The sequence below is a fragment of the Streptomyces sp. PA03-5A genome, assembly GCF_033792725.1.
Classification (GTDB): Bacteria; Actinomycetota; Actinomycetes; order Streptomycetales; family Streptomycetaceae; genus Actinacidiphila.
Genome location: NZ_JARAVL010000016.1, coordinates 1 through 53,575, shown reverse-complemented (window position 1 = coordinate 53,575; position 53,575 = coordinate 1). Strand labels below are relative to the sequence as shown.

The 53,575-nt window shown below is 72.7% G+C and carries 63 protein-coding genes and 1 pseudogene (1 of these 64 cut by a window edge); 23 read left to right on the top strand and 41 right to left on the bottom strand.

Annotated features, from left to right (window positions below):
• The 4 genes in view from PV410_RS20975 to PV410_RS20960 are tightly spaced (at most 29 nt apart) and all read right to left on the bottom strand, a layout consistent with a single transcriptional unit that may run on beyond the window.
• Positions 1 to 1,093 carry the 5' portion of a hypothetical protein gene (locus PV410_RS20975; RefSeq protein ID WP_500326635.1) on the bottom strand. Its footprint begins 23 nt before the window's first position, so the window shows 1,093 of its 1,116 coding nt (coding positions 1-1,093); its start codon is at positions 1,091 to 1,093; the stop codon falls past the left edge of the window.
• 3 nt (positions 1,094 to 1,096) lie between these two features.
• Complete coding sequence (locus PV410_RS20970; RefSeq protein WP_500326633.1) at positions 1,097 to 2,053, bottom strand: N-acetylneuraminate synthase family protein; 957 nt, start codon at positions 2,051 to 2,053, stop codon at positions 1,097 to 1,099.
• Positions 2,050 to 3,336 (bottom strand): cytidylyltransferase domain-containing protein, encoded by a 1,287-nt coding sequence (locus PV410_RS20965; protein ID WP_500326631.1) that lies wholly within the window; start codon positions 3,334 to 3,336, stop codon positions 2,050 to 2,052. The genes PV410_RS20970 and PV410_RS20965 overlap by 4 nt, the downstream gene beginning before the upstream one ends.
• Positions 3,337 to 3,365: 29 nt before the next feature.
• Positions 3,366 to 4,673: a DUF6716 putative glycosyltransferase gene (locus tag PV410_RS20960; RefSeq protein WP_500326629.1), complete on the bottom strand. Its 1,308-nt coding sequence runs from the start codon at positions 4,671 to 4,673 to the stop codon at positions 3,366 to 3,368.
• A 187-nt stretch (positions 4,674 to 4,860) separates the two neighbouring features.
• Between PV410_RS20960 and PV410_RS20955 the strand changes: the two genes are divergently transcribed.
• Complete coding sequence (locus tag PV410_RS20955) at positions 4,861 to 5,841, top strand: glycosyltransferase family 2 protein (RefSeq protein ID WP_500326627.1); 981 nt, start codon at positions 4,861 to 4,863, stop codon at positions 5,839 to 5,841.
• On the top strand, positions 5,841 to 7,193 hold the full coding sequence (locus PV410_RS20950; RefSeq protein WP_500326625.1) for a polysialyltransferase family glycosyltransferase: 1,353 nt from the start codon (positions 5,841 to 5,843) through the stop codon (positions 7,191 to 7,193). The genes PV410_RS20955 and PV410_RS20950 overlap by 1 nt, the downstream gene beginning before the upstream one ends.
• 75 nt (positions 7,194 to 7,268) lie before the next feature.
• On the opposite strand, the gene PV410_RS20945 is transcribed toward PV410_RS20950, so the two are convergent.
• Positions 7,269 to 7,928, bottom strand: coding sequence for a TetR/AcrR family transcriptional regulator C-terminal domain-containing protein (locus PV410_RS20945; protein ID WP_500326623.1), 660 nt, complete (start codon positions 7,926 to 7,928; stop codon positions 7,269 to 7,271).
• A 66-nt stretch (positions 7,929 to 7,994) separates the two neighbouring features.
• Here PV410_RS20945 and PV410_RS20940 point away from each other — a divergent pair, with 66 nt between their 5' ends.
• Positions 7,995 to 9,455: an FAD-dependent monooxygenase gene (locus PV410_RS20940; RefSeq protein ID WP_500326621.1), complete on the top strand. Its 1,461-nt coding sequence runs from the start codon at positions 7,995 to 7,997 to the stop codon at positions 9,453 to 9,455.
• Between the two features lies 1 nt (position 9,456).
• Here PV410_RS20940 and PV410_RS20935 read toward each other — a convergent pair whose 3' ends face one another.
• Positions 9,457 to 11,037 carry an acyl-CoA mutase large subunit family protein gene (locus tag PV410_RS20935; RefSeq protein ID WP_500326619.1) on the bottom strand — a complete coding sequence of 527 codons (1,581 nt, stop codon included), beginning with the start codon at positions 11,035 to 11,037 and terminating at the stop codon, positions 9,457 to 9,459.
• Positions 11,038 to 11,161: 124 nt separating this feature from the next.
• Between PV410_RS20935 and PV410_RS20930 the strand changes: the two genes are divergently transcribed.
• Positions 11,162 to 12,043: a L,D-transpeptidase family protein gene (locus PV410_RS20930; RefSeq protein WP_500326617.1), complete on the top strand. Its 882-nt coding sequence runs from the start codon at positions 11,162 to 11,164 to the stop codon at positions 12,041 to 12,043.
• Here PV410_RS20930 and PV410_RS20925 read toward each other — a convergent pair.
• The 5 genes from PV410_RS20925 to PV410_RS20905 all read right to left on the bottom strand — a co-directional run bounded on the left by PV410_RS20925 (position 12,034) and on the right by PV410_RS20905 (position 16,846).
• A complete protein-coding gene (locus tag PV410_RS20925; RefSeq protein WP_500326615.1) occupies positions 12,034 to 12,459 on the bottom strand; it encodes an SRPBCC family protein in 426 nt (141 codons plus the stop codon). The two genes, PV410_RS20930 and PV410_RS20925, sit on opposite strands and share 10 nt — an antisense overlap.
• Before the next feature lie 327 nt (positions 12,460 to 12,786).
• A complete protein-coding gene (locus tag PV410_RS20920) occupies positions 12,787 to 13,833 on the bottom strand; it encodes a hypothetical protein (protein ID WP_500326613.1) in 1,047 nt (348 codons plus the stop codon).
• A complete protein-coding gene (locus PV410_RS20915; protein WP_500326611.1) occupies positions 13,830 to 14,462 on the bottom strand; it encodes an RNA polymerase sigma factor in 633 nt (210 codons plus the stop codon). The genes PV410_RS20920 and PV410_RS20915 overlap by 4 nt, the downstream gene beginning before the upstream one ends.
• 51 nt (positions 14,463 to 14,513) lie before the next feature.
• Positions 14,514 to 15,041, bottom strand: a complete 528-nt coding sequence (locus PV410_RS20910) for an RNA polymerase sigma factor (protein WP_500326828.1) — start codon at positions 15,039 to 15,041, stop codon at positions 14,514 to 14,516.
• A 239-nt stretch (positions 15,042 to 15,280) separates the two neighbouring features.
• Positions 15,281 to 16,846, bottom strand: a complete 1,566-nt coding sequence (locus tag PV410_RS20905; RefSeq protein ID WP_500326609.1) for a beta-N-acetylhexosaminidase — start codon at positions 16,844 to 16,846, stop codon at positions 15,281 to 15,283.
• A gap of 340 nt (positions 16,847 to 17,186) precedes the next feature.
• On the opposite strand from PV410_RS20905, the gene PV410_RS20900 reads away from it, so the two are divergent.
• The 5 genes from PV410_RS20900 to PV410_RS20880 all read left to right on the top strand — a co-directional run bounded on the left by PV410_RS20900 (position 17,187) and on the right by PV410_RS20880 (position 21,237).
• A complete protein-coding gene (locus PV410_RS20900) occupies positions 17,187 to 17,711 on the top strand; it encodes a 2-oxo-4-hydroxy-4-carboxy-5-ureidoimidazoline decarboxylase (protein ID WP_500326827.1) in 525 nt (174 codons plus the stop codon).
• 125 nt (positions 17,712 to 17,836) lie between these two features.
• Positions 17,837 to 18,217, top strand: coding sequence for a succinate dehydrogenase, cytochrome b556 subunit (gene sdhC, locus PV410_RS20895; protein WP_078620037.1), 381 nt, complete (start codon positions 17,837 to 17,839; stop codon positions 18,215 to 18,217).
• Positions 18,218 to 18,225: 8 nt separating this feature from the next.
• On the top strand, positions 18,226 to 18,696 hold the full coding sequence (locus PV410_RS20890) for a succinate dehydrogenase hydrophobic membrane anchor subunit (RefSeq protein WP_018561263.1): 471 nt from the start codon (positions 18,226 to 18,228) through the stop codon (positions 18,694 to 18,696).
• A gap of 28 nt (positions 18,697 to 18,724) precedes the next feature.
• A complete protein-coding gene (sdhA, locus tag PV410_RS20885) occupies positions 18,725 to 20,479 on the top strand; it encodes a succinate dehydrogenase flavoprotein subunit (protein WP_499513582.1) in 1,755 nt (584 codons plus the stop codon).
• Complete coding sequence (locus PV410_RS20880; protein ID WP_500326606.1) at positions 20,479 to 21,237, top strand: succinate dehydrogenase iron-sulfur subunit; 759 nt, start codon at positions 20,479 to 20,481, stop codon at positions 21,235 to 21,237. Before sdhA ends, PV410_RS20880 begins: the two co-directional genes overlap by 1 nt.
• 66 nt (positions 21,238 to 21,303) lie before the next feature.
• On the opposite strand, the gene PV410_RS20875 is transcribed toward PV410_RS20880, so the two are convergent.
• Both PV410_RS20875 and PV410_RS20870 read right to left on the bottom strand, forming a co-directional pair.
• Positions 21,304 to 22,272 carry a hypothetical protein gene (locus PV410_RS20875; RefSeq protein ID WP_500326605.1) on the bottom strand — a complete coding sequence of 323 codons (969 nt, stop codon included), beginning with the start codon at positions 22,270 to 22,272 and terminating at the stop codon, positions 21,304 to 21,306.
• A gap of 5 nt (positions 22,273 to 22,277) precedes the next feature.
• Entirely contained in the window at positions 22,278 to 23,612 is a 1,335-nt protein-coding gene (locus tag PV410_RS20870; protein WP_500326603.1) for a DUF4132 domain-containing protein, read from the bottom strand.
• A 181-nt stretch (positions 23,613 to 23,793) separates the two neighbouring features.
• On the opposite strand from PV410_RS20870, the gene PV410_RS20865 reads away from it, so the two are divergent.
• Positions 23,794 to 24,969: a D-alanyl-D-alanine carboxypeptidase family protein gene (locus PV410_RS20865; RefSeq protein ID WP_500326601.1), complete on the top strand. Its 1,176-nt coding sequence runs from the start codon at positions 23,794 to 23,796 to the stop codon at positions 24,967 to 24,969.
• A gap of 30 nt (positions 24,970 to 24,999) precedes the next feature.
• On the opposite strand, the gene PV410_RS20860 is transcribed toward PV410_RS20865, so the two are convergent.
• From PV410_RS20860 to PV410_RS20820, 9 genes are all read right to left on the bottom strand, one after another.
• A complete protein-coding gene (locus PV410_RS20860; RefSeq protein WP_500326599.1) occupies positions 25,000 to 25,260 on the bottom strand; it encodes a hypothetical protein in 261 nt (86 codons plus the stop codon).
• Positions 25,261 to 25,265: 5 nt separating this feature from the next.
• On the bottom strand, positions 25,266 to 25,457 hold the full coding sequence (locus tag PV410_RS20855) for a hypothetical protein (RefSeq protein WP_499513575.1): 192 nt from the start codon (positions 25,455 to 25,457) through the stop codon (positions 25,266 to 25,268).
• A complete protein-coding gene (locus tag PV410_RS20850; RefSeq protein ID WP_500326597.1) occupies positions 25,454 to 26,308 on the bottom strand; it encodes a peptidoglycan-binding protein in 855 nt (284 codons plus the stop codon). The genes PV410_RS20855 and PV410_RS20850 overlap by 4 nt, the downstream gene beginning before the upstream one ends.
• Before the next feature lie 115 nt (positions 26,309 to 26,423).
• Complete coding sequence (locus PV410_RS20845) at positions 26,424 to 27,074, bottom strand: hypothetical protein (RefSeq protein WP_500326595.1); 651 nt, start codon at positions 27,072 to 27,074, stop codon at positions 26,424 to 26,426.
• The gene (locus PV410_RS20840; RefSeq protein WP_500326594.1) at positions 27,071 to 27,370 is read right to left on the bottom strand and encodes a hypothetical protein; all 300 of its coding nucleotides are present in this window, start codon (positions 27,368 to 27,370) and stop codon (positions 27,071 to 27,073) included. The genes PV410_RS20845 and PV410_RS20840 overlap by 4 nt, the downstream gene beginning before the upstream one ends.
• Complete coding sequence (locus PV410_RS20835) at positions 27,363 to 29,771, bottom strand: hypothetical protein (RefSeq protein WP_500326592.1); 2,409 nt, start codon at positions 29,769 to 29,771, stop codon at positions 27,363 to 27,365. The genes PV410_RS20840 and PV410_RS20835 overlap by 8 nt, the downstream gene beginning before the upstream one ends.
• Positions 29,758 to 30,588 carry a hypothetical protein gene (locus tag PV410_RS20830; RefSeq protein ID WP_500326590.1) on the bottom strand — a complete coding sequence of 277 codons (831 nt, stop codon included), beginning with the start codon at positions 30,586 to 30,588 and terminating at the stop codon, positions 29,758 to 29,760. The genes PV410_RS20835 and PV410_RS20830 overlap by 14 nt, the downstream gene beginning before the upstream one ends.
• A gap of 92 nt (positions 30,589 to 30,680) precedes the next feature.
• Positions 30,681 to 31,754, bottom strand: a complete 1,074-nt coding sequence (locus PV410_RS20825; RefSeq protein ID WP_500326588.1) for a hypothetical protein — start codon at positions 31,752 to 31,754, stop codon at positions 30,681 to 30,683.
• A gap of 17 nt (positions 31,755 to 31,771) precedes the next feature.
• Positions 31,772 to 32,320 carry a hypothetical protein gene (locus tag PV410_RS20820; protein WP_500326586.1) on the bottom strand — a complete coding sequence of 183 codons (549 nt, stop codon included), beginning with the start codon at positions 32,318 to 32,320 and terminating at the stop codon, positions 31,772 to 31,774.
• 278 nt (positions 32,321 to 32,598) lie between these two features.
• On the opposite strand from PV410_RS20820, the gene PV410_RS20815 reads away from it, so the two are divergent.
• Positions 32,599 to 32,826, top strand: a complete 228-nt coding sequence (locus tag PV410_RS20815; RefSeq protein WP_500326584.1) for a hypothetical protein — start codon at positions 32,599 to 32,601, stop codon at positions 32,824 to 32,826.
• 96 nt (positions 32,827 to 32,922) lie between these two features.
• On the opposite strand, the gene PV410_RS20810 is transcribed toward PV410_RS20815, so the two are convergent.
• From PV410_RS20810 to PV410_RS20795, 4 genes are all read right to left on the bottom strand, one after another.
• The gene (locus PV410_RS20810; RefSeq protein ID WP_500326582.1) at positions 32,923 to 33,258 is read right to left on the bottom strand and encodes a hypothetical protein; all 336 of its coding nucleotides are present in this window, start codon (positions 33,256 to 33,258) and stop codon (positions 32,923 to 32,925) included.
• A gap of 65 nt (positions 33,259 to 33,323) precedes the next feature.
• Positions 33,324 to 33,614: a hypothetical protein gene (locus PV410_RS20805; protein ID WP_500326580.1), complete on the bottom strand. Its 291-nt coding sequence runs from the start codon at positions 33,612 to 33,614 to the stop codon at positions 33,324 to 33,326.
• 102 nt (positions 33,615 to 33,716) lie between these two features.
• Positions 33,717 to 34,277: a phage tail tube protein gene (locus PV410_RS20800; protein WP_500326578.1), complete on the bottom strand. Its 561-nt coding sequence runs from the start codon at positions 34,275 to 34,277 to the stop codon at positions 33,717 to 33,719.
• 83 nt (positions 34,278 to 34,360) lie between these two features.
• Complete coding sequence (locus PV410_RS20795) at positions 34,361 to 34,765, bottom strand: phage tail termination protein (RefSeq protein ID WP_499513562.1); 405 nt, start codon at positions 34,763 to 34,765, stop codon at positions 34,361 to 34,363.
• 302 nt (positions 34,766 to 35,067) lie between these two features.
• On the opposite strand from PV410_RS20795, the gene PV410_RS20790 reads away from it, so the two are divergent.
• Entirely contained in the window at positions 35,068 to 35,505 is a 438-nt protein-coding gene (locus PV410_RS20790) for a hypothetical protein (RefSeq protein WP_500326576.1), read from the top strand.
• 79 nt (positions 35,506 to 35,584) lie between these two features.
• On the opposite strand, the gene PV410_RS20785 is transcribed toward PV410_RS20790, so the two are convergent.
• From PV410_RS20785 to PV410_RS20775, 3 genes are read right to left on the bottom strand one after another with little or no spacing between them, the layout of a single operon-like run.
• The gene (locus PV410_RS20785; RefSeq protein WP_500326574.1) at positions 35,585 to 35,800 is read right to left on the bottom strand and encodes a hypothetical protein; all 216 of its coding nucleotides are present in this window, start codon (positions 35,798 to 35,800) and stop codon (positions 35,585 to 35,587) included.
• On the bottom strand, positions 35,797 to 36,492 hold the full coding sequence (locus PV410_RS20780) for a hypothetical protein (RefSeq protein ID WP_500326573.1): 696 nt from the start codon (positions 36,490 to 36,492) through the stop codon (positions 35,797 to 35,799). Before PV410_RS20780 ends, PV410_RS20785 begins: the two co-directional genes overlap by 4 nt.
• A gap of 38 nt (positions 36,493 to 36,530) precedes the next feature.
• A complete protein-coding gene (locus PV410_RS20775) occupies positions 36,531 to 36,719 on the bottom strand; it encodes a hypothetical protein (protein WP_500326571.1) in 189 nt (62 codons plus the stop codon).
• A 310-nt stretch (positions 36,720 to 37,029) separates the two neighbouring features.
• Here PV410_RS20775 and PV410_RS20770 point away from each other — a divergent pair, with 310 nt between their 5' ends.
• Positions 37,030 to 37,479, top strand: a complete 450-nt coding sequence (locus tag PV410_RS20770) for a helix-turn-helix domain-containing protein (protein ID WP_500326570.1) — start codon at positions 37,030 to 37,032, stop codon at positions 37,477 to 37,479.
• Between the two features lie 3 nt (positions 37,480 to 37,482).
• Here PV410_RS20770 and PV410_RS20765 read toward each other — a convergent pair whose 3' ends face one another.
• Complete coding sequence (locus PV410_RS20765) at positions 37,483 to 37,926, bottom strand: DUF4234 domain-containing protein (RefSeq protein ID WP_500326569.1); 444 nt, start codon at positions 37,924 to 37,926, stop codon at positions 37,483 to 37,485.
• Between the two features lie 144 nt (positions 37,927 to 38,070).
• A complete protein-coding gene (locus PV410_RS20760) occupies positions 38,071 to 38,598 on the bottom strand; it encodes a MarR family winged helix-turn-helix transcriptional regulator (protein ID WP_500326567.1) in 528 nt (175 codons plus the stop codon).
• A 68-nt stretch (positions 38,599 to 38,666) separates the two neighbouring features.
• On the opposite strand from PV410_RS20760, the gene PV410_RS20755 reads away from it, so the two are divergent.
• The 4 genes from PV410_RS20755 to PV410_RS20740 all read left to right on the top strand — a co-directional run bounded on the left by PV410_RS20755 (position 38,667) and on the right by PV410_RS20740 (position 41,734).
• Positions 38,667 to 39,920, top strand: coding sequence for an MFS transporter (locus PV410_RS20755; protein WP_500326565.1), 1,254 nt, complete (start codon positions 38,667 to 38,669; stop codon positions 39,918 to 39,920).
• A 143-nt stretch (positions 39,921 to 40,063) separates the two neighbouring features.
• Complete coding sequence (locus PV410_RS20750) at positions 40,064 to 40,474, top strand: hypothetical protein (protein WP_500326563.1); 411 nt, start codon at positions 40,064 to 40,066, stop codon at positions 40,472 to 40,474.
• Between the two features lie 5 nt (positions 40,475 to 40,479).
• Positions 40,480 to 41,016: a thiol-disulfide oxidoreductase DCC family protein gene (locus PV410_RS20745; RefSeq protein WP_500326562.1), complete on the top strand. Its 537-nt coding sequence runs from the start codon at positions 40,480 to 40,482 to the stop codon at positions 41,014 to 41,016.
• Positions 41,017 to 41,026: 10 nt separating this feature from the next.
• A complete protein-coding gene (locus tag PV410_RS20740) occupies positions 41,027 to 41,734 on the top strand; it encodes a TetR/AcrR family transcriptional regulator (RefSeq protein WP_500326561.1) in 708 nt (235 codons plus the stop codon).
• A 48-nt stretch (positions 41,735 to 41,782) separates the two neighbouring features.
• Here the strand turns inward: PV410_RS20740 and PV410_RS20735 are convergent, their stop codons facing one another.
• From PV410_RS20735 to PV410_RS20725, 3 genes are all read right to left on the bottom strand, one after another.
• Positions 41,783 to 42,187, bottom strand: coding sequence for an ATP-binding protein (locus PV410_RS20735; RefSeq protein WP_500326825.1), 405 nt, complete (start codon positions 42,185 to 42,187; stop codon positions 41,783 to 41,785).
• A 118-nt stretch (positions 42,188 to 42,305) separates the two neighbouring features.
• Positions 42,306 to 43,550 carry a metallophosphoesterase gene (locus PV410_RS20730; protein WP_500326559.1) on the bottom strand — a complete coding sequence of 415 codons (1,245 nt, stop codon included), beginning with the start codon at positions 43,548 to 43,550 and terminating at the stop codon, positions 42,306 to 42,308.
• Positions 43,547 to 43,795 (bottom strand): SCO4848 family membrane protein, encoded by a 249-nt coding sequence (locus PV410_RS20725; RefSeq protein ID WP_018561248.1) that lies wholly within the window; start codon positions 43,793 to 43,795, stop codon positions 43,547 to 43,549. The genes PV410_RS20730 and PV410_RS20725 overlap by 4 nt, the downstream gene beginning before the upstream one ends.
• 185 nt (positions 43,796 to 43,980) lie before the next feature.
• On the opposite strand from PV410_RS20725, the gene PV410_RS20720 reads away from it, so the two are divergent.
• From PV410_RS20720 to PV410_RS20710, 3 genes are all read left to right on the top strand, one after another.
• A complete protein-coding gene (locus PV410_RS20720) occupies positions 43,981 to 45,480 on the top strand; it encodes a D-alanyl-D-alanine carboxypeptidase family protein (protein WP_500326557.1) in 1,500 nt (499 codons plus the stop codon).
• 297 nt (positions 45,481 to 45,777) lie between these two features.
• Positions 45,778 to 45,996 carry a hypothetical protein gene (locus tag PV410_RS20715; protein WP_500326555.1) on the top strand — a complete coding sequence of 73 codons (219 nt, stop codon included), beginning with the start codon at positions 45,778 to 45,780 and terminating at the stop codon, positions 45,994 to 45,996.
• Between the two features lie 65 nt (positions 45,997 to 46,061).
• Complete coding sequence (locus PV410_RS20710) at positions 46,062 to 46,448, top strand: DoxX family protein (RefSeq protein WP_500326553.1); 387 nt, start codon at positions 46,062 to 46,064, stop codon at positions 46,446 to 46,448.
• On the opposite strand, the gene PV410_RS20705 is transcribed toward PV410_RS20710, so the two are convergent.
• The 3 genes and pseudogenes from PV410_RS20705 to PV410_RS20695 form a co-directional block, all read right to left on the bottom strand.
• Positions 46,417 to 46,620, bottom strand: a complete 204-nt coding sequence (locus PV410_RS20705; RefSeq protein ID WP_500326551.1) for a DUF397 domain-containing protein — start codon at positions 46,618 to 46,620, stop codon at positions 46,417 to 46,419. The two genes, PV410_RS20710 and PV410_RS20705, sit on opposite strands and share 32 nt — an antisense overlap.
• On the bottom strand, positions 46,617 to 47,192 hold the full coding sequence (locus tag PV410_RS20700; protein ID WP_500326549.1) for a Scr1 family TA system antitoxin-like transcriptional regulator: 576 nt from the start codon (positions 47,190 to 47,192) through the stop codon (positions 46,617 to 46,619). The genes PV410_RS20705 and PV410_RS20700 overlap by 4 nt, the downstream gene beginning before the upstream one ends.
• 32 nt (positions 47,193 to 47,224) lie before the next feature.
• Positions 47,225 to 47,359, bottom strand: a pseudogene (locus PV410_RS20695) (helix-turn-helix transcriptional regulator); the annotation flags it as partial.
• Between the two features lie 97 nt (positions 47,360 to 47,456).
• Here PV410_RS20695 and PV410_RS20690 point away from each other — a divergent pair.
• Both PV410_RS20690 and PV410_RS20685 read left to right on the top strand, forming a co-directional pair.
• Positions 47,457 to 47,939, top strand: coding sequence for an ATP-binding protein (locus PV410_RS20690; protein ID WP_500326547.1), 483 nt, complete (start codon positions 47,457 to 47,459; stop codon positions 47,937 to 47,939).
• On the top strand, positions 47,915 to 48,487 hold the full coding sequence (locus PV410_RS20685; protein ID WP_500326545.1) for a 3'-5' exonuclease: 573 nt from the start codon (positions 47,915 to 47,917) through the stop codon (positions 48,485 to 48,487). Before PV410_RS20690 ends, PV410_RS20685 begins: the two co-directional genes overlap by 25 nt.
• A gap of 21 nt (positions 48,488 to 48,508) precedes the next feature.
• Here the strand turns inward: PV410_RS20685 and PV410_RS20680 are convergent, their stop codons facing one another.
• The 4 genes from PV410_RS20680 to trpS form a co-directional block, all read right to left on the bottom strand.
• On the bottom strand, positions 48,509 to 49,441 hold the full coding sequence (locus PV410_RS20680) for a YihY/virulence factor BrkB family protein (RefSeq protein WP_500326544.1): 933 nt from the start codon (positions 49,439 to 49,441) through the stop codon (positions 48,509 to 48,511).
• Between the two features lie 33 nt (positions 49,442 to 49,474).
• Positions 49,475 to 50,875 carry a pyridoxal phosphate-dependent decarboxylase family protein gene (locus PV410_RS20675; RefSeq protein ID WP_500326542.1) on the bottom strand — a complete coding sequence of 467 codons (1,401 nt, stop codon included), beginning with the start codon at positions 50,873 to 50,875 and terminating at the stop codon, positions 49,475 to 49,477.
• Positions 50,876 to 50,921: 46 nt separating this feature from the next.
• Entirely contained in the window at positions 50,922 to 51,521 is a 600-nt protein-coding gene (locus PV410_RS20670) for a 2'-5' RNA ligase family protein (protein ID WP_500326540.1), read from the bottom strand.
• Between the two features lie 172 nt (positions 51,522 to 51,693).
• A complete protein-coding gene (trpS, locus tag PV410_RS20665) occupies positions 51,694 to 52,707 on the bottom strand; it encodes a tryptophan--tRNA ligase (protein WP_500326538.1) in 1,014 nt (337 codons plus the stop codon).
• Between the two features lie 143 nt (positions 52,708 to 52,850).
• Here trpS and PV410_RS20660 point away from each other — a divergent pair, with 143 nt between their 5' ends.
• A complete protein-coding gene (locus PV410_RS20660) occupies positions 52,851 to 53,411 on the top strand; it encodes an RNA polymerase sigma factor (RefSeq protein ID WP_500326536.1) in 561 nt (186 codons plus the stop codon).
• The last annotated feature ends 164 nt before the right edge of the window (positions 53,412 to 53,575 follow it).

The following is a 53,575-nucleotide window of genomic DNA, read 5'->3' as shown; positions in this document are numbered from 1 at the left end:
AGGCCACCGAGGCGAGGCCGTGCAGGTCGCGGGCGCTGCCGGTGATCCCGGACAGGAAGCTCTGGGCCCGCGGCGAGGCCCGGTCGGTCAGCCACTCCGGATCGACGTCGCAGACCCTGATCTTGACTCCGGTGCCCTCCAGGGCGAGCGGCAGGGTGTGCACGACCGTGGAGGGGAAGCTCAGGACCGTGTGCCCGATCGGGCCACGGCGGGCGATCAGTTCCAGCGGCAGGTCGGGCCGGACGATCTGCAGCCCGGTCTCCGCCGAGAGCCGGTGCAGCTTGTCGGCGCTCTCCCGGCGGTGCGCGAAGTAGCGGGTGGCACCGTGCGCCCGGGTCAGGGCGGCGACGGCGGTCAGGTAGCGCTCGGGGTCGACCACCCCGGTCTCCACGAGGGAGGTGCCCACGATGTCGGTGCCGGCACTGATGGTGGGCGGGCCGAACCGTGCCCGTGTCCAGGCGAAGCGGTTGGTCCGCAGCGCCATTCCGGGGGGAGGCGAAGCGGGCATCGAGCTGAACAGCTCGACCCGCCGCCCGGCGCCTGGGGTGAGTCGGCGCCGGGCGGCTGAGGCGAAGACGCCGAAGGCGGCGTCCACCGGCGACAGCCGGCGGCCGCTGCGGTGCCAGCGGACGAGCCGGGCACCCCTGGCGAGGAGTTCGGTGAACTCCATGGTCGCCGTGCCGTCGTCCACGACGGTGATCTCCTTCGCCCGGCTGAGCGGCAGGAGCACCTGCACCAGCCGGGAGAAGGGGTCGCCGAGGACGACCCGCCCCGCGGCCCGCAGGGCCGGGGTCAGTTCGACGGCGGTGCGCAACAGCGAACCCCGGGAGGAACGGGCTTCGCACCAGCGCACCGTGATGCCCTCGTCCATCGCCAGCTCCGTCATGCGACGGAGCTGGCCACGCGTCATGGGGTCACGCGGGGCGAGGGCGACGATGGTGAGCGGCCGCCCGGGCGCCGCCGGGCCCGGGACGGCCGTGGCCGTCCCGGGCCGCGGCGTGGGCACCGCGGGCGGGTGAACATGCGCCCACTCCAGCACGTTGAGCAGCTGAACGGGGCTCTCTACGAGTGCCAGAGTGCCGCTGTCGCTCATGGATCAGGCCGACACCGACTGCGGCTCGGCCGCGGCGGCCGCCTGCGCCGCCTCCTGCTCGGCGATGACGCCGGGCACGCGGCGCAGCTTCTTCATCGGGCCGAGCTCGCCCTCGTAGACCTTCTTGACACCGTCGCCGAGCGCCTGCTCGATGATGCGGATGTCGCGGACCAGGCGGTCCAGACCCTGCGGCTCGACGGAGGCGGCCTGGTCCGAGCCCCAGTTGGCGCGGTCGAGGGTGATGTGGCGCTCCACGAAGACCGCGCCGAGGGCGACGGCCGCGAGCGTGGTCTGCAGGCCGATCTCGTGGCCGGAGTAGCCGACCGGCACGTTCGGGAACTCACCCTGCAGGGTGTTGATCATCCGCAGGTTGAGCTCCTCGTGCTTCGCCGGGTAGGTCGAGGTGGCGTGGCACAGGATGATGTTCTCGCTGCCGAGCACCTCCACCGCGTGGCGGATCTGCTTCGGGGTGGACATGCCGGTGGAGAGGATGACCGTCTTGCCGGTGGCGCGCAGGGCGCGCAGCAGCTCGTCGTCGGTCAGCGAGGCCGAGGCGACCTTGTGGACGCGGACGTTCTCGAACTTCTCCAGGAACTCGACCGAGGGGACGTCCCACGGGGAGGCGAACCAGTCGATGCCCTTCTTGGTGCAGTACTCGTCGATCGCGCGGTACTCGTCCTCACCGAACTCCACCTTGTGGCGGTAGTCGATGTACGTCATGCGGCCCCAGGGGGTGTCACGCTCGATGTCCCACTGGTCGCGCGGGGTGCAGATCTCCGGGGTGCGCTTCTGGAACTTCACACCGTCCGCGCCGGCCTCCACGGCCGCGTCGATCAGGGCGAAGGCGTCCTCGAGGGAGCCGTTGTGGTTGATGCCGATCTCGCCGGTGACGTAGACGGGCTGGCCGGGGCCGACCAGGCGGTCGCCGATCGGACGAAGGCGGGCGTTGGTGGTGGTCACTGGGAGAGTTCCCTTCGGGAAAGTGAGGGGCCGAGGATCCACGAGGCGATCTCGCGGACAGCTCCGCGTCCTCCGGGCATTGCGGTGACGGAGCGGGCGGCGTCCTTGACGATGTCGTGCGCGTTGGCGACGGCCGTGGGCCAGCCGACGAGCGCGAAACAGCCGAGGTCGTTGACGTCGTTGCCGACGTACAGGACCCGCTCGGGGGCGATTCCTTGCTCCTCGCACCACTGCTTGAGTGCGAGGTCCTTGCGGTCGATGCCGTGGAGCACGGGGACCTTGAGCTTGCGGGCCCGCGCGGCGACGACCGGGTTGGTCTCCGTGGACAGGATCAGGACGGGCAGGCCGTTGTCGCGCAGGGCGGCGATCCCGAGCCCGTCACCGCGGTGCACGGTGACGGCCTCGCGTCCTTCGGAGTCGACCAGCACCGTGTCGTCGGTCTGGGTGCCGTCGAAGTCGAGTACGACCGCGTCGACGTCGTCGCGGGTCGGGTGCGCCGGCGCCTCGGGGGCGGTCTCCGTCGCGGGGTCGAGCAGCGGGGCCAGGGCGCGGGCGCGGGCCAGGTCGTCCGGCTCGTCGATCTCCAGGACCTTGGCGGGGTCGGTCCGCACCAGCGCGGTGTGGCCGAAGAAGCGGTGCTTCGCCTCGCGGAAGCCCGGGACGCGCATCGCGTAGGCGGCGCCGGTCTCCAGCAGATCCTGCGGGCGGTCCTGGCGACGCGGGCGGTGGGCCTTGTCGTGGTTGACGCCGTAACCGCCGGTCGCGGCGGCCACCGTCGTACGGGACCGGCCGCCCTCGGCGGCCTCGTCGGCGGCCGCGGCGGCGGCGCCGATCTGGTCGGCGGCGTCACGCCAGATGAAGCCGTGGAAGGGGGCCACGGTCACGGCCGTGTCCGCGCCGTCCTCGACGATCGCGGCGACCACGCCGTTGACGTCCTCGGTGGTGATGAACGGGCTGGTGCACTGGACGAGCAGCACCACGTCGGCGCCGCGCCCGGTCATCGCCTCGTGCGCGTCCATCGCGTGCAGGACCGCGGCCTCGCTGGTGGCGGTGTCCCCGGCGATGGCGGCCGGGCGCAGGACGACCTCGGCGCCGGCGGTGCGGGCCGCGTCGGCGATGGCGGGGTCGTCGGTGGAGACGACGACGTCGGTGACGAGGCCGGCCTCCCGGCAGGCGCGCACGGCGCGGACGACCAGCGGCACGCCGCCGACGGGTGCGAGGTTCTTGCCGGGTACGCCCTTCGAGCCGCCGCGGGCGGGAATGACGGCCAACACCGTTGGCATGGTGGCTCCTTGCGACTTGGGGGGCGGGTTCACAGCTGGCCCCACCTGCGGATCACGGGCGCGACGCGCTGCACGCCCTGGCGGTACGCGGCGCGCGCGGAGTTGCGCGCGATGTCGCGCACGGCCCGGCGCAGCGGGCTGGGCTCGGTGGGCTCGGTCGCGGCGCCGGGCAGCGGCTCGCCCTTGGGGTCGAGGCCGTGGCGGGCGAGCACGCCGGGCAGGTAACCGGGCGCGGTGGTGGTCGTGTAGTACGGCGCCAGCGGCGGGAGCACAGGGGCGGCGGTCAGTTCCGTGACGCGCTCGCGCACGGCACGGAAGGGGTCGCCGTCGGAGGCGATGCCCTGGCTGCGGGCCCACTCGGGGTGCACCCTCGGCACCTCGCCGGAGTCGATCTGGTCCCAGGAGGCGTAGGCGCCGGAACCGAGGAAGTGGTGGTTGCCGAGCGCCTCGCGGATCCCGAGGTCGGTGAGGACGGCCGTGGGGATGCCGCGGTGCATGGACTCCAGCGCCGCCGTCGAACTCACCGTGACCAGCAGGTCGGTGCGGTCCAGGACTTCGCCCATGTGCCCGTAGACGAGCTTGAGGTTCTTCGGCGGGTCCAGCTTGGCCACCAGCTTCTGGTACGGCTGTTCCTCGATGTGCGTGGTGTGCTCGCCGGGCTTGCTGCGCAGCTTGACCAGCACCTCGCGCTCCGGGTGGAAGCGCGCGTGGTCCACCGCGCGGCCCAGCAGGTACGTGCGGTCCCTGCGGCTGTCCGGCACGGAGGGCTGGACAGCGAAGACCACGGTGAACGGCCGGTCCGCGGAGGGCTCGTAGGGCTTGCCCTCCAGGAAGGGCAGGGCGGTCTCCACGACCGTCCCGGCGTCGGTGCCGACGCCCTCGTAGACGTCGCGGAAGCGCTGCGCGTCGTGGGCGCTGTTGGCGAGCACGGCGTCGGCGCCGGCCCGCAGCAGGAGCCCGTCGGCGAGCTTCTCGTAGACGACCCCGACGTAGCCGGTGACGACGACCGGACGGCGGGGGGTGCCCTGCCAGGCGCGGGCGAGTCCGTGCAGCATGGCCTGGACGGTGCCGCCGACGCAGGAGAGCACGACGACGTCCGCGGTGTCACGGGAGGTCCCGGCCAGGAACTGCGCCGCCGTGACCTCGCGCATCGAGTCCGCGGGGATGCCGACCTCGGCGAGCTGGCGCTCGGTCGGGGTCGCCCGGCCGCGGAGCAGGCGGGCGTCGAGCCGCGCCTCCGGGGCGATGCGGCGCGCCGTCAGCGCACCCCATTTCCATCGGGTGTCCGAGTCGGCGAGGACGGTGACCCTGATCGGGTCGGCGGTACTTGCTGGCACGCCGCAGACGCTAGGAATGCATTCCGAGCGGGTCTCCAACGCAACGCCAACGGACGGTTAACAACGCGCCGCCGAATGGGGAATCGGCCGCCCCCGACGGCGGATTCATGATTCCGCCATCTCCCGTTCACCTTGGGGTGGGGAAGGCGTCAGGGTGGGGGACGAGCCGCCCCATAGGGTGCGCGACGTGGTTAAGCTCTCCGTCATCGTCCCGTTCTACAACGTGCAGGATTTCGCTCCTGACATGTTGAGGAGCCTCCGCGCGAATACGCGCGCGGATTTCGAGTTCATTCTCGTGAACGACTGCGCAACGGATGACACCCCGGGAATCCTGGAGCGCGCGCTGCCCGACCTGCCCGGGGCGATACTCGTCTCCCATGAGAGGAACGGCGGGCTCGCCACCGCCCGCAACACGGGCATCGACGCCGCCCGGGGCGAGTACCTGACCTTCCTCGACGGCGACGACTGGCTGGCCGAGGGCTACCTGCCCCGGCTGCTGGAGGCCATCGAGACCCTCGGCACCGACTTCGTGCGCACCGACCACGTCGTCTCCCACGGGCGCAGGCGCACCGTCGCCCGGGTGCCGCACGGCCGCCGCGGGGTCGCCCTCGACCCGCGCGAGGCGATCCTCCCCGCCGACCGCACGACCTCGGTGGACTACCCGTACGCCTGGGCCGGGATCTACCACCGGCGGCTGGTCGACGCGGGCTTGCTGCACTTCCCCGACGGGCTGCGCACCGCCGAGGACCGGCCGTGGATCTGGCGGCTGCACCGCGAGGCGAAGTCCTTCGCGGTCGTCGGCCTGCTGGGCGTCTTCTACCGGCGCGGGGTGGCCACCTCGCTCACCCAGATCGGCGACATCCGCCAGCTGGACTTCATCCGCTCCTTCGACCAGGTCCTCGCCGAGACCGCGGCGGACCCCGACGCGGACCGCTTCCTGCCCAAGGCGGTGCGCACCTACTGCGCGGTGATCGCACACCACCTGGGCGCCATGGGCCGCTACGAGCCCCGGGTCGCACGGAAGCTGAAGGCGATGAGCGCGGCCGCCCTGAAGCAGATGCCGCAGGAGATCCTGAACGAGGCGCTGGACTCGATGGACATGAAGCGCAGCCTGCTGCTGCGCCGGACACGCAGGCGCCGCGGCCTCGCCGGGGCGGTGGCCGCGTGATGCCCCGTACCCAGGTGTTCCTGGCGTCGACGCTGTTCGGCGCCGCCACGGTGGCCGCCGCGATGGACGCCGGGCTGTTCGCCCCGGCCGACCGCAGGCTGCTGCTGGTCAGCAACAACGCCGCCGTGCCCGAGATCGCGCCGGCGCTGGACACGGCACCGGGCTTCGGGGCGCTGCGCGGCCGCTTCGACCGGGTGCTCTCGTGGAACGACACGATCGCCCCGCTGCACCCCTCCGGGTGGTCCCCGCGCCCCGAGGACGTGCCCCTGTGGGAGCGCCACCTGCGGCGGCTGTGGGACCTCGGCGGGGACGAGGTCGAGCTGGTCGTCGAGTCCCTGCACGTCGACCCGGCCCTGGCGCTGGTGAACGTCTTCCCGGGCGCGCCCGTCGAGGTGTACGCCGACGGCCTCATGGTCTACGGCCCGACCCGGGACAAGCTGGACCCGCTCGTCACGACCCGGGTGGGCCGGCTGCTGCACCTGGACCTGGTCCCCGGGCTGCGGCCGCTGCTGCTGTCGGAGCACGACGTCCCGGCCCGGCTCGTCCCCGCGGAGGCCTTCACCGGCGTCCTGGCGGGGATCGCGGAGCACGCCGCGGCCCCGGCTCCCCTCCCCGAGGGCGGCGCGCTGCTGCTAGGGCAGTACCTGTCGGCGCTGGGCGTCCTCACCGCCGCCGAGGAGGAGGAGCTGCACGTCCGCATGGTGCGCGGCGCCGTCGCGGCGGGGCACCGCACGGTGGTCTTCAAGCCGCACCCGACGGCGCCCGCGCACTGGTCGCAGCGGCTGGAGCGGGAGGCGGAGGCCCTGGGGGCGGAACTGACCGTGGCCGGGGCGTCCGAGCTCGCCGAGGTGCTCTTCCTGCGGACCCGCCCCCGGCTCGTCGTCGGCTGCTTCTCCACCGCGCTGTTCACCGCGTCCGCCCTGTACGGGCTGCCGGTCGCCCGGGTCGGCACGGAGCTGGTGCTGGACCGGCTGACGCCGTACCAGAACAGCAACCGCGTGCCCGTCACGATCGCCGACCGCCTCCTGCCGGACCTGGAGGACCGGACGTACCGCGAGGCGGCGGAAGCCTGGCGGCCGCCGACGGCGGAGCGGGTCGAGCGGGACCTGACACCGCTGGTGCGCGCCGTGGGCTACTGCATGCAGCACCAGACGTACGCGCATCTGCGGGACGAGGCGGTCCGCTACCTGACGGACGGCCTGGACACCGGCACCTGGCGCTACTTCAAGCGGCGCCGACTGGCGTCCTTGGCGCTCCCGGGAGCGGTGCCGTCCCAGCTGGCGTTCCTGCCGGCCAATCCGGCCGTGCGCAGGGTCGCACGGCGGATCAGGCATGTGACGTCCCGCGGCTGACCTCGGGACGTCAGGGCCACGGGGGCCGGCGCGGAGGTCGCGCCGGCCCTCCGCGCGCTGATGGCCGCGCGGTGACTACCGCGCGCCGTCCGGGGCGAGGGTCCGCTCGATCCCCGCGACGAGGACCCGCAGACCGGTCTCGAAGCGCGCGTCGTAGTGGTCGAACATCTCCCGGCCGGCCTCGCCCACCAGCGGGAACTCCCCGCCGAGACGGGCCTGCCGCTCGTCGGTGTCGTAGCGCGGGTCGCGTCGGCCGGGCAGCGGCTGCACGGCCTGCTCCTCGATCACGAAGCCGATGGTGAAGGTGTACGCGGTGAACCACGCGTTGAGGGCGTCCTCGACGCGGAACCCCTGCTCGACGAGGGCACCCAGGTAGCGCTCCATGGCGCCCGCGTGGCTGTCGTCGGTGAGGTGCGTGCCGCTGAAGACCTTGGCGCCGTCCCGGTAGGCCAGCAGGGCCGCACGGGTGCCGCGGCAGGCGGTGGCGATCCAGTCCCGCCAGTCGGAGCCGGGGACCTCCTGGCCCATGCCGCGCTCCAGCATCTGCCGCAGCATGCGGGTGGCCATGGCGTCGAGCAGGGCCTGCTTGTTGGCGAAGTGCCAGTACAGGGCCGGTGCCTGCACCTGGAGCTCCTTGGCGAGCCGGCGCAGGGTCAGCCCTTCCAGCCCCTCCTCGTTCAGCAGGCCGAGGGCGGTCTCCACCACCTTGTCGCGGTCCAGTCGCGTCGCTGCCACGTGCCCATCCTGTCCGTCCGTCGGTACCCCTTGACAATTTAACACCGTTAAGGGAACCCTCGGGACATGGAACTTAACAGTGTTAAGGAAACCGGCGTCCTGATCGTCGGGGCCGGCCCCACCGGACTCGCCCTCGGCGTCGACCTCGCCCGCCGCGGCGTGCCCGCGCTCGTCGTGGAGCGCTCCGACCGGCTGTTCCCCGGCTCACGGGGCAAGGGCCTGCAGCCCCGCTCGCTGGAGGTGCTCGACGACCTCGGTGTGGTCGGCTCCGTCCTCGCGTCGGGCGGCCCCTACCCGCAGGGCCGCGTCTGGCAGGACGGCCGTCCGGTCCACGAGTGGGAGATGTTCGAGCGGGTGCCCGCCACCTCCGGCGCCCCGTACGGCGCGACGTGGATGGTCCCCCAGTGGCGCACGCAGGAGATCCTGCACGCGCGGCTGCGCGAACTGGGCGGCTCGGTCCGCTTCGGCGCCGGGCTCACCGGTCTCACCCAGGACGCGGACGGCGTGACCGCGGAACTGGCCGACGGCACGACCGTACGGGCGGCGTACCTGGTCGCCTCCGACGGCGGGCGCAGCGCCGTGCGCAGGGCCCTGGGCATCGCCATGCACGGCGAGACCGTCGACCCCGCCCCGATGCTCGTCGCCGACGTGACGCTGACCGGCCTGGACCGCGAGCACACCCACGTGTGGCGGGGCCCGGACGGCACCGGCGCCGTCGCCTTCCCGATGGGCGGCACCGACCGGGACTTCCAGTTCGTCGCGACGTACCCGGCCGGCGCGGAACGCCCCGACACCTCACCGGACGGGGTGCGCAAGACCGTCGAACAGCGCACCCACCTGTCGGCCGACGACGTGCTCGAGGTCATGTGGAGCTCCGACTTCCGGCCGCGCGCCGCCCTGGCAGAACGCTTCCGGGAGGGCCGGGTCCTGCTCGCCGGGGACGCCGCCCACATCCACTCCCCCGCGGGCGGCCAGGGCCTCAACACCGGCATCCAGGACGCCTACAACCTCGGCTGGAAGCTCGGCCAGGTGCTGCGGCACGGCGCCGCGGCCGAGCTGCTGGACAGCTACGAGCAGGAGCGGCTGCCGGTCGCCGCCGACGTCCTCGGCATGAGCACGCACCTGCACCGCAGCACCATCAGCCGGGGCCGGCCGATGAACCAGCGGGGCGCCGAGGTCCACCAGCTCGGTCTCGGCTACCGCGACGGCCCGCTCACCGCCGAGACCCGCGAGGGCCTCGCCGAGGACGCCCTGCGGGCCGGGGACCGCGCGCCCGACGCACCCCTGTCCGGCGACGGGCGGCTCTTCGACGTCCTGCGCGGCCCCCACTTCACGGTGCTGGCCGTCGGCACCGAACCGCCCGCGGCGCTGCCCGGCTTCGCCCGCGCGCACCGCGCGGGGGCCGGCAGCGCGGTCCACCGCGGCTACGGCGAGGGCCTGTTCGTGGTCCGCCCGGACGGCTACGTCGGCCTCGCCACGCGCGACCCGGAGCGCGTCACCGCCTGGCTCGCCCGCTTCGCCGGGTGATTCAGAAGACGTCCGAGGGGACGTACGTCCCCCAGACCTCGCGGAGCGCCTCACAGACCTCGCCCACCGTGGCCCGGGCACGGAGCGCGTCCCTCATCGGGTACAGGACGTCCTCCGTGCCCTCGGCGGCCTTCCGCAGCGCGGACAAGGCCGAGTCCACGGCCCGCCTGTCGCGTCCGGCACGCAATGCGGCCAGCCGCGCCACCTGCGCCTCCTCGATCGCGGGGTCGACGCGCAACGGCTCGTAGGGCTCCTCCTCCCCCAGCTGGAAGCGGTTGACGCCGACGACCACCCGCTCCGCGGAGTCAGTCTCCAGGGCGATCCGGTAGGCGTTGCGCTCGATCTCGGCCTTCTGGAATCCGCGTTCGATCGCGCTCACCGCCCCGCCGAGCTCCTCCACCTTGGCCATCAGCTCCAGCGCGGCCGCCTCCAGGTCGTCGGTCATCGACTCCACGACGTAGGACCCGGCGAAGGGGTCCACGGTCGCCGTCACGTCGGTCTCGTACGCCAGGACCTGCTGGGTGCGCAGCGCGAGCCGGGCGGACTTCTCGGTGGGGAGCGCGATCGCCTCGTCGAAGGAGTTGGTGTGCAGCGACTGCGTGCCGCCCAGCACCGCCGCCAGCCCCTGGACGGCCACCCGCACCAGGTTCACCTCCGGCTGCTGGGCGGTCAGCTGGACGCCCGCGGTCTGGGTGTGGAAGCGCAGCATCCACGACCTGGGGTTCCTCGCCCCGAACTCCTCGCGCATGACGCGGGCCCAGATGCGGCGGGCGGCACGGAACTTGGCGACCTCCTCCAGCAGCGTCGTGCGCGAGACGAAGAAGAAGGACAGCCGGGGCGCGAAGTCGTCCACGTCCATGCCCGCGGCGAGGGCGGTGCGGACGTACGCGACGCCGTCGGCGAGGGTGAAGGCGATCTCCTGCGCGGGCGAGGCACCGGCCTCGGCCATGTGGTAGCCGGAGATGGAGATGGTGTTCCAGCGCGGGATCTCGGCGCGGCAGTAGCGGAAGAGGTCCGCGACCAGCCGCAGCGAGGGCTTGGGCGGGAAGATGTACGTGCCGCGGGCGATGTACTCCTTGAGCACGTCGTTCTGGATGGTTCCGGTGAGCCGGTCCGCGGGCACCCCCTGCTCCTCGCCGACCAGCTGGTACATCAGGAGCAGCAGGGCGGCGGGCGCGTTGATCGTCATCGAGGTGGAGACCCGGTCCAGCGGGATGCCGTCGAAGAGCACCCGCATGTCCTCGACCGAGTCGACGGCCACGCCGACCTTGCCGACCTCGCCGTGGGCGAGGGGGGCGTCGCTGTCGTGGCCCATCTGGGTCGGCAGGTCGAAGGCGACGGACAGGCCCGTGGTGCCGTGGGCGATCAGCTGCCGGTAGCGCGCGTTGGACTCGGCGGCGGTGCCGAAGCCCGCGTACTGGCGCATCGTCCAGGGCCGGGTGGTGTACATCGTCGGATGGACACCGCGGGTGTAGGGGTAGCCGCCCGGCTCACCGAGCCGTTCGCCCGGGTCCCAGCCGTCCAGGGCGTCGGGGCCGTAGACGGGCTCGATCGGCAGACCGGATTCGGACTCGCGTGCCATGCGTCATGCCTCCAGCGACTCGGCCCCCTTTCCTCAGTGTGCGGCGAACCGTGACCGGGCCGGTGCAACTACATGCCGGGGAAATCAGTCAAAGGGTGTACCGACTCATCTCCAGGGGGACGAAGTGGCACTCATATCCGTCACAAGAACACGCGCGGCGGCCGCGGCCGCCGCGCTGCTCACCGGGGCCCTCCTCGCCGGCTGTACGGCCCAGGCGAGCGAGCCCACCGCCAGGGCCTCCGTGGCACCGGACACCGCGGGCCCCACGGCGAGCCCCTCCGGGAGCCCGAGCACTGCGCCGGGCAGCGGCTCCCCCTCGCCGACGGCATCGCCGTCCGCCACGAAGAAGCCGGAGGCCGACCGCACCCCCCGCCCGGTCGTCGTGATCGCGCGGGGCAGCAGCAGCGCGAAGGTGCGCGAACTGCAGGCGCGGCTGAAGCAGCTCGGCCTCTTCGGCCGCAACCCCACCGGCTACTACGGCGACGTCACCGCTTCCGCGGTGCGCACCTTCCAGTCCCGCCACAAGCTGCCCGCCTCGGGCACCGTCACGGACAGGACCTGGGCGAAGCTGCGCTCGGTCACCCGGCAGCCCACGCGCGGCGCCATGTACCCGCCGACCAGCAACCCGGTGGCGAAGCTCGACCCGCGCTGCATGACCGGCCGCGTGCTGTGCGTCAGCAAGACCAGCCGCACCCTGGCCTGGGTGGTGAACGGCAAGGTCGTCTCCGCGATGGACGTCCGCTTCGGTTCCCAGTACACGCCGACCCGCGAGGGCACCTTCAGCGTCTTCGCCAAGAGCCGGAACCACGTGTCGACGATCTACCACACGCCCATGCCGTACGCGATGTTCTTCAGCGGCGGCCAGGCGGTGCACTACTCGGCCGACTTCGCGGCCCGCGGCTACACGGGGGCCTCGCACGGCTGCGTCAACGTGCGCGACCGCGCGAAGATCTCGGCGCTCTTCGACCAGGTGCGGATCGGCGACAAGGTCGTCGTCTACTGGTGACCCCGGGCCAGGAGCCCGTCCAGCGCCCGCCCGAACAGCAGCCGGCCGGCCCACGCGGTGGGCCGGTCGAACGCCCCCGGCAGCGGGCGCACCCTCAGGTCCTCGCGCCACACCACGCGTGAGCCCCCCTCCTCCCGCGGCCACACCTCGATCTCGGCCCAGCCGAGCACGGTCCGGCCGCGCTTCTCCAGCCGGCACCGCCCGGGACGGCCCGCGTCCGGCGGCTCCCAGCGCACGATCTCCATGGGGTCGTCGACGGCCATCCGCCCGAGTCCGGTGCGTGCCGTGAACGACCGCTCCCCCGTGACGACGGCGGTGGTGAACGGCACCAGTTCCGCGTGGCGTTCCCAGTCGGTGACCCGGCGCCAGGCCTCGGCGGCGGGGAGCGGGCAGTGCCGCTCGATCCGGAAGATCACGTCGTCGAGCCTACGCCGCCGCCCCTGCGGCACCACGTGAGGACGCGGGCGGAGCGGGGGGAAAGCGCTCCGCCCGCGTCCCTCGTTGGGGGCCCGATACGGGGGGACCGGGCGACCCCTCGACCGATGACCAGTCGGTCTACTGGTTAAAGCGCCCGGCAGGCCGAAAGTGTCACACCCCGCACCCGTCGCGCCCGGGAGCGCGGCCGGGAGGGAGAGCTGCCCGGCCGCGCTCGGGTGCGGACCCATGGGCACGGGAAGTGCCCGGATCCGCGGGGCCGATGACCAGTCGGCCCGTCCATGGGAGCGCGCGGCGGCCGGAAAGTGTCACTCGCCGCCGTGGCCGCCGTGCGGTCCCGGCCGCCCGTCGGACGGTACGACCGGGGCGGACGGTGGCGACGGTGCGGCCTTGGAGGTCGGTACGGACGGTGCGACCGGGGCGGGCCGTGAGGTGCCGCGCGGGCCGTGGCCGCCCTGGCGGTGGTGTCCGCCGGAACGGTTCTTCCAACGGCCGGGGCCCTCCCGGGAGTCGTCGTCGCCCCGCTCGCCCCCCTTCTCGGCCTTGCCCCCGTTCCCCCCGTGCCCGGCGTTCCAGCCGAGCAGATCGGTGCAGTAGCGGCGGACCTCGCGCTGGCCGCCGCCCGCCGCCTTGCGCAGTTGCTTGTAGGCCTGCTCGTCCACGCCCTTGCGGTGCCGGCCGGCCGCGGCGTAGGCCCGGCACAACGCCCTGTGGTCCAGGGCCGGCGTGGAGGACGGCGAGGAGGACATCGTCCCGGCCGGCCGGCCGGGGAGGACGGTGCCGTGGGTGCCGCCGGTGCCGCCCGCCGGGCGGCCGTGGCCGGGGCCGGGGCGGGAGGTCGGCGGGGCGGTGCGGCCGGGTGACGGCGAACCGCTGTCCGAGGCCGCCGTCGCCCCGCTCTGGGTGTGCACCGGGGCGGGGTCCGGGACGCCGCTGCCGAGCAGGGCCGGCAGCGCGCCGGCGGCGGCCGCCATGCCGACCCCGGCCATCGCGGCGGTCGCGATCAACGTGCCCGTCACCGATCTGGAGTGACGGGCCGTACGGCTCCGCCCGCTCCGGGACACCGCACCAGCGCCCGCGCCGGGCGACCAGTCGTCGGCCGTGCCGAGGCGGACGCCCGCGGTGGCCCCGGTGAGCGCGTCGTCGCCGCGCGCGGCACGGAACGCGGCGAGGGCGGCCTCCTCGCGTTCCGGGTCGAGGGGTGCGGGAGCCGCGGCGGCGGCCAGCAACCCGGCCAGGGCGGCGGCGCGCTCGTCGCGCCAGGCCCGCTCCGCGGGGTCGTCACCGTGAGCACCCCGCAGCAACCGCTCGGCGGTGGCGTCGTCCAGCCAGTCCTGTCCTCGGTTATCGCTCATCTCATGTCCTCAAGCGTTCGGGACGCCGAAAACGTCACACTTGACGACCCGCCGTCGGAATCCAGCAGCTCAGCCAGACGGCGCAGGCCGCGGCTGGTGGCCATGCGCATCGCACCGGGCCTCTTGCCGACGACCTCGGCCGCCGACCGGGAGTCCAGGCCCATCACGACGCGCAGCAGCACCGCCTCGGCCTGGTCCTGGGGAAGGGCGGCGATGGCCGCCAGCGCGGCGCCGGTGCCCACCGCGGCGACCGCCTCCTCGGCGGTGTCCGAGACGGCGGGCCGGTCGAGCAGTTCCTCCACCCCGGCGGCGGCCAGCGGCCGGCGGCCCACCGCCCGCAGGTGGTCCAGCGCCCGGTTGCGGGCGATCCGGGCCGCCCAGCCGCGTACCGCGTCCCCGTCGCCGTGGAAGCCCGGCAGGTCGCGCGCTATCTGCAACCACGCCTCCGACGCCACGTCCTCGGCGTCCACCGCGCCGACCAGCGAGCGTACGTACTGCAGCAGTTGCGGCTGCACCGCTCGGTACACGAACCGGAAGCCGTCCTCGTCCCCCTCTTGCGCCGCGCGTACCGCGGTCGCCAAATCCACGTGCGGGCCTCCCCCTCGGAATCGCGCACCATACTGCCCCATGATGGGCGCCGGCAGGGCGTCCGGGGGCGGCTACCCGCCGGTCACCAGGGGTCAGGACAGCAGCCGGGAGAGCCGCTTCAGGCCGCGGTGCGCCGCCGTACGGACCGCTCCCGCCCGCTTGCCCAGCACCCGGGCCGCGGACACCCCGTCCAGCCCGACGACGACGCGCAGCAGCACCGCCTCCGCCTGGTCGGGCGGGAGCGAGGCGATCAGGGCGAGGGCGCGCTCGGTGGCCAGCGCCTCCAGTGCACGGTCCGCGGTGTCCTCGGCCGCGGGGAGGTCCAGCAGTCCGGCGTCGAGGGGACGGGCACGGGGCCTGGCGTCCTGGCGCCGCAGGTGGTCCAGGGCCCGGTGCCGGGCTATGGTCGCCGCCCAGCCCCGGAAGCCCGCCCCGTCCCCGCGGAACCGGCCGAGGTCGCGGGCGATTTCGAGCCAGGCCTCGGAGGTGACGTCCTCCGCGTCGTCGCCGACGAGGCCGCGCACGTAGCCGAGCAGCAGCGGCTGGACCAGCCGGTAGACCACCGCGAAGGCGTGCTCGTCCCCACCCTGGGCGCGCCCGACCGCGGCCCCGAGCTCCATGTCGCGGTCGGTCCGCGGATCGTGGCGCCCCCCGTTGCTGGCCACCCTGTCCTCTCGAATCGCCGACATCCTGTACAGCGTGGATTCGCACTGAATCGTCACACCTGTCGGGCCGCCCTGGCGATGGGTGTGACATTTTCGGCCGCGTTGACGCTTTAACAATCAGAAGCGGCCGAAGACGCTCCTGTGGGGGGAGGCGGACTTCGGCCGCTTCACCTGGGGCGGCCGGGTACGGCGGCTCAGCCGGCCCGGTCGGCGAGGGTGCTGAAGTCCTGCCAGCTCAGGACCGGCGGGCCCGGATCCCAGAGCTTCTGGGTGAGCGCGCGCAGGGGCATCCGGATGCCGGCCGCGACCTCGTCCTCGGTCTGGGCGTCCGCCCGGTCGCACCAGACGGCCAGCCGCGCGCCGAGGATGCGGTCCGGTCCTGCGAGCGCCGCGGGCACGGCGCCGTCCCGGTAGACGACGGCCGGGGTCCACTCCTCGTAGATGCGCCGCCCGCTGGGGTAGGGGAAGTTCTCCGGCGCGCCGAGGACGTAGTACAGGTACCAGGAGTTGAGGTTGAGCAGCTGCCGGCCCTCGCGCAGGAGGTCCTCGGGCAGCCGTCCGCGCAGTTTGTTGCTTGACCAGTAGGCGACCACCCGGTCCGGGTCCGCGGCGACCCGGGCGCCGCCGGAGAAGCCGTCGTTCCAGGCCTCGACCCGTTTGCCGAGCGATCGCAGGGTGGCAGCGCGGTCGTTGAGCCAGCCGGCCGCCGCGTCGGCCACCCCGGCGTCCGGGCCGTAGCGCTCACGCGCGTACGCGGCGAGCTGCGGGAAGGACGTCTCCGGATGGTCGGCCACGAGCGGTCCGTACTCGTCGCCGCCGACGTGCCAGTGGGCACCGGGGAAGAGCGGTGCGTACTCCTTGAGCAGGTCGTCGACGACGTCGGCGGCACCGGGCCGGGAGATGTCCAGCGCCCCGCGCACGGGGGTGCCGTCCACGGAACGCAGCTGGAGGTCCGGGTGGGCGTCGAGCACGGCACCCATGTGACCGGGGCTGTCGATCTCCGGGACGACGGTGATGTGCCGCTGCGCGGCCAGGTCGACGACCGCGCGGATGTCCTCCTTCGACAGGTGCCGTGACGAGACGATCTCGGGGTGGCTGTCGCTCTGGAGGCGGAAGCCCTGGTCGTCGCTGAGGTGGAGGTGGAGCTGGTTGTACTTCAGGTCGCCCAGCTCGCGGACCCTGGCCTCCAGCCACGCACGGCTGAAGTACTTGCGCCCGATGTCGATCATCAGTCCGCGCTCCGGCCGGTCCGGGCGGTCCTCGACGGTGCCGGCCGGCACCCGTCCGGTGGAACGGACCGCCTGGAGGAGGGTCCGCGTGCCGTAGAAGACCCCGGCGTCGGTGCCGGCGCGTACTGTCACCCCGTCGGCCGAACTTGTCATCTCGTACGACTCCGGGCCCGCATTACTCCGTTCGAGTGAAAGCGCAATGTCCCCCGGCTTGGCGGGCCCACTGGCGTACGGCCGGCGGAGCTCCTCCGCGAGCAGCCGCGCCTCGTCCTCCACGGCGCTCCCGGCGGGCGCCACCACGCGCGAGCCGGGGCCCGGTACGAAGGCGGCGGTACCGGCGGCAGGGGTGAAGGAACGGACGGCGGGGATCGAGGGGAACCCGGCGGACGTGCTCGCCCGCTCCGTCGGCGGGGCGCCGGGGGCCGCGGTCCCCGCGGGTGCGGCGAGCGCGGGACCGGCCCCGAGCACGGCGCTCAGCACGGCGGTCAGCACGGCCGTCGCCGCGTACGCCGACGCACGTTTCGCCCGCATCTGCCACATGATCCGAATTTATGCCCGCTGTGTGGATCTCGCCGTGCGGACCAGGGGAAGCCGTGCACTTTCGTTCCCGTACGAGTGAAATTCGTGCATCCGTCGTACAGGGCCGAACATAGGCCGATACGGTGGTCGTCACTCGTCGTCCCCCTGTGGTTCACGCCGCGCAGCCGCCTCGCGGTTCCCCCCACCTTCGTCACCGTTCCCTCCCAGGAGCCCACCGCTGTCCAGCGACACCCCCGCCCTCCCGCCGCGGGCCCCGGCGCACCTCCCGGCGCAGTCCCGCGGCCGGGCGCCCCGACCGGCGCCGACGGGCCGCCCCGGCCTCCCCCACGGCCTGCGGCGGCTCAACGAGGCCTCCCCCGGGGCGGCCGAGGCCGTCCTGCTGACCTGCTGCGGCAGCCTGCACTGGGCCCGCAGGGTCGCCGCGCACCGCCCCTACCCCGACCTGGACGCCCTGCTGGCCGCCGCCGACGAGGCCGCCTACGACCTCACGCCCGCCGACCTCGCCGAGGCCCTCGCCGCCGAGGCGGCCGGCGCCCCGCCGGACGCCGCCCCCACCCGCGGCAGCCTCGCCGCGCACACGGCGCTGCGGGCCGCGCAGGCCGCGTACGAGGCTCGCTTCGGCCACGTCTTCGTGCTCTCCCTCGACGGGGTGCACCCCGGTGAGTCCCTCGACCGGATGCTGGCGTCACTCCGTCAGCGTCTCGGCAACGAACCGGACGAGGAGCGGGTCACGGCCGCCGAGGAACTGCGCCGCGTCACCCGTTCCCGCCTGGGACGACTGGCCCTCGCAGACGCACGGGGCGGGCCGGGGGTTCCCGGCCGATACACCCACCCGTGCGGGATCGATCACACCTGAAGGACCCGGCAGGACGTAGCCGACAAGCCGTCGCTACGATGGCCAGGGCCGGAGGACCGTACCCGGCCGGGCCGACCGACCAACGAAGCCGGCAGGCCCCACACCGCTCCCGGAGGGTTTTTTCCGTGCCGGCTGGAACGTTGTACCGCGGCCGGGAAGGCATGTGGTCATGGGTGGCTCATCGAGTCACCGGTGTCCTCATCTTCTTCTTCCTGTTCGTCCACGTCCTCGACACCGCACTGGTGCGTGTCTCCCCCGAGGACTACGACAAGGTCGTCAACACCTACAAGCAGCCCATCGTCAGCCTGCTCGAGTACGGGCTGGTCGCGGCTGTCCTCTTCCACGCTCTGAACGGCCTGCGCGTCATCGCCGTGGACTTCTGGTCCAAGGGCCCGAAGTACCAGAAGCAGATGCTGTGGACGGTCGTCGGAATCTGGGTCGTGCTGATGATCGGGGCCATCTACCCCGTCCTCGGTCACGCCGCACGAGTGCTGTTCGGGAGCTGAGCGAAGTCATGTCCGCAACGGACCACGTGGAGCTCAGCTCCTCCAGCGCCGCCTACGGCCCCGACAACCCGGCCCCGGTCATCGAGCCGCCGCGCGCCCGGACCAAGCGCACCCCGCGCAGCACCCGGACCAACTTCGAGATGTACGGCTGGCTCTTCATGCGCCTGTCCGGCATCGTCCTGGTCGTCCTGGTCATCGGTCACCTGCTGATCCAGCTCGTCCTCGACGGCGGCGTCACCAAGGTCGGCTTCGCCTTCGTCGCCGGCCGCTGGGCCTCGCCGTTCTGGCAGACCTGGGACCTGATCATGCTGTGGCTGGCGATGCTGCACGGCGGCAACGGCCTGCGCACCGTGATCAACGACTACGCGGAGCGGGACAACACCCGGTTCTGGCTGAAGATGCTGGTCTACACCGCGACCGCGTTCACCATCATCCTCGGCACGCTGGTGATCTTCACCTTCGACCCGAACATCCGCTAGCCAGGGCTGGACAGGGAAGCGACCCCTCATGCAGATCCACAAGTACGACACCGTCATCGTCGGCGCGGGCGGCGCCGGCATGCGCGCCGCCATCGAGGCGACGAAGCGCAGCCGCACCGCCGTTCTGACGAAGCTCTACCCCACCCGCTCCCACACCGGCGCCGCCCAGGGCGGCATGGCCGCCGCCCTCGCGAACGTCGAGGACGACAACTGGGAGTGGCACACCTTCGACACGATCAAGGGCGGTGACTACCTGGTCGACCAGGACGCCGCCGAGATCCTGGCGAAGGAGGCCATCGACGCGGTCCTCGACCTCGAGAAGATGGGCCTGCCCTTCAACCGCACCCCCGAGGGCCGGATCGACCAGCGCCGCTTCGGCGGCCACTCCCGCAACCACGGCGAGGCCCCGGTCCGCCGTGCCTGCTACGCGGCCGACCGCACCGGCCACATGATCCTCCAGACGCTGTACCAGAACTGCGTCAAGGAGGGCGTGGAGTTCTTCAACGAGTTCTACGTCCTCGACCAGCTCATCGTCGAGGAGGACGGCGTCAAGCGGTCCGCCGGCGTCATCGCGTACGAGCTGGCCACCGGCGAGATCCACGTCTTCCAGGCGAAGGCCGTGGTGTACGCCTCCGGCGGCACCGGCAAGTTCTTCAAGGTCACCTCCAACGCGCACACCCTCACCGGTGACGGCCAGGCCGCCGTCTACCGCCGCGGTCTGCCGCTGGAGGACATGGAGTTCTTCCAGTTCCACCCGACCGGCATCTGGCGCATGGGCATCCTGCTGACGGAGGGCGCCCGCGGTGAGGGCGGCATCCTCCGCAACAAGGACGGCGAGCGCTTCATGGAGAAGTACGCGCCGGTCATGAAGGACCTCGCCTCGCGTGACGTCGTCTCCCGCGCGATCTACACCGAGATCCGCGAGGGCCGCGGCTGCGGTCCCGAGGGCGACCACGTCTACCTCGACCTGACCCACCTGCCGCCGGAGCAGCTGGACGCCAAGCTCCCGGACATCACGGAGTTCGCGCGGACCTACCTCGGCATCGAGCCCTACACGGACCCGATCCCGATCCAGCCGACCGCGCACTACGCCATGGGCGGCATCCCCACCAACGTCCAGGGTGAGGTCCTGTCGGACAACACCACCGTCGTCCCGGGCCTGTACGCCGCCGGCGAGGTCGCCTGCGTCTCCGTGCACGGCGCCAACCGCCTCGGCACCAACTCGCTGCTGGACATCAACGTCTTCGGCCGCCGGGCCGGCATCGCCGCCGCCGAGTACTCCGCGGACCACGACTACGTCGAGCTCCCCGAGGCCCCGGCGCAGTTCGTGGTCGACCTGGTGGAGCGGCTGCGTTCCTCCACCGGCAACGAGCGGGTCGCGCAGCTGCGCAAGGAGCTGCAGGAGACCATGGACGCGAACGTCATGGTGTTCCGCACCGAGCAGACCATCAAGACCGCCGTCGAGAAGATCGGCGAGCTGCGCGCGCGGTACCGGAACGTGTCGATCCAGGACAAGGGCAAGCGGTTCAACACCGACCTGCTCGAGGCCATCGAGCTCGGCAACCTGCTCGACCTCGCCGAGGTCATGGCGGTCTCGGCCCTGGCCCGCAAGGAGTCCCGCGGCGGCCACTACCGCGAGGACTACCCGAACCGCGACGACGTCAACTTCATGCGGCACACGATGGCGTACCGCGAGGTGGGTGCCGACGGCACCGAGGCGATCCGTCTCGACTACAAGCCGGTCGTGCAGACCCGCTACCAGCCGATGGAGCGTAAGTACTGATGAGCACCGCGACCCTCGACAAGGTCGAGGCCGAGGCCCAGGCCTCGCCCTACATCACGGTCACCTTCCGGATCCGCCGGTTCAACCCGGAGATCTCGGAGGAGGCCACCTGGCAGGACTTCCAACTGGAGATCGACCCCAAGGAGCGGGTCCTCGACGGCCTCCACAAGATCAAGTGGGACATGGACGGAACGCTGACGTTCCGTCGCTCCTGCGCCCACGGCATCTGCGGCTCCGACGCCATGCGCATCAACGGCCGCAACCGGCTGGCCTGCAAGACCCTGATCAAGGACATCAACCCGGACAAGCCCATCACCGTCGAGCCCATCAAGGGCCTGACGGTGCTGAAGGACCTGGTCGTCGACATGGACCCGTTCTTCCAGGCCTACCGGGACGTGATGCCCTTCCTCATCACCAAGGGCAACGAGCCGACGCGCGAGCGCCTGCAGTCCGCCGAGGACCGCGCGCGCTTCGACGACACCACCAAGTGCATCCTGTGCGCCGCGTGCACGTCGTCCTGCCCGGTCTTCTGGAACGACGGCCAGTACTTCGGCCCGGCGGCCATCGTCAACGCCCACCGCTTCATCTTCGACTCGCGTGACGAGGGCGGCGAGCAGCGGCTCGAGGTGCTGAACGACAAGGACGGCGTGTGGCGCTGCCGCACCACGTTCAACTGCACCGACGCCTGCCCCCGTGGCATCGAGGTCACCAAGGCGATCCAGGAGGTCAAGCGCGCGCTCATCACGCGTCGCTTCTGATCCCCTCCGCCGAGGCTCCCCCGAGGGCCCCGCAGCCGGTCAGCCGGCTGCGGGGCCCTCGGGCGTTCACGGGGCCAGCGCGCGGCCGATCTGCCTGCGGGTCACCGTGTGGCCGACGCACCCTGCGAGCCTGCGCAGCTCGTCCCGGCCGGCGTCACCGCCCAGGCGGGCCAGGGCGCGTATGCCGGCGCCGGCGACGACGGTCTTGACCGGGGGACGTTCGACGAGGGCGCCCAGGACGCGGACGGTCTCCGGGTGGGAAGGCACGGACGGCGACGACAGCAGCCAGGCCATACCGCGGACGGCGGTGACGTTCCAGGGGTCGTGGGAGCCGTGGGTGGCCAGCGCGAGCCAGGGGGTGGCGGTACGGCGTACCGTCTCGGCGTCGACGCCGTCGAGGAGCGCGGCGGCCGCCCGGTCCCAGCGCGCGCTGGGCGCCGGCTTGGCGGCACGCAGATGCGGGATCAGGTGACGCCAGCGGGCGCCGAGTTCCGGCAGCTGCGCCAGGACGCGGTCGGACCAGAGCTCACCGGGGTTGAGGGGCGGCTCAGGGAGGCGGTCGAGCAGCAGCTGCGCCCAGCCGAGGCCCGCGTACGCGGATCTGCGGAGCAGGCCGACCGCCTCGCCGGACAGCGGACGCCCGGCGTCCAGCAGAGCCTCGGCGAGGATGGGCACGTCGTCGCTGATCTGCGTCCACCAGCAGGTCGCCGCCACGCGTTCCAGCATGCTGTTCCACCGCACGCACCAGGAGTCCTCGGCGAAGCCGCGGGAGACCGCGGCGAGCACGAGCCAGGGTCTTTCGGACTCGTCCGGCACCTTGTGCGGTGCCTCGCCGTGCTCGACGAGGAGACCGGCCAGGGCCATGCGCCGCTCCTGAGGCATCGCCCTCAGCCGGGACACGGCTCCGTGGCCCTCGCAGTCGGCCGCCGACAGCAGGTGCCCGGCCAGCTCGGTCACCTCCCCCTCCGCGGCGAGCCGGGCGATGAACTCGATCCGGCCCTCGTCCTCCCAGGGCGAGCATTCCGGGGTCGTCACACGTTTCACAGCCGGCTCACGATCGTCGGGTCGGTGATCTCCGTGTCGCGGGCGAGGAGCAGCGCCTTGCCGAGGACCACCGACAGCATGGCGTCGCCCTCGAAGGGCAGGGGGCCCGGGACCACGCAGGCGTGGGCGGGCGGGACGACGCACAGGTGGCGGTCGCCCGGGGACATCAGGACGTTGCCGGACCCTATGTGGATCCGGTACGTGTGACGGTCGCCGCGGACGTGCAGGAAACGGCCCTCGACGCCGCAGCGTCCGGCGATGGCCAGGCGCGGCACGAGGCGGCACAGCACCTCGCGGCGCGTCTTCGCGCACGGGGTCAGCTCGCCGAAGCCGTAGGACGCCCAGTAGGCCCGGAAGCGGCCGTCGGGGCCGCCGTCCTGCCAGGTGGGGTCGTTGCCGATGCCCGCGGTGCCCACGAAGAGGTCCACGTCGCGCAGGACTTCGCTGAGGACGAGCGGCGGAACGTCGGCGAGCGGGAGCGGATCGGCGGCCCGGTCCCCGGGGGCGTGCAGCGGGAGGAAGCGCACCTGGTCCGTGCCGACGTACAAATGGCTGCCGAAGTGGCCGAAGGCGTCCCCGTCGACGCCCTGGACCCGCAGCTCCGCCCGCAGCCCCCACCGCGGGAGCTCGCGCGTGGCGGGCGGGAAGGCCTCGTCGACCGGCAGGCGCAGGCGGTACCGCCAGCCGCGGGCGGCGGCCAGCGAGGCGAACGGGTGCTGTCTCAGGACGTGGTGCGTGGCGGTGACGCGTGCGGCGTCCGCGAGGCCGTACACCTCGCGGTGGGCCTGCCGGAAGGGCTGCGTGACGCCGTGCCGCTCCAGCCACTCCCGCCAGGCGGTGATCTCCGCGCGGTCGCGCCCCCAGGGATGCCACAGTCCGACGACGTCCTCCCCGCCACCCAGGACCCGCTCTCCCGCGAGGGTGCGCAGGCCGCCGTCGGCCCACCCGCAGGCGACCCCGTCGACCGTCCACAGCAGGCGCCGGACGAGGGTGCCGAGCAGTGGATGGCCCAGCATCCGCTCCCGCCACACGGAGTACGCCCACGTGCGCCGTTCCGGGAACTGCCGTTCCAGCCATGCGGCCTGCGCCGCCAGCGTCCGGTCGATGTCCCCGACGGTCGCCCTGAGCCGCGTCAGCTCCCCCGCGTGCTCGCGCCGCACGACGGCCGGGGCCCCCTTCAGGGCCTTTCCCGCCGCGTTACGCCACCCCAGCACGGCCCGCCCGTCCCGGATCCCCAGTTCCGCGGTGACGCCACCCAGCCGCTGCACCACCCCGATCCCGTACCCGGGCACGGCCGGCTCCCCCACGTCCCCCCACGCGATCACACTCACCGTCCACCCCCTGTGCGGCGACCCCCGCAGTCCCCATGCCCGCCGAGCGTAGGACCGCCCTCTGACAACGCCCCGTTCGTCCCCCTTTCGGCGCAAGCACCCCCCATGCGCTGGGCCGACCGGTGTCCACAGCGGTGTCCCCGGTTCGGTTGTGGGGGGTCGCAGCTTGTACCGTCCCCCCATGGCCGCGACACCCCCCACACCGCCGCGACGTGCCGTCCTCGGACTCGGCGTGGCTGCCGCGCTGCTTCCCGCCGGGAAGGCGGTGGCGGCCGGCAGATCCGTGGTCGGGGGCGAGCGGCTGGGGCGGCACGGGGTGCAGGTGGCGGTGGGGGCGCCGAGGCTGCCCGAGACGAACTCGCTGTCGTGGATCGTCGCGGACGCCGACTCCGGTGCCGTGCTGGCGTCGTACAACGCGCACCGGAGGCTGCCGCCGGCGAGCACGCTGAAGATGCTGTTCGCGGACACGCTGCTGCCCCGCTTCGGCCGGCGGACCCGGCACGAGGTGACGCACGCGGACCTGGCGGACATAGGAGCCGGGAGCAGTCTGGTCGGGATCGAGGCGGGGATCACCTACACGGTCGAGCAGCTGTGGCTCGGGGTGTTCCTGCGGTCGGGGAACGACGCGGTGCACGTGCTGTGCTCGATGAACGGCGGGGTGGAGAAGACCGTCCGGGAGATGCGGGCGCAGGCCCGGGAGCTGCAGGCGAACGACACGTACGTGGTGAGTCCGGACGGCTACGACACGCCCGACCAGCTGTCGTCGGCGTACGATCTGACGCTCTTCGCGCGGGCGGGGCTGCGGAACCCGGACTTCAGGTACTACTGCCGGACGCAGGTCGCGCGGTTCCCCGCGGAGAAGGGCGCGACCTTCGAGATCCAGAACACCAACCGCCTGCTGGGCGACTACGACGGCATGATCGGGGTGAAGAACGGCTACACCACCAACGCCGGGAACACCTTCACGGGCGCGGCGGAGCGCGACGGACGGACGCTGTTGGTGACCGTGATGCACCCGGAGTCGGGGTACGACGAGGTGTACCGGGAGGCGGCCGACCTGCTGGACTGGGGGTTCGACGCGGTGGGCCGCGTGGAGCCGGTCGGGGAGCTGGTGCCGACGCTGAGCCAGGTGCGCGCGATGGCCGGGGGGCCTCCCGGTGAGAGCCGCGGCCCGCGGCCCGCGGCGGCGGGGGACGCGTCGAAGGGTTCCTCGTGGTTCGGACCGGCCGTGGAGACCGTCCTGGTGGCGGCGGTCGCGGCCTTCGTCCTGGCCATCAGGCGCCGCCCCCTGCCGCAGCGGGCGGCGGCCGGGGGGGACGCCGGGCGGCGCGGGCGCGGCTCGAGCCGCGCCCGCTGAGGTCGCCGTCCCGCGGCCGGGGTACGCCGCTCACCCGGCGAAGGTCCCGTAGGCGGCGACGACCAGCGCCATCAACCCGGTGAGCGCCGCCACGGCGGGCAGCGGCCAGCGGGAACGCTCCAGCGCCTCAATGCGCTCCTCGTGCTCGCCCAGCACCTTGTCGGTCTGGTCGGCGCGCTGCAGGAGCAGGGCGAGATCGCCCCGCGTGGTGGCGAAGCCGACGTCGACGGAGCGGCGCAGGCGTTCGAGTTCGAGGGCGACCCCGAGGGTGCCTTCCTGATGCGTGGTCATCTGCCTCACCGCCTCAGCCAGGAGGGCAGCAGCCGCTCCACGGCGTCGAGGGACATCACGCGGGTGACGGCGGCCGCGACGGCGAGCACGGTGCAGGCGCCCGGCCAGGCCGCGTCGACCAGCAGCGGCGCGGCGGCGGCGAGGGCGACGCCGGTCTGGACGAGGGTGCGGACGGTACGGCGGTCGGCGTCGGTCATGTGGTCTCCTTCCTCTTCGGGACGTGCAGTCCGTCCCAACTGGTGCGGCCGGGGATGCCGTCGGCGTCCGCGCTGCCGTAGCCGAGCTTGCGCTGCCAGGCGGCGTAGGAGCGGCGGTCGGCTTCGGTCCACTCCGGCCCGGGCCCTTGCCGGTAGCGGCCGCAGCCGACGGCGACGAGGCGCCGGCCCATCGCCGTGACGACGTCGCTGCGACGGCCGGGCCGGAAGAAGGCGGCGCCCGGGAAGGGCTCGTACGTCCGCGTGGGCGGGGTTCCGAGCCGCTTGGCGACGCGCTCCCGCATGGCCGGCATCGGGAAGCTCGGATCGATCTTCCGTCTCGTCCATTCCTTGTGCCCGATGACGTGGCCGGCGCTCCAGCCGTGCACCCGGCACAGGGCGACGGCGGTCCTCTCCACGGCCGTCAACTGGGCGGCGGGGTAGGGGTCGCGGCCATCGCCCAGGTTCTCGATCTCGAACCCGTAGAAGTGGGCGTTGCCGTCGACGGCGTCGGCACCTGGCTTCGCGGGCAGCGGGCGGCCGGCGCGGACGGCGTCGTACACGGCGCTCGAACCGCTGCCGGCGTGGTTGGTGCGCCCGTACCCGACCAGGTGCACGGTGCCGTCCTTGGCGATGACGCCGATGCACAGCGGTCCTGGCAGGTCGGCGCGGCCGGTCCGGCACAGCGCCACGCTGTCCCGGCCGGCGGTGTGATGCAGCATCACCCCGTGCACCTGGCCCCAGGCGGCGACGGCGTTGCGGTTGTGGGTGCGCCAGTCGCCGTGTCCGGCGACGGTGACGCCTTCGGCATCGAGAGCGGCCAGGAATGCCGTCGCGGAGACGGGTGTGGCCATGGTTCCTCCTCTGTCGGTGGGACGGTGGGACGGTGGGACGGTGGGACTGGCGACGGGAACGGGGAAGCCCCGGGCCGCCGTGTGACGGCGGCCCGGGGCTCGGGGGCGGACGGTCCTACAGCAGCGGGTCGATCCGGATGAAGCGGGTGTCGAAGCTGGCCGTGCTGGACGCGTTGCCGGAGCGGTAGGCGGGTGTGGCGGTGTAGCCGGTGCCCGCCGTGAGGCCGGTCACGAGGAACTGGCTGGACGACGAACCCCGGCCGGTGTTGGTGACCAGTGCCGCCCGGTCGTCGCTGGTGGCGAGGATCACCGCGTTGTCCGAGGCTCTGCGGACCGTGGCGGACATGTAGGAGCTGTACGCCCCCGAGCTCCACATGTAGGCGCCCACCGTCACGATGACCTGGCCGGAGGCGGGCGCCGTGAAGGCGGCCGCCATGGGGTCGCCGACCGCGTCGGTCAGGGTCTCCGCGTAGGTCGTCGAGTTCGTGGTGCCGCCGTCCACGTTCACCCGGAACACCGGGACGGCTCCCACCGGCGCCCAGACGGTACCGGTGTACTGCACCAGCCGGCCGGGGGTCGTCAGCCAGGCGACCATGCCGGCCACGGGTGCCGTGACCTTGGCGTCGCGCGACGCCGCGTCGGCGAAGCGCATCACGGTACGGCCGTCCACGCCCTCCGCGAGCGCCCTGAGGTTCGCGGGCAGGTCGGCGGCGTCGGTGGCCTGGGGGTAGGGGAGATTGCTGATCGGGGTGTACTGCGTGCTCACGCGGTGGCCTCCGCTGCGGGCTCGGGTACGCCGCCGCCTTCGGCGGTGTACGGGGACGGGGTGGCTTCCTCCTCCTCGCCGGGGCCGTGCGGGGACGGCGGGTCCGGCGGCTCCGGTTCCCCCTCCGGCGGCAGGCCGTCGCTGACCGTGACGGCGACCGGAAGGTCCGGTCCGAGGTCCGCGGCCGCGCCGACGCCGAGGTATCCGGCGAGTTCCGTCGTCACCGTGTCGGCCAGCTGCCGGAACTGAACGTCCGTCAGGGTGACGGGGCCGGATCCGGGGGTGTTCTCAGGCATGGGTGCCCTCCTTGATGTCGCGCCAGGTCCGGCCGCCGGCCTTCACCTCGGCGAGGGTCGGGTACGCGGCCGCCACCTGGGCGTACGTCTGCCACACCTCCGCCACCGGCGCTGCCGGGACGTCGGGGGTCAGCCCGGAGTCCGCGGGGACCCCGTTGGGCACGGTCCCGCGCAGGGTCAGGGTCTGCCGCACCCCGCCGGCCGCCGTCGCCGCGGTCTTGATCCCGGTGACCCAGGCCAGGGTGTCCAGTCGGGCGCCGCTGGTGTCGACCAGCCGCACGACGTCGCCGAGCTGGATCCGCGGGTCGGGGAGCACCTCGACGTCGCCGATGACGGGGACGGGGTACTCGCCGGCCCTGCGCATGGCGTCGGCGAGCGACTGCGCGCCCCGCAGGTCCTGCACCCAGTCCGTGGCCTCGGCGGAGTACTCCTGGCGGCCGTAGAACCGTTCGCCGGCACTGCCCGCCACCCAGGAGGTGGCGAAGCGTTCGGCCGGGTCGTCGGCCGGCTTGAGGGTCTCGAGGTGGACGGACGGCTCGCCGGTCTTCGTGACGGTGTACAGCGTCTGCGCACTGCGGTTGCTGAAGCGCACCACGAGGTAGCCGTCCTCGCGGCGGGTCAGGACGTCGACCGCGCCCTTGACCGCCGTCGCCCCGGCCGCGGGCGATGTCGCGAAGCGCACCGAGGACCCGGAGGTGCTGACGGAGTCGTCGTCGGTGAGCGGCGGTCCGATGTCGAACTCCTCCTCGGCCATCACGTAGCTGACCGTGACGGACCGGTTCGCGGGGATCTCCCGGATGGTGCTGTCGTCGTAGACGGTCCCGGTCGCCGCGCCGGTCTTGGACCAGTCCTTGGCGGGCTGGACGCAGTAGTTCCGGCAGGCGTCGATCTCCTCCGTGACGGTCAGCGCGGCGATGTCCCGCACGGTGGTCAGCGTGAGGTCGGCCGCCGTCGGGGGCTGGGCGAACCGGGTGTGGTTGCGCCAGCGGAAGACTCCGTGCTCGTCGAACTCGGCGGTCGCCATGGTCGCCCTGGCGATCTGCGTCAGCACGTCCCACTGCGAGCCCGAGACCCGGGGGACGCAGACCAGCGGGAAGACCGCGTCGTCGAGGACCGCGCCCTTGGTCCAGGTGCCGGACTGGCCGAAGACGCCCGCGGCCGGCATGGCGGCCAGCCCGGAGGTCACCTGCAGCGACTCCACGGCCACGGTGGTGACCAGCCGCACCTGGTCCAGCTCGGCGGACTTCTGGATGCCGGACGGCTGGACGTACGTGGCCGCCGTCCCCAGCAGTTGCGTTCCGTCGGGTGCGGTCAGCCTCGGCTGCACGGTGGGGTACACCGCGGTCCCGGTGCCCGCCGTGTCGAAGAACGCGCCGATGTGCCAGACGCCCCGCTGTGCCCTGATGGCCGGCCATGACCACTCGAAGTACCAGTAGCCCTGGTCCGAGCCCTCGGAGTGGAGGCGGACGGTGCCGGCGACGAAGTCGACGACCAGGCGCAGGGTGCCCGTCGCCGATCCCGTGCGGTTGAGCTGGAGGTGGATCTCCACCGTGTCGCCGATGCCGACGGCGTTGTTGACCCACGCCTCGGCGAACAGCCGGCTGCCCGGCACGGTGACGCGGCTGCGCGGGAACCAGGAGGCCGTCAGGCCCGTGGTCCCCGGCTCCAGCCCGGTGGGCACGAGCGCCATCTCGTGGGGCGCGTCCTGCCTGGTCCAGGTGTAGTTCCGCGGATCGGGCAGCACCTCCGGCTGGCCGTAGGGCGTGGTGAACCCGCCGTGCAGCGTGGCGTGGACGAGGGTGAGCGGCTGCCCCTCGACGAACTCGGGGTAGCGCGCGGGCGGGGAGCTGTGGAGTCCCGCCTGCCGGAGGAGCTCGTCCACGCACCAGGTCGCCGAGGACACCGGGCGCTTCCGGAAGAACCCGATGTACGGCTTCGGCAGGACGGCGGGGCCGCGCAGCCGCTCGGCCCCGTCCAGCGCGGTGACCTTGACGGTGTCGCTGCCGGAGGCCGCGCTGCGGGCCCGGACCGTGCCGCGGAAGGCGGCCAGGTCGTTCCCGCCGAGCCCCGCGGCGTGCACCACGGACTGGCCGGGACGGACGAGGTCTCCCGTGCTCCTGGGCGCCCACGGCGAGTACAGCTGGGGGCCGGACCGGTCGGCTCCGCCCTGCAGGTGTTCGTCCGGGGGGACGGCCGCACCCGAGATCTCGAACTCGGCCTGGGCCGAGGCGCTGCCGGAGAACGCCCGCATCGCCTCCGGCAGGTCGGTCGCGTACGACCGGTCCACGCTCCACGACTGCACCTGGGCGCCGAGGTCCTTGCCGCCGAAGCGGGTGGAGTGGGACGTGGTCCGCTCGCCCTGCGCGAGGGCCGCGCCGAGCGCGTCGTCAGCCCGCTGCACCTGCCACCTCCACCAGGTCGATGCTCACGCCGCGGTACGGCAGCGGCTGGGACGGCACGTCGCTGTACCCGGTGACCGCCATCGCGGGGCAGCCGTCGCCGGGGACGCCGTCGGCGGCGCCGTCGTCGTACGACAGGCAGGCCCCGGCGAGGGCGTACGTCCCGGCGGCCCCGGGCTTCGCGCAGGGCGTCACGAAGGCCGCGCCCGCCGGCACGGTCCCCGCCACGTAGGCGCCGTTCGCCGACACCGACGACAGGTAGGCACCGGCGGCGTTCTTGAAGTCGAGGTTCACCGCGCACGTCGGCAGGGCGGCGATCGCCGTGGAGGCCCGGAAGGAGATCCGGGTGCCGGGCGCGACGGGGTGGCTGCCCCAGTAGCGGTGGCGCCAGGCGACCTTCGCGGCGGTGTCCGCGGCGGTGAAGGCGAAGACCCCGGGGGAGGCCGGTTCCGTGACGCTCCCCGTTCCGGTGCCCACCACCGGGAGCCACTGGCCGAGCCCTGTGCTCCCCGGCTCCCCCCGGCCGGCCGCCTGCAGCGCGTCCAGCATGTTGGCCGCCGCCGGGTCGAGCAGTGCGACCGGCCCGGCGCCGTCGGTGCGGCGGGCCAGCCGGTCCAGCACCCTGGCCTGCGCGGGCTCCAGCGTGTCCCAGCTCAGCTTGGTCCGGCGGTTGGCGCGCGCGTTGCGCACGACGGTCACCCGGCCGCCGAGCGACGTGAACTCCGACACGCCGAGGTCGGCGCTCCGGTCGAAGCTCCGCGCCGCGCGGTCGATCTCGTACAGCGAACCGGGCGGTCCGATCCACAGGTTCCTGCCCATGTGTCACCTCGTCTCTTGCCGTGAGGGCATGAAAAAGGCCGGCGACACGGTCGCCGGCGTCGAATCCGTACGAAGGGCGGGAGGGGCGCGGCTCAGCGCCGCGCGAGTTGCCGGTTGCCCAGGGCCACGGCCCGCGCGATGGTCAGCGCGTCCACCTGGACGACGACGGGCCGGTCCGCGAGCTTCTCGACGGCCGTCGCCAGCCGCGCCAAGTGCGCCGGCGACCCGCCGCCCGCGCCGAGCATCCGCTCCAGCCTGCTGAGCGGGATGACCGCCTCGGCCTCGCCGCCCTCACCGACCACCGCCAGCGTGCCGCCGCTCCGGGCGGGGACGACACCGCCCTGGGCGAGGGCGGGGATGTTGGGGATCTGCGGGATGTGGATCGAGAAGGACTTGCCACCGATCACCGGCACCCAGCCCGGGATCGACACGTGGACCCGGTTCAGCGCGGAGATCATGTGGTTGATGCCGCTGACGTACGCGCGGGGCAGCGCGGTGAAGGCGTTGATGATGCCCTTCAGCACGGACTTGATCGGGCCCGCGTGGGACCTGATGGCGCCGAGGATGGCGTTCCAGGCCCACTTCACGCCCTTGGCCAGGGCGGCGGACACCTTGTCCATGTTGATGAACTGGGAAATGATCGGCGCGAGCAGTGCCATGACGAGCCCGAACGGGTTCGCCGCCATCGCGAGGTTGAGCCCCCGCTGCGCGAGCGAGGCCCCTTTGACCCCCTTGCCGAGGCTCCCCATGGACTTCCCGCCGCGGTCGGCGTTCTTGCCGGCCTTCCCGACGGACTTCTCGACGGCGTCGGACTGCCGCTTGACCTCACGCAAGGCCCCCTCGGCCTTGCCGGAGGCGCCCTTGAGCCTGTCGAGGGAGGCCCTGAACTTGTCGGTGCTCCCGCGGGACTTGCCGAGTGAGCTGTCGGCTCCCACCGCAGACGCTTTCACCTTGTCGAGGCCGGAGCCGCCGCCGGCCGCCGCCGACTTCATCCTGCCGAGCGAGGTGTTCAGCCGGTCCGAGCCGCCGCGGATCCTGTCCAGCGAGGGGCCGGCCCCGGCTGTCGAGGACTGGATCTGCCGTGCGGCCGTGGCCGCTTGGGAAGCCGCGCCCCGAAATCGGGCCAGCGATCCCGCGGCCGTGTTCGCGCTTCGCGAAAGAGACATGGGGACTCCAGGTTGTTTCAGGCCATCTGGCGTGCGGCGCCGTTCAATTCCTTGGTGAGATCACTGAGAGATCTGGACAGGGCGATCGACGCACTCCGCATGGATTTCACCCGCTCCACATCGATGCTTTCCACCGGGGCTCGCACCGCCGGCTCCGCGTCCTTCTTCCGGCGCGGAATTCCGTTCTCGTCGTGCTCGATCCGGGCCTTCCCCAAAAGGGAAGCCTTCACTTTGTCCGCGTCGAAGAGTGTGCTGACGGCGAAGCCGCCCACGATCGCCGCGAGTGCCGACCAGGCCGCCACCGAGTCGGCCTTGAAGTCCTGGAGGCCCTTGACCACTTCATCCAATCCGAAGCCGATCGCCTTGGCCCAGTTCTCCGCCTGGGTAGGCTCTTCCTTCGCGTCCTTGAACTTCTGGTCGAGATATTCCTTGGTAAGCCCCCCGCCCTTCTGCTCCTTGAACTTTCCGTCGATGTAAGCCTGGGTGGCAACACCACCCCCCGTCTCGAGTTTGCCCTTTATGTCGGCTACTCGGCTGTACACCTCGTCGATCGAGTGATTCGCCATGACGGCACCTTCCTCGCGGTAATGATGGGCACCCAGGGGCACTTGACACACGCAACCGGCAACCCCAGACTGGAGCGTCTTTCATTCGGCAAGCCTTTGAGATTCCCACAAGGGGGGAAATGTACGGCCCGGCGATTCCGGTGTCCGTTCTGTCAGCCTTTGCTCTCTGGCTGTCATTGCGGATCTTCCGAGGGGGGCGCGCGCTGAGGAAGCGCGGGATCCGGACCACGGCAACGTGCGTGAACACGGGAGGCGGCCCGAACGGCAGTGTTCAGCTCATGGTGCAGTTCACCACGGACACCGGTGAAGCCGTTCGGACCAGCATCGGCCCCTTCAATTTCCCACCCGTCCGCACAGGCGGACTTCTTGAAGTGGTCTACGACCCGCAGGAGCCGGTCAACGTCGAGACCCCGGACCGGCTGACGAACGGCAGGGTGGCACTGGCTTTCGTCGTCGGCTCCGCGACCGCGCTCCTCCTCTCGCTGGCGCTGATCGTCTTGGGCTAGTGCTCCGGAGCCCTACGCCGTCTCGTACGTGTCGGTGGACTGCGGACACGGGAGCGCGCCGAGCGCCGTGTGACGGGTCACGGATGGACCGGCCCCTCAGGCGAAGAAACGGATCAACTGCGCGGGCGTGGGGTTCCCGGGAACCGGCGACGGGCCCTGGTCCACGCCGGGGGCGGCCCCGGCGCCCGGGCGTGGGACGGGCTGGGGGCACTCCAGCGCCTCCGCGTCCTCGTCGCGGTTCACGGTGGCGAACATCCAGTTGGCCTCGGCGAGGTGGTCGACCACGTTGGCGAGCAGGTGGTCGCCCACCGACCAGTCGGCGGCCTCCCCGTGGACGCCGCGCAGGGTCGCGCTGTCGCGTGGCAGGTGCCGGACCAGCACCGCGAGCCGGCGGGAGGACAGCCGGCCGCGGTGCCAGTCCAGCAGGTCCACGCCGTAGTGGCGGAGCAGGTCCGCCTCGAGCGCCTCGGCGTGTTCGTCGACGAACCCGCCGAGGCTCAGCCTTCCCCCAGGCCGAGCCCCGTCTCCTTGCCGTAGGCCTCCAGGATGGCCGCGATGTCCTGCATCGTGACCTCGTGTCGGTCGAAGCGGCCGAACTGCCGCTCGCCCAGCAGCAGCTGGAGCAGCCCGTCCACGTCGTTGTCGTCCAGGGCCCGCAGCTCGCGGGCCGTGGAGCGGGTGAGCTCGGTGGGGAGCTCGAAGGTGTCACCGTCGACGGTGAAGGTCCAGGAACGGCCGAGCGCCTCCAGGCGCTGGGCGCGGGCGGCGCTGACGTCGAAACCGGCCATGCTGCATCCCCTCTGAGATGGGTGGGTGGTGTACCGGGACTGTGCGAAAGGGCCCGGGGCCGGTGGCGCGGCGCCACCGGCCCCGGCGGTCGGACGGGGCGTCTACGCGTAGGAGGCGTCCTTCATGAGGATGGTGGCCAGCGGCTTGACGTCGTCCACGGCGAGCGCGGTGAAGGTGACGCCGAGCTTGACCGACGAGGTGCGGTTGAGCGTGATCTCCTCGGTCTCGGTCACCTGGCCGCGCGGGATCACGAAGCGGTACGTGACGTTGGCGCCGTCGCTGAACTCGATGCCCATCGCCTTCTCGTTGAACTTCGGCGCGCCCGCCAGGTCGTACTTCCACTCCGTGCCGGAGGCGGCCACGGCGTCGCCGCCCATGAAGAAGGGCAGGGTGTCCTCGTTGAGCTGCAGCAGCTGGAACTTCACGCTCAGGTCGCGGTCGGAGTAGATGAACCGCGCCGGGCTGACGGACTGCCAGGTCTCGACCGGGTCGAGCTTGTCCTTCTTGTTGAACTTGATGCCGTCGGGCGAGGTGTAGCCGAGGTCCTTCCAGGCGGCCGCCCAGGCGACGACGGTGTCGGCCGGGGCGGCGGTGCCGACGGGGGCGACGAGGATGCGGCCGGTGCCGGCGACGCGGATCTCGGAAGAGTTGTTGCCTGCCATGCTGGACTCCTTGTCGGGGATGCGGACATGACGAAGGCCCCGCCGGACGGCAGGGCCTGATCAGGGGTGGGCGCCGGGGACGCTCAGGCGGGCCGGATGTACAGCCGCGTCGTGGAGTAGTAGCGGTTCGCGGCGGCCCGGTTCCAGTCGGGCAGCCAGCGCGGGCCGTCGGCCTCGACGACGTCGGTGACGACGGCCGTCCCGTAGGTCGTGGCCCGCAGAGCCTGCACGGCGGACCGGGCGGACAGGGCCAGGGTGTGGGCGGCCGTCTTGGTCGGGCCGTAGACCTCCAGGTCGACCAGCGGCTGGTCCAGGTGCGCGTCGTCGATCCAGGCCCCTCCCGCGCGGGAGACCAGCACGACCGGCTGGGTGCCGTCGAAGCCGGCGGGCGCGGCGTTGTCGACGGTCGCTCCGGTCAGTTCGGGGCGGGCCTTCAGGAAGTCGACGACCAGCTTCTCCACATCGGGGAAGACGGGCGGACTGGGCAAGGGTTTCTGCTCCCTTCGGACGGTGGCGGCGGCTTCGCGGTGCGAGCGGTGGGCCGCCGTCCAGCACGAAGCGGCGGTCCGTCACCCGGTCCCGGGCACAGCTCCGCCGCTGCATCCATCGTGACTGATTGCGCTCGCGCTCGCAACTTGAATCCTCTCCGCAATGGCTGGATCCGTGGCCCGAAGCGTGCCGCCCGAGGATTGGCGGCACCCGAAAGTGGTGAACACGTGTTTGAAGGACGTCTGGGTCCGGCGACGCTCGACTGCCGCTCGGCACCAGGGGGCAACGGGGAGGGAGTGCCGTGCCAGGCACGGAGGACATGCACGAACCGGTGGAGCACCGGGCGCGGGAGCGCACGCAGGAACACGCACAGGAACAGACCCGGCCGGCCGCTCCGCCAGCCGCCCGGACGCTGACGGAGGAGGAGGCCCGAGGGCTCATCGAGGAGATCGTCCAGGCCTGCCTGCCCGAGGGTCTCGTGGCGGTCACCCACTCCCACCTGGAGGAAATCACTCTGCGCGCCTACGCCCACGGCTGGCAGGACGCGATGGGCCAGTACGAGGAGGAAGCGGAGACGGAGCGGGAGAACGGCGTCGCCCGTCCCCGGCCCGGGGACTTTCCACGGCTCGTGAGCCCGGCGCCCGACACGGCGTCCGCCCCGCCGGGACCGGCGCCGGCTCCCCGGCCGCGGCGCCCGCGCCGTCCGCCCCGGGGTCTGCCGGGGGCGGGCATGACCTGAGGCCGGCCGGTCCCCGGACATGACGCCGCCCCGCGCACCTCCTCGGGTACGCGGGGCCATGCAGGGAGTTGTCGTGACGTCAGGCGCGCCGCGTGGGCGCTTTCCGGCCACGCGCCACCCGCTCGGCGGCGAACACGTCCTCCAGCCGGTACAGGCTCGCCCGGCCGCTGCGGCCGGCCGCGGCCAGGTGCCCGAGCTGCACCCACTTGCGGACCGTGGCCGGGACGACCCCCGTCTCCCGTGCGGCGGACTCGCCGTTGATCAGCGTCGGGCCGGGGTACCGCGCGCCGTTCACACGGCCTCCCGGTCCACCAGGCCGGCGATCGCCGCGGGATCCAGGGGAAGTTGCCCCCATGCGGTCTCGGCCCAGGTGTGACGGTGCGCGGGGTCGTCCGCGCAGCCGCAGTCCTCGTCGGTGCAGCGGCACCCGGGGTTCACGCAGAGCACGGCCCTGCGGGCGGGAAGGGCCCGCAACGAGACCGAGTCGCACCAGGGGCAGCGTCCGTCCACCCGGACCAGGACCTCGGTCTCCCCCAGCACCGCACCGCAGCGGCGGGCCATGCGCCGGCATTCGTCGAGGACGTGCGCGGCCAGGACGGGATGCTCGGCGACCCGGTCGAGCAGGCCCGCGATCCGGCCCAGCCGCTCGGGGACGGGGGCGCGGCGGGCACGGCCGAGGCCGAGCTTGTCCCGGACGGCCTCCTCCAGTTCGACGACGCCGTCGGTGATGTCCCGCAGGGCGTCGGACACATGGAGCCGCAGCGGTGCGGCGCCCCCGCCGAGCACCCACTCGCGGTCGGTCCGCTCCTCCCGGTCGCGTTCCGCGAGCGACCGCAGCGCCTGCGGTGTGAGGGGGTCCCTGGACGCGGCCGAGGAGCCGGGACTTCCGGGAACGAGTTCGCGGACGAGCTCGGGGAACTGGCGCCGGAGGATGTCGAGCCACCGGACGGCCCGGGCGGTGTGCTCGGTGGCGAGGTTGCAGGTCACTTGACGATTCCTTTCGTTGCGGACGGCGGTCCCGGGACTCACGCGGACAGGCCGGGCGCCGGCGCCGGCGCGATCACCCGGCCGTTGCGCCACAGGCGGCCCGCGCAGACGCCGTCGAACCAGTTGCGCTCGGGGTCGACGACCTCCTCGCACACCGCGCGGATCGGGCACCGGCCGCAGGCGAGCAGCGCCGGCAGCGCCTCCCGGGCGTGCCGGGCGAAGACCACGGAGGGCGGCAGACCGGCACAGGCGGGGGCTTGCGGGGGCTGAGGTTCACAGGGGGAACGTAAGGACACGACGGTCGGACCCTCCGACGGTTGACGTTGTAAATTCGAACATACTTTCGCATGTTGCGAACGCGCACGCAACAAATTTGTTCCCGGCGCAGGCCTGTGACACATACCTCCGGAATATGCCCGGCACCCCGTGGACCTGGGCGTCCTGAACACGGGATCTTCACCGATGCGATCGCGCAACGGTACATTTCGTGCGCGCACGCTGGTTATCGTGAAGAAGCGAGAGGGAGGAGCCCCACAGGTGCCGAGCGATGCCGACCACATCGAAGACTTCGCCGACTGGATCGAAGGCCTCATGCGCGGCCGGGGGTACGACATCGACAGCCCGCGCGGGGGCGGCAAGTCGAAGCTCGCGGACGACGCCGGGGTGCACCGCGCCGCCATCACACGGCTCCTGCAGCGGCAGAGCATGCCGGATCTGGAGACGATGCGCGGGCTCGCCCGTGCGCTCGGCATCCCCGTGCGCGACGTGCTCGTCCGGTCGGGCAAGCTGAGCGAGGACGACCTTCCCCGGCCGGACGTCCACGCTTCGGGCGCCGGCCCCGCGGGACCTCGGATGACCGCCGCGCAGGCGGCGGACGCCCTGGGCATCCCCGACCACCTGAAGGCGGCGTTCATCCAGGTGACGGAGCAGTTCACGCGCCCCGACCGCGCCGCGGACCTGGGAGCGGGGGACCGCGCGACGGGCTGAGCGTCAGTTGCGGGCGACCCAGACCTGGTTGAGCTGCTCCTGGTAGTAGAAGGACGTCAGCCCGAACGCGGGGGCCAGCAGCAGCCCCTTGAGGCCGGAGACCGTGTCGTGGAGGCCCGCGCGGCGCTGGGCGCGGGCGATGCGGCAGCCGGTGTTGTAGAGCGAGACGACGGCGGGCACGAGCAGCAGCGCGCCCAGGCTGATGGCGAGCACCGCGAGGGCGGGCCGGACCTTGATGCCGGGGTCGAACTCCCGCAGTTCCTTGTTGGCCCGGTAGTACCACACGAGCCAGTACACGCCGAAGGTGAGGGGCCCCAGGAGCCAGACGGCCCCGGGGCGGCGCATGTCGCCGGACGGCGTGGCGAGTCCCACGCCCCCGGAGACGGGGAAGCCCGGGAAGGGTCCCCGCGGGTAGGAGAGGGTCCGGTAGCGGTCCTCGTCGAACATGCTGCCCCCAGGTCGGGCCTTCGGCCGTGGACGGAGCGGTTGCGTGCCGAAGAGAAGGTAAAGCTACTCGGCGGTTCGGCGGCCTGTCAGCGGGGAACGCTCACAAATTTCGCACAGGATGTCGGATCTTCCCGGATCCTGTGTTCAGCCGTCCTCCGCCACCACCATGACGCGTCGCAGCAGGTCGGAGAGGTACCGGCGTTCGTCGGCGTCGAGGGTCCCCAGCAGCCGGTACTCCTCGTGGCCGAGGACGTCCATGGCGCCGAGCCAGGTGGCGCGGCCGTCGTCGGTGAGCTCGACGTCGACGCGCCGGCGGTCGGCGGTGGAGTGGGTGCGCCGGACGTGGCCGCGGGCCTCCAGCGCGTCGAGGCGGCCGGTGACGGACGCGGGGGCCAGGTCGAGGTCCGCGGCGAGTTCGGACGGGGCGGCGCGGCCGCCGCGCCCGGCGAGGGCGTGCAGGGTGTCGAACTCGTGCCGCTGCAGGCCGAAGTCGACCAGCGACTGTTCGCGGACCTTGCGCAGGTGGCTGGTGACGAGCTTCATGCGGGTGACGGCGCCCTCGATGTCGGGGTCGAGGTCCGGCAGGAGGGGCAGCCAGCGCTCCACGTGCCCGTCGGTCCAGTCCCGTTCCACCGGGGCTCCCACGGTGCCGGCGTCGGCGTCTGCGTCCATGGGCCGAATCCTACGGCGCAGTATATTTCGGTGGCGAATGATTCGGCACCGAAATACATTGCGGTGCCATGACACCCACGCATCCCCTCCGGCTCCGCGGCTTCCGGCTGCTGTTCGCCGGACGCACGCTGTCCCTGCTCGGCGACGGGGTCGTGCCCGCCGCACTGGTCATCGCCGTGACCAGGGCGACCGGCGACGTCTCGGCCCTCGCCCTCGTCCTGGCCTGCGCAATGGTGCCCAAGCTGCTGCTCCTGCCGCTCGGAGGGGTGGTCGCGGACCGCTTCGACGCCCGGCGCGTGGCGCTCCTCACCGACCTCGTACGCTGCGCCGCCCAGCTCTTCGTCGGGCTGGAACTGCTCGGCGGCGACCCGTCGCTGGCGCCCATCGCGCTCGCCGAGGCGGTGGGCGGCACCGCCTCGGCGTTCGCGATGCCGACCCAGTCGCCGCTGGTCGCCGGCACGGTGACCGACGGGGCGGCACGGCAGCGGGCCAACGCCCTGATGGGCGTGGCGAACAGTGCGACCCGGCTGTGCGGACCGGCCCTGGCCGCGGCGCTGATCTGGGCCGCCGGGCCCGGCCTGGCCTTCGTGCTGGACGCGGCCTCCTTCGCGGTGAGCGCCGCGCTCCTGGCGGTGCTGCGGATCGAGCGGACGCCGCTGCCGCGCGCGTCGATGCTCGCGGACCTCAAGGAGGGCTGGAGCGAGGTCCGTTCCCGCGACTGGTACTGGACGAGCCTGGTCGCGCACGCCATGTGGAACGGGGCCGCCGCGGTCCTGACCACCCTCGGTCCGGCCGTCGCGATCCACCGGCTCGGCGGCGAGGGCGTGTGGTTCTGGGTCCTGGAGGCCGGGGCGGTCGGCCTCGTCCTCGGCTCCCTGCTGGCCGCGCGGGCCCGTCCCCGCCGTCCCGTGCTCGTGGCCAACCTGGGCCTGGCGACGTACGCGCTGCCGCTGGTCCTGCTGGCCGTCGCCGCACCGGCCCCGCTGCTCGTCGCGGCCTACGGCCTGGCGCTGGCCGCGCTCGGCTACCTCAACCCGGTCTGGGAGACGGTCGTCCAGCAGCAGGTGCCGCCGCAGGCACTGGCCCGGGTGACCTCGTACGACTGGCTGCTGTCGCTCGCCGCGATGCCCGTGGGCTACGCACTGGCCCCGCTCGCCGCGAACCTGTGGGGCTCGGCGGTCCCGCTGGCGGTGTCGGCGGCGCTGGTGGCGGCCGCCTGCCTGGCGACCGCGGCGGTGCCGGCGGTGCGGGCGATCGGGACCCAGGTCCGCGCGGAGCCGGCCGCGCCCGCTCCATCCGCCGACCGGACGGCGAAGGGCTGACGGCGGAGGGCCGGCGGCGGAGGGCTGCGGCGCACTGCCCCACGGCCCCTGCGGGCCACCGCACTTGTCGCTTGAACATGTTCAAAAACAGGTCTACAGTCATCGGCAACGGGTTTTGAACACGTTCGAAAAGGGTGGGACCCATGGACCTCACGGTCGTCGCATACGTCATCTACCTGCTCGTCAGCGTCGCGCTGACGGTGTGGGTGGCCCGGACCCTCAGCCGGGCCGGCAAGGTCTTCCTCGAAGACGTGCTCCACGGCAACGAGAAGCTGGCCGACGCCGTCAACCACCTTCTGGTGGTCGGCTTCTACCTCGTGAACCTCGGCTTCGTGGCGCTGTACCTGAAGAACGCCGACCGGGTCGGGAACGCCCGCGAACTCTTCGAGGCGCTGTCGGTCAAGCTCGGTGTCGTCCTGCTCGTCCTCGGGGTGCTGCACCTGTGCAACGTGTACGTGCTCAACAAGATCCGCCGCCGGGGCGTCATGGACCGCGAGCAGATCCCGCCCGTCCGCCCGCAGGGCTGGACCGCCCCCGCGCAGCCGGGCGCGTGACGGCGATGGACCGCACCCCAGCGACCGGGGCCGCTCCGGCGGCCCCGGTGCCGGTCCGCCTGCTGACCGTCCTGTACGACCCGGACTGCTCGCTCTGCTCCTTCGTCCGCCGCTGGCTGGAGCGCCAGCGGCAGATCGTGCCGCTGGACCTCGTCCCGGTCGGCTCCGACGAGGCCCGCCGCCGCTTCCCGGAGCTGGACCACGCCGCGACCCTGCGCGAGATCACCGTCGTCGGGGACTCCGGACAGGTCTACCGCGACGACGCCGCCTGGCTGGTCTGCCTGTGGGCCCTGGCCGAGTACCGGCCGATGGCGCACCGCCTCAGCACCCGCGCCGGAGCGCCCGTCGCCCGGGCCGCCGTGCTCGCCGCCGCCCGCTACCGCGAGGCGCAGTGGGGCGGCGGGGCCGCCGCGACGGGCTGGGGCGGCCGGGTCTACCCCAGCGGCGAGGGCTGGTCCTACGACCCCAAGGACGGCTGGACGCACCGTGCCCCGGGCGCCGTCCCGGACGCCTGCGCGGACGGCTGCGCCCCGCCCGGTTAGGCTCACGGACGTGGAAGAAGCACCCCCCGGCACGACCCCCGGGGCACCCCGGCCCCCCAAGAGCGAGCAGACGCGCGCCCTGATCCTCGAGACGGCCATGCGGCTGTTCGAGGAACGGGGCTACGACAAGACGACGATGCGCGCCATCGCCAAGGAGGCCGGGGTCTCGGTCGGCAACGCCTACTACTACTTCGCGGGGAAGGAACACCTCGTCCAGGGCTTCTACGACCGCCTCGCCGCCGAGCACGCGGCCGCCGTCCAGGGCCTCCTGGACGGCGGCGGGGACAGGGACCTGGCGGTGCGGCTGCTCACCGTCATGACCTCCTGGATCGACGTGGCACGCCCCTACCACCAGTTCGCCGCGCAGTTCTTCAAGAACGCCGCCGACCCGGCGAGCCCGCTCAGCCCCTTCTCCCCCGAGTCGCACCCGGCCCGCGACGCCGCCATCTCCATCCACGAACGGGTGCTCTCCGGCTCCGACATCAAGGTCGACGCCGAACTGGCCGAGGTGCTGCCCGAGCTGATGTGGATGTACCAGATGGGCATCGTCATCTACTGGGTCTTCGACCACTCCCCCGACACCGAGCGCACCCGCCGGCTGGTCGCGCGGACCGCTCCACTGGGCGCGCGGATCCTCAGGCTCTCCCGCTACCGGCTGCTGCGGCCGATCGTGCGTGAGATCCGCGAGCTGCTCTCGGAGTTCCTCTTCCGGCGCTGAGCCGGCCCGCCGCTCCACCTCCCCCACCGGTCGTACGGAGCACCCCCGTCAGCCCGCGGCGGGCTCGGCCAGCACCGCCCAGACCGTCTTGCCGTAGCGGCCGCGCTCCCGGACGCCCCAGGTGTCCGAGAGCGCCTGCACCAGCCGCAGACCGCGCCCCGACTCGTCACCGTCCCCCGCGTCGCGCGGCACGGGGCGGGACTGCGCATCGCCGTCGGAGACCTCGACGACGCACGAACCGTCGCTGTGGACGGTCACCGCCACCTCGAACTCCCGCTCCAGGAGGGGACTGTGCCGTACGGCGTTGGTCGCCAGCTCCGACACGACCAGGACGACCGACTCGACGGTCCCGCCTTCCTGCTCCCAGCCCTCCAGGTGATCACGTACCCGGTGCCGGGCCAGCCCGACCGACGTCGGGTGCCGGGGCAGCCGGAACGCACTGCGCCTCATCAGGTCACTCTCCCCATGAGCGAACGCCCCCCTTCCGTTGCGCCATCCCTTACCAGTTTCGGCGCGGGGAATGCGCTCCGTGTCGGATTGTTCCCACTCGGTGAGAACTTTCCGGCCACATTCAGGCGCGCGGTGAGGCGAGGGTCACGATCGTGATGTCCGAGGGCGCGCCCACGCGGACCGGCGGGCCCCAGGCCCCCGCGCCACGGGTCACGTACAGCTGGGTGTCGCCGTAGCTCTCCAGGCCGGCCACCGTGGGATTGGCCAGTTCCGCGATGTAGTTGCCGGGCCACAGCTGCCCGCCGTGGGTGTGTCCGGACAACTGCAGGTCGACGTGGTGCCGGACCGCCTCGTGGATCATCACCGGCTGGTGGGCGAGGAGCACGACCGCCCGCGCGGTGTCCCGGTCGCCGAGCGCCTTGGTGTAGTCGGGGGCGTGGTCGTGGTCCGCGCCGCTGATGTCGTTGACCCCGGCCAGGTCGAAGCCGGCGAGTTCGGTGCGGGCGTTCTCCAGCGGGTGGACGCCCAGGTCGCGCACGAAGTCGATCCAGGGTGCGGCCCCGGAGAAGTACTCGTGGTTGCCGGTGACGAAAAAGCTCCCGTCCCGCGCCCGGAGCCGGGCCAGCGGCTCCGCCGCGGCGCCCAGTTCCGGCACCGAGCCGTCGACCAGGTCGCCGACGATGGTGACGAGGTCCGGGCGGGCCCCGTTGATCGTGTCCACGATCCGCTGGGTGTGCGCCTTGCCGAGGATCGGGCCCAGGTGGATGTCGCTCACCACGGCGATCCGGTAGCCGTCCGCGCTCGCGGGGAGCTTGGCGAGCGGCACGGTGACGTACTTCAGGCGCGGGCCGCGCAGCACTCCGTACGTGCCCTGGCCGACCGTCACCCCCGCGGCCACGGCCGCCGCGGCACCGACCGTACGGGCGACGAACAGCCGCCTCGTCTGCCCGGCGGGTGCGGGCTCCGGCCGCGGCCCGGGATCCGCGGTGTCCTGCCCGGCCGGCTCGGCGGCCCCGGCCCCGGCCTCCCGCGCGTCCCGGGACCGGTCCCTGCGTTCGAGCGCGCCCCGCAGCAGCGGCCGTACGGCCTCACCTGCCAGTACCGCCAGCGTCAGGTACAGCAGCACCGCCAGCCACAGGTAGCCCGGCCAGGCCAGCCAACGCTCGGCCTCCAGCGGCAGCGCCCGCCCGCCGACCAGCGCGCCCAGGCTCAGCAGCGGCAGGACGACCGCCAGGACCGTCCCCGTCCGCCGCCACCAGCCCCCGGGCACGGACACGTCGCGGACCAGCCGTCGCCACAGGTAGTAGTGCACCCCGCCGAGGAGGGCCAGGACGGCCGCGACGACGGCGACCACCACGAGAATCACCGGGCGGCCCGCAGCGCTCTCAGACCGCGGACGCCGAGGACGCCGATCGCGGTGCCCAGCACGAGGGAGGTCACCGCCAGCGTCAGGTGCACCCAGAAGTACGTGGTGGGCGAGCCGTGGTCACCGCCCTCGAAGGCGAGCCCACTGGCGTCCTTCCACAGGTTCTTGACGAACGTCGTCCATACGATCCAGCTCCACACCCCGAAGGCGGTCAGGAACCAGGACACGGGGCGGCTGAGCTTCATGCGACCAGTATGCGGGCCGCCGTGCGGCCCCCTCCCCCGGGGTCGTTCCGCCGCCCGTACCGCGAGCCGCCGCCCAAGACGCCCGTGGGCACCGCCCGGTTGCACATCCGGGACGTGGGATCGGTCACGGCCCGATCGGCCCCCCACGCCTGCCGCAGGTCCCGGACGGCCTGTAACTTCTCATCGTGCCGAACTCCTCCCCCCGCGCCGCGCGCCGTTCCGCCCTGGTGCTGTCCGCCCTCGCACTCGCCGGTGGTACGGCCCTGACCGCCGCGCCCGTCGCGCACGCGAAGACCCCGTCCCCCTCCGCGACCCCGACGCCGCCCGCGCAGATGTCGACGGTCGGCGGGGAACGGCTGGGACAGCCCGGCACCCAGGTCAGCCCGCTGACCGGCGCTCCCGCCCTGCCCGAGAAGCTCACCTCGCGGTCGTGGATCGTCTCCGACGCCGAGACCGGGCAGGTGCTGGCCGCCCACAACGCGCATTGGGAGCTGCCGCCCGCCAGCACGCTCAAGATGCTGTTCGCGGACACGGTCCTGCCGAAGCTGGACAAGTCGCAGACCTACCAGGTGCAGCCCTCCGACCTCGACGGCGTGGGCGCGGGCAGCAGCCTCGTGGGCATCAAGGAGAACCTCACCTACACCGTCCACGACCTGTGGCTCGGTGTCTTCCTGCAGTCGGGGAACGACGCCGTCCACGTCCTGTCCTCCATGAACGGCGGCGTGGACGCGACCGTCCTGGAGATGCAGCGCAAGGCCGAGGACCTCCAGGCGGACGACACCACCGTGATCTCCCCCGACGGCTACGACATGCCCGGCCAGGTCTCCTCGGCGTACGACCTGACCCTCTTCGCCCGCGCCGGACTGCAGAACGCGGACTTCCGCGAGTACTGCTCGACCGTGCGCGCCAAGTTCCCCGGCGAGTGGAAGACCGTCAAGGGGAAGAAGGGCAAGAAGGGCACGAAGAAGCGCGGCTCCTTCGAGATACGGAACACCAACCGGCTGCTCTCCGGCGACTACGACCTCGCGACCTACGACGGCATCGCAGGCGTGAAGAACGGCTACACCACCAAGGCGGGCAACACCTTCACCGGTGTCGCGCAGCGCGGCGACCGCACGCTGCTGGTGACCGTCATGCACCCCGGCGAGGGTCACAACATGGCCTACAAGGAGGCCGCGAAGCTGCTCGACTGGGGGTTCCAGGCGGACGGCATGGTGACCCCCGTCGGCACCCTGGTGCCCCCGAAGTCCGCCATCGCGTCGGCCTCGCCCTCACCCTCCGCCTCCCCCGGCAAGCAGGCGCGGGCCCAGGCCGCCCCGCACGCCTCCTCCGGTGGCGGCGGGGCGTGGACCGCCCTCGCGCTCGCCGGCGGCTCCGTCCTGGTCGTCGCCGCCCTGGCCTTCCTCGTACGGCGCCGCTGGCCGCTGCCGCAGCGGACGTCGACGGCAGCCATCCCCGCCCCGACCAAGCCCGGCGACGACGCACCCGCGAAGACCGCCGAGGCGGACACGGAGACGGACGCCGGAAAGGCGGACGCCGCGAAGGCCGACGCCGCGAAGGCGGAGGAAGGGCCGAAGGAGGCCACCGAGAAGGCGGACGAGGCGAAGGAGGCGGCCGCGGCGGAGGAAACCGAGCGGGAGACGCCCGCGCCGCAGGACGAAGCCACGGCGGACCGTCCGGCCTGACCGCCGGCCGTCGTGGCCTGATCCGTCACGTCCCGCTTCGCCGGCCGGCGGCGCCCCACGAAGGTCGGCCCGAGCCGGAAGATCGTTCCCGTCGGTCCTGCGGCCGGACTGCGGCCGGTGGCTCCCACCTCCGGCCGCAGTCGTGTCGTGCCACGCGCACATGCCCCCGGCCCGGGGGGCGCTCGACGGCGCACGTGCGGCTCGTGCGCCCACCCCGCTGCGACCGCCCCCTGCCACGCGGGCCGCCCTGCCGGTACCCAGGAACCAGGCAAAGCCGGTACGGGAGGGGAGCACGCCATGGGCATGTTGTCGGTCTTCGGGCTCGTCCTGGGTCTCGTCGCGGTCGCCTACTGTCTCCGCTCGGCACTCCGGGCCAAGACCCCCGCCGGACGCGCCGGATGGTTCATGGCCGCCCCGGCGGCCGTGCTCGCCGGGGTCTACCTCGTGGGCTACATCCTCGTCACCGTGCTGGTGCTGGCCGCCGCGTGGTTCACCGTCGCCCACTTCCTGCGCTGAACCGATGAGTTCCCGGCGGCCGGCCGGTCCACCTCCGCGTACACCCGACACCGGAGGAGACCACGATGACCGCCACCACCACGACCGCCCCACCCCGCGACCGCAGCCGGGCGAACACCGCCGTGTGGGCGCTGCAGATCCTGCTCGCCCTGTTCTTCGCGCTCGCCAGCGCCACGCCGAAGCTCATCGCGCACTCCTCGGCCGCCGAGAGCTTCGACACCATCGGCTACGGCAACTGGTTCATGTACCTCATCGGCGCCCTCGAACTCGCCGGTGCCATCGGCCTCGTCGTCCCGCGCGTGGCCGGGATCGCCGCGGTGGCCTTCATCGGACTGATGGCCGGCGCGTTCACCTTCCAGGTCGTCTACTTCGACGGCAAGAACGCGGCCACGCCCATCGTCATCGCAGCCCTGATGGGGGTCATCGCCTGGCGTCGTCTGCGCCGCGCGTGACCGCGTACGCCACGAAGTCCGCCCACGCGCCGGGCGTGAACGTCAGCCGGGCCCCGACCCGGTCCTTGGAGTCCCGCACCAGGACCGCGCCGCGGCCGAACGCGACCTCGACGCAGGCGCCGCCCTCGGAATTGCTGTAGCTGGACGTGAACCACACGAGCCCGTCGGTCATGGCCTCTCCGCCAAGTCTTCGATGAACCGCGCGGACTCCTCGGGGCCGAGGGCCTGGCGGGTGATCATGTCGTGGCGCCGCATGACGATACTGACCCGCGCCGGGTCCGCATAGAGGACTCCTGTGGTCTGCCCCTCCTCGTAGACGAGGTGCTGGTGCTCGGCGCTCTCCAGCAACACGAACGGGCCGTGCAAGCCGGGATGAAGGCCCCGCTCCGCGGGCATGACCTGGATGGTGACGTTCCGGGTCCGCCCCCGCACCAGCAACGTCCGCAGCTGCTCCCGGTGTGCGCCGGGATCCGCGAAGGAGCGCAGCGCAGACTCCTCGATCACGAAGCTGAACGAGCGGGTTCGGTCAACTGGCGTTCCAGCCGCGCCGTCACCCGTTCTTCGAGCGAGAGCAACGTGCGCACGTACGCCTCGCATTGGAGGAGCCCCGGGATGTACTGGCTCTCGTACCAGTTGACGGCGATCGCCTCGGCCTCGTACCGCATGTAGTCCCGGGCGTAGGTCGGGTACTTCTCCGGGGCGAGGAACGCCTCCGCCGCCGTGAGTTTGCCCTGTGCCCCGCACAGCCCGTCGGCGATCTGGAGCAGCCGCTGCGTCGGGCGGCGGCGCCCCTGCTCCATCGACTTGACGGTCTCGTAGCCGTACCCCGCCTCGTCGGCCAGTTGCTCGCGCGTGACGCCGGCGTGTTCGCGCCAGAGCTTGACCTGGTTGCCGCAGTACCGCCACGCCATCGGGGGCGGGGACACCTCACTGGCCACTCGGGTACAACCACCCTCCGTACTCGCGCCGCTACTCCCGACGGTACGCCACGACCTGCACTTTTGAGCCATGGACGAGACAACTCCCCCTGCCGAGTGGTGGCTTTCGCGCCACCCGCGCAGCGTCGGGCGGGCGCGGGCCAGGCTGCGGGAACAGGCCCTCGTGTGGGGCCTCGGCGCCGAGGCGACGGACACCGCGGTCCTGCTGCTGAGCGAGTTGATGGGCAACGCCGTCCGCCACGCGCGGGTCCCACCGGACCGGCGGATCGCCGCTCGCGCCGCCCTGGCCTCGGGGACCCTGCGGGTGGAGGTCTGCGACGCCGGCGACGACCCGCCCGTACCGCGGCAGGCGTCGGCGACGGACGAGTCGGGACGCGGGCTGGCGCTCGTGGAGTTGCTCGCCGACGCCTGGAACGTTCAACCTCGGCCGTACGGCATCGGTAAAACGGTCTGGTTCGAACTCAGAGTGACAAAACCATCCGTAAACAGTAGTGACCAGTGGCCTGATCTCGACGTAGGGTTCGCGCCATGGACAGTGACCTGGGACTCCTGAACGTCATCGACGTCGAGGCGACGTGCTGGGACGGCGAGCCGCCGCAAGGCTCGGTGAGCGAGATCATCGAGATCGGGCTGACCGTCGTGGACCTCGTCGCGGGCGAGCGCGTCGCCCGCCACCGCGTCCTCGTACGGCCCGCGCGCTCCGCCGTGAGCCCCTTCTGCACGCAACTGACCGGCCTGACGCAGGCCGAGGTGGACTCGGGCCTGGACTTCGCGGACGCGTGCAAGCTGCTCGCCGTCGAGCACCGGGCGGGGTCGCGGGCGTGGGCGAGCTGGGGCGATTACGACCGTCACCAGTTCAACCGGCAGTGCCGGGCGACCGGTACGACGTACCCCTTCGGCGGCCGGCACATCAACGTCAAGACGCTCTTCACCCAGGCCCACCGCCTCACCAAGCGCCCCGGCATGGCGGAGGCGCTCCGGCTCGTCGGGCTGCCCCTCGAAGGCCGCCACCACCGCGGCGAGGACGACGCGTGGAACATCGCCGCCCTCGTCGTGGACCTGGCGCGCCGGGGCGCCTGGCCTGCGACACCGGCCTACTGACGGCCGGGCCCTTCCGCGTCGTCAGGCAGTCTCGGGCCGCTCGGGCCGCGCGTGCTCCGGCCCGCCCGGCCCACCCGGCTCGTCCTTGCGGGCGGCGGCCGCTTCGGCGCTGTGCGGGGTGGCCGTCCAGGCCGCGCAGTACAGCAGCAGCTTCGCCGTGAAGTTGATCCACAGCAGCAGCGCGATGGGCACCCCGAAAGCGCCGTACATGCTCTTGGTGGCCACGCTCTGCAGGTAGCCGCTGATGAGCAGCTTCAGCGCCTCGAAGCCGATCGCCCCGATGAGGCTCGCCACGACGACGTCGCGGCGGTTCGGGGTGACCCCGGGCAGCAGGGTGAGCAGGTAGGCGAGGATCAACAGGTCTACGACGACGGCGATGCAGAAGCCCGCCACCGACAACAGGGCCCGCCCCGGACCGTGTTCGTCGAGGCCGATGGCGTCGCCGAGACGGCCGACGGCCGTCCCGGCGAGGGCCGAGCAGGCGACGGAGAGCAGGGCGACGACACCCAGGCCGACCAGGACGCCGAAGTCCTTGAGCTTCTGGACGAAGGGGTTCTCGGGCTCGTCGTCCTTGTGCCAGACCGCCCTGAGGCAGTCGCGCAGGGCGCCGACCCAGCTGACGCCGGTGACGACCAGCAGGACGGCGGCGATGGTGCCCACCGTGCCCGCGTTGTCGACGAGCCCGCCGATGTTGAGCTGGTCGGCGATGCCGGGGACCTGCTCGGCCAGCTTGTCCTCGAGTTCCTTCAGCCGGCCGGGGGACAGCAGGGCCGCGCCGACGGCGGCGCCGACCGTCAGCAGCGGGAAGAGCGCGACGAAGCTGACGAAGGTGATGGCGGCGGCGAGCCTCGTCCAGTGCACGTCCTCCAGATGTTCGTACGTGCGCCAGGCGTGGGTGCGCATGAGCCGCGCGATCCACGGTCCGATCACTGGGAGCCGAGTCAGCCATTCCATACCGCGCGCCTACCCTCCGTCACGACGTGCACTCTAGGTGGCGGTCGTCGTCGCGGTGGTGATCGCGTCCAGGACACGGTCCGTGTCGGCCTCGGATGTACGCCAGTTGCTGAAGGCCGCCCGCACGGCGGGCACGCCGTGGAGGACCGTCGGGGTGAGGAAGGCTTCCCCGGAGACGGCGACGGCGCGGACGAGCGCGTCGACGCGCCCGGGTGTCGGGTCGTCGGCCAGGGTGAAGCAGACGACGTTGAGCCGGACGGGGGCCAGCAGCCGCAGACGGGGGTCGGCCTCGATGCGCTCGCCGAGGCGCCGGGCGCAGGCGGCGTTGCGTTCGACGACCTCGCGGTGGCCCTCGCTGCCGTAGGCGGTGAGGGAGAACCAGGCGGCGAGGGCCCGCAGCCGGCGGGAGTTCTCGGGGGTGAGGTGGAGGAAGTCCGGGTCGGGGAGGGACGGCAGGCCCAGGTAGGGCGAGTCGTTGTGGAAGACCCGGACCTGGAGGTCCTGGCGGCGGGTGAACTGGACGGCGGCATCGTAGGGCACGTTCAGCCATTTGTGGAGGTCGACGCAGACGGAGTCCGCGGCGTCGATCCCCTCGGCGAGGTGCGCGTACGCGGGTGACAGCGCGGCGAAGCCGCCGAACGCGGCGTCGACGTGGAGCCAGAAGTCGTGGCGCTCCTTCAGGGCGGCGATCGCGCGCAGGTCGTCGAAGTCGACGGTGTTGACGGTGCCCGCGTTGGCGACCACGACGGCGGGGCGGCCCTCCAGCGACTCCAGCGCCGCGGCGAGGCGGCCGACGTCCACCGCCTCGCGGCCACCGGGCAGCACCGGTACGCGGGTCAGGGACGACCGGCCGAGGCCGAGCACGGACAGGGCCTTGCCGATGCTGGAGTGCGGGGTTCCGGACAGCACCGTCACCGGGCCGAGCGCGGTCAGCCCGTCGCGGGACACGGACAGCCCCCGCCGTTCGCCGAGCCACTCGCGCGCCACGGCGAGGCCCACGGTGTTGGAGACGGTCGCACCGGTGACGAAGGCACCGCTGTGCTCCGCGCCGAGGCCGAGCAGCGCGCGGAGCCAGCCGACGGTCTCGCGTTCCAGGGCGGCGGCGGAGGAGTCGCCGCCCGCCGAGACGTTCTGGTCGTAGGTACTGGTGAGCCAGTCCCCCGCGACGGCGGCGGGGGTCGCTCCCCCGGTCACGAAGCCCAGGTAGCGCGGTCCGGCGCTGCCCGAGAAACCGGGTGCCCAGCGCTGCTCGAAGAGCGCGAGCGCGCCGTCGGCGCCGGTCCCGGTGACGGGGAGGGGCTGCGGCTCGGGTGCGGGCCCGGGGCGGGCGGCCGGCCGGTCGTCGACGGCCGCCAGCTCACGGGCGGCCAGGTCCCTTACCGCCTGGAGGAGTTCGGGGAGGTGTGCGCGGTCCGCGGCGAGTGTGGGGTGCATGGCGGCAGCGTAGGCGGGCGGTCGTGCGCGGCTCCGCCCGGCGGGCTCACGCGTGCGGTGGTCCTCCCGCGGGAGCCGGGCTGAGCGGCTCGCACGCACCGGGCTGGTGCGGCACGAGGGGATGCCCGGCGCCGCCGAAGGGGTAGTCCCGCACACTGCGCCAGACGCCCTCGTCGTCCTGCTCGTACAGCGAGAAGCAGCTGACGGTCCAGGTGGCGACGAAGTCGGACAGCTCCGTCTCGGCGCGGTCCAGCGCCTCGTCGGGGATGCCGTGGCCGATGGTGACGTGCGGGTGGTACGGGAACTGGAGCTCGCGCCGGACCGGGCCGGAGCGGACCCGCTCCTGCAGGTCGGCGCAGTCGAGGCCGCCCTGGACGAGCTCGACGTAGACGACCGGGGTGACCGGCCGGAAGCTGGCCGTGCCCTCCAGCCGCATGGGGAAGGCACGGCCGGTGGCGGCGACCTCGGCGAGGTGCTCCCGGAAGGCCGGGAGCAGCGCCGTGTCCACCTCGGTGGGCGGGAGCAGCGTGACGTGGGTCGGGATGCAGTACGCCAGCGGGTCTCCGTAGCCGGCGCGGCGCTGCTGCAGCAGGCTGCCGTAAGGCTCGGGGACCGCGATCGACACGCCGATCATGCGGTTTCCCACGTGTTCACCCCTTCCCCGGGTCGGTTCGCGGCATCGTACGCACGCCGTACGACACCACTGCGTCAGCTGCCAGTGTGACGCGCGCGCGGCCTCCCGCGCGAGCGTCGTCCGTCACACCTGCGCGGGACCTAAGGCCCCTCTTTCCGGGCGTCCACGGGCGCGGAAGGAGCCGTCAGTGCTTCGCGGGCAGGAAGCCGATCCTCTCGTACGCCTTCGCCAGGGTCTCCGCGGCGACGGACCGGGCCTTCTCGGCGCCCTTCGCGAGGACCGAGTCCAGCGTCTCCGGGTCGCCCAGGTACTCCTGGGTGCGCTCGCGGAAGGGCGTGACCCATTCCACGAAGACCTCCGCGAGGTCGGTCTTGAGCGCACCGTAGCCCTTGCCCTCGTACTTCTGCTCGAGTTCCGGGATACCGGTGCCGGTGAGGGTGGAGTAGATGGTCAGCAGGTTGCTGACGCCCGGCTTCTCCTGCTCGTCGTAGCGGATCACGGTGTCGGTGTCGGTGACCGCGCTCTTGATCTTCTTCGCCGAGGTCCTGGGCTCGTCGAGGAGGTTGATCAGGCCCTTCGGGGACGCCGCCGACTTGCTCATCTTCGACAGCGGTTCCTGCAGGTCGTAGATCTTCGCCGTCTCCTTGACGATGTAGGCGCCGGGGATGGTGAAGGTCTCGCCGAACCGGCCGTTGAAGCGCTCCGCGAGGTCGCGGGTGAGTTCGATGTGCTGGCGCTGGTCCTCGCCGACCGGGACGGCGTTCGCCTGGTACAGCAGGATGTCCGCGACCTGCAGGATCGGGTACGTGAACAGGCCGACGGTGGCCCGGTCCGCGCCCTGCTTGGCGGACTTGTCCTTGAACTGCGTCATGCGGGACGCCTCGCCGAAGCCGGTGAGGCAGTTGAACACCCAGCCGAGCTGCGCGTGTTCGGGGACGTGGCTCTGGACGAACAGGGTGCAGCGCTCGGGGTCGAGCCCGGCGGCCAGCAGCTGGGCGGCGGCGAGCCGGGTGTTGGCGCGCAGCTCGGCCGGGTCCTGCGGCACGGTGATCGCGTGGAGGTCGACGACCATGTAGAAGGCGTCGTGGGACTCCTGCAGGGCCACCCACTGGCGGACCGCGCCCAGGTAGTTGCCCAGGTGGAACGAACCTGCGGTGGGCTGGATGCCGGAGAGCACACGGGGACGATCGAGAGCCATGGCACTCATTCTCTCAGGTCCGCGCGGATTCCACGGCCGCGGTGGGAACCCGGGGGCGGGCAGCGGTGTAGTAGGGGTGACGGGAGCCGCACGGGGGCGGCGCCGGCGAGGGGAGGGGGTCCGCCACGGAGGGGGAGGCGGCGGTGATCGCGCGCGTACGCGCCGGTGAGCGGGAGGCGTACGCGGAGCTGGTGCGCCCGCACGCGGACGTCGCGCACCGCACCGCCGTGCTGCTCGGCGCGGGCGCCGACGCGGAGGACGTGGTGCAGGTCTCGTTCGTCAAGGCGTACCGCGCGCTCGCGACCTTCCAGGAGGGGGCTGCCTTCCGGCCGTGGCTGCTGCGGATCGTCGCCAACGAGGCGAGGAACGCCGGGCGGGCTGCGCGCCGTCTGAGGTCGGCGGTGGAGCGCAACGCCGTGCTGGAGGCCCTGCCCCTCGCGGAGGACGACCCGGAGTCGCTGGCGATGTCGCGGGAACGCCGGGCGGAGCTGCTGTCCGCCGTGCGGGCGCTGAGCGAGCCGCACCGGATGGTGGTCACCTGCCGCTATCTGCTGGACCTGGACGAGGAGGAGACGGCGACGGTGCTCGGCTGGCCGCGTGGCACGGTGAAGTCCCGGCTGCACCGGGCCCTGGCCCGGCTGCGGGCGGGGCTCGGCGAGCCGGTGCTGTCCAGCCCGCGCGACGACGGGGGGCGGCGCCCATGACCGACCGTCTCCCGGAGGAGCTGCGCGAGGTGGGCCGGCGGCTGCGGATCCCGGCGCCGTCACCCGACTCCGTCGCCGAGCAGGTGCTGGCCCGGCTGCTGGCCGAGGCGGTGCCGGCCCCCGTCGTGCCCGCCCGCGCCCCCGCCCCCGCCCCCGGCCGCGGC

What these genes read in the sequence shown, in the direction of transcription:
- PV410_RS20965 (WP_500326631.1), bottom strand. Translation starts at nt 3,336, where the DNA reads ATGCCAACGGTGTTGGCCGTCATTCCCGCCCGCGGCGGCTCGAAGGGC.
- PV410_RS20950 (WP_500326625.1), top strand. Translation starts at nt 5,841, where the DNA reads ATGCCCCGTACCCAGGTGTTCCTGGCGTCGACGCTGTTCGGCGCCGCC.
- PV410_RS20940 (WP_500326621.1), top strand. Translation starts at nt 7,995, where the DNA reads ATGGAACTTAACAGTGTTAAGGAAACCGGCGTCCTGATCGTCGGGGCC.
- PV410_RS20935 (WP_500326619.1), bottom strand. Translation starts at nt 11,037, where the DNA reads ATGGCACGCGAGTCCGAATCCGGTCTGCCGATCGAGCCCGTCTACGGC.
- PV410_RS20920 (WP_500326613.1), bottom strand. Translation starts at nt 13,833, where the DNA reads ATGAGCGATAACCGAGGACAGGACTGGCTGGACGACGCCACCGCCGAG.
- PV410_RS20915 (WP_500326611.1), bottom strand. Translation starts at nt 14,462, where the DNA reads ATGGGGCAGTATGGTGCGCGATTCCGAGGGGGAGGCCCGCACGTGGAT.
- PV410_RS20910 (WP_500326828.1), bottom strand. Translation starts at nt 15,041, where the DNA reads ATGGAGCTCGGGGCCGCGGTCGGGCGCGCCCAGGGTGGGGACGAGCAC.
- PV410_RS20905 (WP_500326609.1), bottom strand. Translation starts at nt 16,846, where the DNA reads ATGCGGGCGAAACGTGCGTCGGCGTACGCGGCGACGGCCGTGCTGACC.
- PV410_RS20890 (WP_018561263.1), top strand. Translation starts at nt 18,226, where the DNA reads ATGTCCGCAACGGACCACGTGGAGCTCAGCTCCTCCAGCGCCGCCTAC.
- sdhA (WP_499513582.1), top strand. Translation starts at nt 18,725, where the DNA reads ATGCAGATCCACAAGTACGACACCGTCATCGTCGGCGCGGGCGGCGCC.
- PV410_RS20880 (WP_500326606.1), top strand. Translation starts at nt 20,479, where the DNA reads ATGAGCACCGCGACCCTCGACAAGGTCGAGGCCGAGGCCCAGGCCTCG.
- PV410_RS20865 (WP_500326601.1), top strand. Translation starts at nt 23,794, where the DNA reads ATGGCCGCGACACCCCCCACACCGCCGCGACGTGCCGTCCTCGGACTC.
- PV410_RS20860 (WP_500326599.1), bottom strand. Translation starts at nt 25,260, where the DNA reads ATGACCACGCATCAGGAAGGCACCCTCGGGGTCGCCCTCGAACTCGAA.
- PV410_RS20855 (WP_499513575.1), bottom strand. Translation starts at nt 25,457, where the DNA reads ATGACCGACGCCGACCGCCGTACCGTCCGCACCCTCGTCCAGACCGGC.
- PV410_RS20850 (WP_500326597.1), bottom strand. Translation starts at nt 26,308, where the DNA reads ATGGCCACACCCGTCTCCGCGACGGCATTCCTGGCCGCTCTCGATGCC.
- PV410_RS20840 (WP_500326594.1), bottom strand. Translation starts at nt 27,370, where the DNA reads ATGCCTGAGAACACCCCCGGATCCGGCCCCGTCACCCTGACGGACGTT.
- PV410_RS20830 (WP_500326590.1), bottom strand. Translation starts at nt 30,588, where the DNA reads ATGGGCAGGAACCTGTGGATCGGACCGCCCGGTTCGCTGTACGAGATC.
- PV410_RS20825 (WP_500326588.1), bottom strand. Translation starts at nt 31,754, where the DNA reads ATGTCTCTTTCGCGAAGCGCGAACACGGCCGCGGGATCGCTGGCCCGA.
- PV410_RS20820 (WP_500326586.1), bottom strand. Translation starts at nt 32,320, where the DNA reads ATGGCGAATCACTCGATCGACGAGGTGTACAGCCGAGTAGCCGACATA.
- PV410_RS20815 (WP_500326584.1), top strand. Translation starts at nt 32,599, where the DNA reads ATGGTGCAGTTCACCACGGACACCGGTGAAGCCGTTCGGACCAGCATC.
- PV410_RS20805 (WP_500326580.1), bottom strand. Translation starts at nt 33,614, where the DNA reads ATGGCCGGTTTCGACGTCAGCGCCGCCCGCGCCCAGCGCCTGGAGGCG.
- PV410_RS20800 (WP_500326578.1), bottom strand. Translation starts at nt 34,277, where the DNA reads ATGGCAGGCAACAACTCTTCCGAGATCCGCGTCGCCGGCACCGGCCGC.
- PV410_RS20765 (WP_500326569.1), bottom strand. Translation starts at nt 37,926, where the DNA reads ATGTTCGACGAGGACCGCTACCGGACCCTCTCCTACCCGCGGGGACCC.
- PV410_RS20760 (WP_500326567.1), bottom strand. Translation starts at nt 38,598, where the DNA reads ATGGACGCAGACGCCGACGCCGGCACCGTGGGAGCCCCGGTGGAACGG.
- PV410_RS20755 (WP_500326565.1), top strand. Translation starts at nt 38,667, where the DNA reads ATGACACCCACGCATCCCCTCCGGCTCCGCGGCTTCCGGCTGCTGTTC.
- PV410_RS20750 (WP_500326563.1), top strand. Translation starts at nt 40,064, where the DNA reads ATGGACCTCACGGTCGTCGCATACGTCATCTACCTGCTCGTCAGCGTC.
- PV410_RS20745 (WP_500326562.1), top strand. Translation starts at nt 40,480, where the DNA reads ATGGACCGCACCCCAGCGACCGGGGCCGCTCCGGCGGCCCCGGTGCCG.
- PV410_RS20725 (WP_018561248.1), bottom strand. Translation starts at nt 43,795, where the DNA reads ATGAAGCTCAGCCGCCCCGTGTCCTGGTTCCTGACCGCCTTCGGGGTG.
- PV410_RS20715 (WP_500326555.1), top strand. Translation starts at nt 45,778, where the DNA reads ATGGGCATGTTGTCGGTCTTCGGGCTCGTCCTGGGTCTCGTCGCGGTC.
- PV410_RS20710 (WP_500326553.1), top strand. Translation starts at nt 46,062, where the DNA reads ATGACCGCCACCACCACGACCGCCCCACCCCGCGACCGCAGCCGGGCG.
- PV410_RS20705 (WP_500326551.1), bottom strand. Translation starts at nt 46,620, where the DNA reads ATGACCGACGGGCTCGTGTGGTTCACGTCCAGCTACAGCAATTCCGAG.
- PV410_RS20690 (WP_500326547.1), top strand. Translation starts at nt 47,457, where the DNA reads ATGGACGAGACAACTCCCCCTGCCGAGTGGTGGCTTTCGCGCCACCCG.
- PV410_RS20685 (WP_500326545.1), top strand. Translation starts at nt 47,915, where the DNA reads ATGGACAGTGACCTGGGACTCCTGAACGTCATCGACGTCGAGGCGACG.
- PV410_RS20680 (WP_500326544.1), bottom strand. Translation starts at nt 49,441, where the DNA reads ATGGAATGGCTGACTCGGCTCCCAGTGATCGGACCGTGGATCGCGCGG.
- PV410_RS20675 (WP_500326542.1), bottom strand. Translation starts at nt 50,875, where the DNA reads ATGCACCCCACACTCGCCGCGGACCGCGCACACCTCCCCGAACTCCTC.
- trpS (WP_500326538.1), bottom strand. Translation starts at nt 52,707, where the DNA reads ATGGCTCTCGATCGTCCCCGTGTGCTCTCCGGCATCCAGCCCACCGCA.